Genomic DNA, 55,877 nt, shown 5'->3' on the forward strand with positions numbered 1-55,877 from the left:
CCGGTCCTCGCCCTGCGCAAGGGCTTCACCGACCTCAAGGAGGGCGGGATCGCGGGCTTCGACGCGGTGTTCGCGCGCCCCGACGGGGCGCTCCTGGCCCGGCCGGGCGTGAGCTGGACCCTGTCGCGGATCGACTCCTCCTATCAGTGGTACCGGGCGGACGGGCGCTGGTCGTTCGAGGCGGTCAAGTCCGCCCGGCGCGTCGCCAGCGGCACCGTCGACCTCACGGCCGCCGGCCCGAGCCGGATCGAGGCGCCGGTCGGCCTCGGCCGCTACCGGCTGGAGGTCTCGACCGCGGGCGCCCCGGAGGCGGGTGCGAGCCTCGGCTTCGAGGTGGGCTGGGGCGGCTCCGAGACCGCGGAAGCGCCCGACCTGCTCGACCTGACCCTCGACAAGGCCGCCTACGCGGCCGGCGACACACTGCGGGCCAAGCTCAGCCCGAAGTTCAAGGGTCAGGCCAGCCTGATGGTCGTCAGCGACCGCGTTCACCAGACCCTGGAAGTCAGCGTGCCGGAGGGCGGCACAACAGTCAGCATTCCGGTGAAGGCCGAGTGGGGCGCCGGCGCCTACCTGGTGGCCACCGCCTACCGGCCCCTCGACCAAGCGGCCAAGCGCCTGCCCGGCCGGGCGCTGGGTCTGGCGTGGTTCTCGGTGGACCGGGAGCGGCGCAGCCTCGGGGTCGCCCTGAAGGCGCCGGCGCGGGCGCGCCCGCGCCAGGACCTGACCCTGCCGGTCCAGCTCACGGGACTGAAGGCCGGCGAGCCGGCGCGGATCACCGTGGCGCTGGTCGATGTCGGCATCCTCAACCTGACCCGCTACGCGGCGCCGGACCCGACCCAGTACTTCCTCGGCCAGCGGGCGCTCGGACCGGAGGTCCGCGACCTCTACGGCTACCTGATCGACGGCATGCAGGGCTCTGCCGGGGCGATCCGCTCCGGCGGCGACGCGGGCGGCGGCGAACTGGCCGATTCCCCGCCGACCCAGGCGCCGCTGGCGCTCTATTCCGGCGTGGTGACCGTGGGGTCGGACGGCGCGGCCAGCGTCACCTTCCCGATCCCGGCCTTCAACGGCACCGGCCGCGTCATGGTCACCGCCTGGAGCGGCGACCGGGTCGGGCAGGCCCAGGCCGACGTGATCATCCGCGATCCGGTCGTGCTCAGCGCCACGCTCCCGCGCTTCCTCGACACCGGCGACCGCTCGCGCCTGTTCGTGGCCCTCGACAACGTCGAGGGGCAGGCGGGCGAGTACACGGTCGACCTGAGCCCGACCGGCCCGGTCGTGGTCGGCGCCAGCGCGCTGCGCCAGACGCTGCGGCTGGAGGCCGGCGCGAAGGGCCAGTTCGCGATCCCCCTCACCGCCGCCGGACCCGGCACGGCCCGGCTCGACCTCGCCCTGTCGGGGCCCGGCCTCCCGGCCGCCCTCAATCAGAGCTTCGCCCTCGGGATCTCGCCGGGGACGGGCGCCCTGCTGCGCCGCTCGGTGCGCAGCCTCGCCCCCGGGGCGAACCTGACGCTGACCTCGGACCTCCTCGCCGACCTGCAGCCCGGCACCGGCAGCGTCTCGCTCTCGGCCACGGCCCTCCCCGGGGTCGACGTGGCGGCCCTGCTCCGGGCGCTCGACCGCTACCCCTACGGTTGCTCCGAGCAGGTGGTGAGCCGGGCGATGCCGCTGCTCTACGTCAACAAGCTCGCGGCGCTGGAGAAGCTCGCCCTCGACAACGGCGCCGACGAAAGGGTGCGCGAGTCGATCGAGCGCCTGCTCGCCCGCCAGGATTCGAGCGGCGATTTCGGCCTGTGGTCGGCGCAGGGATCGAGCGACCTCTGGCTCGACGCCTACGTGACCGACTTCCTGACCCGCGCCCGCGAGCGCAACTTCGCGGTGCCGCAGAAGGCCTTCGCCCAGGCCCTCGACTACCTTCGCAACGCGGTGGCCAACGCCACCGAGGTGCGGGGCGGCGGCGCCGACCTCGCCTACGCGGCCTACGTGCTCGCCCGGAACGGGCGGCCGGTGATGGGCGACCTGCGCTACCTCGCCGACACCAAGATCGGCGACTTCTCCTCCGCCCTCGGGCGCGCGCAGCTCGCCGCCGCCCTGGCGCTGCTCGGCGACCGCGGCCGGGCCGCCAAGACCATGGAATCGGCGCTCACGGTCCTGCGCGCCGAGCGCGACAAGGGTGTCTACCGCGCCGATTACGGCTCCCGCCTGCGCGACGGGGCCGGGCTCATCACCCTGGCCGCCGAGAGCGGGCTGGCGCAGGGAGCGCTGGGCCCCGCGGCTTCCGCGCTCGGCGAGGAGCAGCAATCCGAGCGTGCGACGAGCACGCAGGAGAATGCCTGGCTGGTGCTCGCCGCCGAGAGCCTGTCGAACGAGGCGGGCGCCCTCTCGTTCACCCTGGACGGCGCCCCGCAGACCGGGATGCTGGCGCGGGTCTATCGGGAGGCGGCCCTGGCCGACCGGGGCGTTCAGCTCACCAATACCGGCCGCGCGCCTGTGCAGGTGGCCGTGACCGTGAACGGCAGCCCCCTGGTGCCGGAGCCGGCGGCGCAGCAGGGCTACACGATCGAGCGCAGCTTCCGCCGCCTCGACGGCAGCGTCGTCGAGGCGGCGAGCGGCCTGCGCCAGAACGACAGGCTGGTGGTGGTGCTCAAGGTCACCGAGGCCAAGGCGGAGGCGGCGCGGCTCCTCTTGGTCGACCCGCTGCCGGCGGGGCTGGAGATCGACAATCCGAAGCTCCTCGACGCCGACGCGCTCCAGGGGCTCGCCTTCGCCAAGTCCGACGTGCAGCCGGTCCACACCGAGTTCCGGGACGACCGCTTCGTAGCCGCCTACGACCGCGACCCGAGCCAGTCGGCCTTCTTCACCGTGGCCTACACGGTGCGGGCGGTCTCGCCCGGGACCTACGTCCATCCGGGCGCCACCGTGGAAGACATGTACCGGCCGGCGCGGTTCGGCCGGACCGCCTCGGGCAGCGTGACGGTCGGGGCGGCGAAGTAGGGCGGGCGTTCGGACGCTTCGATCGGTGCTCCCGCCCGTCATCGCGAGCGGAGCGAAGCGACCCAGGGTAGCGCGACATCACCGAACGTGATGCTGCCCTGGATTGCTTCGCTCCGCTCGCAAGGACGGGGGTGCCGAGGCCGTCGTCCGGATCCGACTAGGACGTCACGGCGCAACCCGCCGGGCCGGGCTGCTGCGTTGCGGCGGGCACATGGTGCGCTGCGGAACCGCCGCGAGCGCCCACCCATTCCTCCAAGTCCCGTTCGGAACCCGTGGAGCGATGCCCGATGCCGGACCTCGACGCGCTCGCCGGCTCCGCAGCCCGCGCGCTGGCCTACCTGCCGTGGTGGGCCGAGAGCCTGATCCTCATCGTCGCCTGCTGCGCCGTGGTGATGCCCCTGCACGGGGTGGTCTACCGGGCGATGAAGCGGGCGGTCGCGGGCAAGAGCCTGTTCTGGCGCTCGCTGGTCTCGCGTACCCGCGGGCCGAGCCGCCTCGGCCTGATCGTGGTGGCGATCAGCCTCGCCTCGACCACCGTGCACCTGTCCTGGGAGGTGCGGATCGCCCTCAACCAGATCCTGCTGGTGGCCTTCGTGACGCTGACCGGCTGGTGCTGCGCCACGGCGCTGCACATCGCCACGGTGATCTACCTGCGGCGGTTCAAGCTCGACGCCGAGGACAACCTCCTGGCGCGCAAGCACTTCACGCAGATGCGCATCCTGGAGCGGGCCGGCGTGACGCTGGTGGCGCTCGTCACCCTGTCTGTGGCGCTGATGACCTTCGAGCCGGTGCGCCAGTACGGCGTCAGCCTGCTCGCCTCGGCGGGCGCGGCGGGCCTCGTCCTCGGTCTCGCCATGCAGCCGGTCCTGTCGAACCTCGTGGCCGGTATCCAGATCGCCATCACCCAGCCGATCCGGATCGAGGACGCGATCATCGTCGAGAACGAGTGGGGCTGGGTCGAGGAGATCACCGCGACCTACGTGGTGGTCCGCCTCTGGGACTGGCGCCGGCTGGTCCTGCCGCTGACCTACTTCATCCAGAAGCCGTTCCAGAACTGGACCCGCGACGGCGCCTCGCTGATCGGCAGCGTGTTCGTCTACGTCGACCACCGGGCGCCGGTCGCGGCGATGCGCGAGAAGCTCGCCGAGATCGCCGGGGCCACGCCCCTGTGGGACGGCAAGGTGGTCAACCTTCAGGTCTCGGACGCGAAGGAAGCGACGATTGAGATCCGGATGCTGGTCAGCGCCCGCAACGCGCCCCAGGCCTGGGACCTGCGCTGCGTGGTCCGCGAGGCGATGATCACGTGGCTCCAGGCCGAGCACCCCGAGGCCCTGCCGCGGCATCGCACGGAATGGGTCGGGGCCGCGGAGATGCCGCTTCGCCGTGCGGAGGAGCGGCGGTTTGCGGCGTGAGCCACCTCGTCATCGCGAGCGCAGCGAAGCGACCCAGGGCTGCGCGCCATCTGTGCGCGTGGCGCTTCTCTGGATTGCTTCGCTGCGCTCGCAAAGACGGGTGTCAGTCGTCGGCGCCGGCGTAAAAACTCTCCACGCCGATGCCTTCCTCCTGCATCAGCCGGGCGCGAGCGCGCAGCTTCTCGGTCTCGCTCTTGAGCTGTCCGCAGGCCGCCAGGATGTCCCGGCCCCGGGGCGTGCGGACCGGCGAGGCGTAGCCGGCGTTGAACACGATCTCGGAGAAGCGCTCGATCCGGTCCCAGTCCGAGCACTCGTAGCGGCTGCCCGGCCAGGGGTTGAACGGGATCAGGTTGATCTTGGCCGGGATGCCCTTGAGCAGGCGGACCAGCTCCCGCGCGTCCGCGTCCGAATCGTTGACGCCCTTCAGCATCACGTACTCGAAGGTGATCCGGCGGGCGTTGCTCAGGCCCGGATAGGCCCGGCAGGCCGCGAGCAGCTCGGCGATCGGGTATTTCCGGTTGAGCGGCACCAGGTCGTCGCGCAGGTCGTCGCGCACGGCGTGGAGCGAGATCGCCAGCATGGCGTTGGCCTGCTCGCCGAGCCGCGGGATCTGCGGCACGACCCCCGACGTCGAGACCGTGATCCGGCGGCGGGACAGGGCGAGCCCCTCCTGGTCCGACATCACCCCGACAGCGTCGACCACGGCGTCGAGGTTGTAGAGGGGCTCGCCCATGCCCATGAACACGATGTTGGTCACGAGCCGGCCGACCTCGCCGGAGCCGCCGGCGTCGCGGCTCGGCATCTGGCCGGGCCAGTCGCCGAGCTCGTCCCGGGCGGTGACGAGCTGCTGCACGATCTCGGCCGCCGAGAGGTTGCGCACGAGGCGCTGCGTGCCGGTGTGGCAGAACGAGCAGGTCAGCGTGCAGCCGACCTGGGAGGACACGCAAAGCGTGCCGCGGTCGGGCCCCGGAATGTAGACGCACTCGATCTCGGCGCCGCGGTTGTGCTCCTGCCGGTTGGTCGGCGCCATGCGCAGGAGCCACTTGCGGGTGCCGTCGCGCGAGACCTGCCGGCTCGCCACCTCCGGCCGCTCTAGGGTGAAGTGCTCGGCGAGCTGCGCCTTCAGCGCCTTGCCGACGTTGGTCATCTCGGCGAAGTCGGACGCCCCGCGGAAATTGACCCAGTGCCAGACCTGGCCGGCGCGCATCCGGCTCTCGCGCTCGGGCACGCCCATGCCGATGAGCTGTGCCTTGAGGGCGTCGCGGGTCAGGCCGACCAGCGAGGGGCGGCGGCCGGGCAGCGCCTCGGGGAGGAGATCCGGCGCCTTCTCGATCGCGGCATCGGCCGCGCGGGCGCTGTCGAGCGACGGCGTCGCCATGGCGTTCAAACGATCCATACGTTGGAAAGGGTCTGATATAGGCGATCGCGGCGGCGAAGGCGAATGCGTGCCGCCCACAGGGGCCCTGACGGAGAGCCATGGCGACCGACACCCGAGCCGGGCAGGCGATCTACAATCCGCGGACGCTGCAGATCTACGACCTTGTCGTGCTGCGCCTGTCGAACCCGCTGATCTGGCGCTGCCCCACGGCGCGGATCCTCGATCTCTACGACCGGCACGCAGGCCTCGCGCATCTCGACGTCGGGGTCGGGACCGGCTGGTACCTCGACCGATGCCGGTTCCCGGCGCCCGCGCCGCGGGTCGGCCTGATGGACCTCAACGCCGACAGCCTCACCTTCGCGGCCGACCGGATCGCGCGCTACCGGCCCGAGACCTACCGGGTCGACGTGCTCGTCGCCCCGGCCACCGGCATCGCGCCGTTCGACTCGATCGGGATGACCTACCTGCTGCACTGCCTGCCGGGCGACATCGCCGCGAAGGCGAGGGCCTTCGACACGGTGCGACCGTGCCTGGCCGATGACGGCGTGGTGTTCGGCGCCACGATCCTCGCGGCCGGCGTCCCGACCACGGGCGCGGCGCGGGCGCTGATGCGGGTCTACAACCGCAAGGGGGTGTTCTCGAACGCCGCCGACACCCTGCCGGACCTGCGCGCGGCGCTGGACCGGCGCTTCAGGTCGGTCGAGATCACGGTCGTCGGCTGCGTGGCGCTGTTCGTCGCGCGCGAGCCGCGCTGAGTCGGTTGCCGTCTTTGCGAGCGGAGCGAAGCAATCCAGCGGCGCCACGCCCGCCGAGCTCGCGCTGCCCTGGGTTGCTTCGCTGCGCTCGCAAAGACGGGCACGAAAAAGGGCGCCCGCGGGCGCCCTCATCCAATGTGCCGAGTCTCGAAAGAGTCAGGCAGCGGCGGTCTTCACCGGCACGCCCTTCTCGGACAGGAAAGTCTGCAACTCGCCTGACTGGAACATCTCGCGAGTGATGTCGCAGCCGCCGACGAACTCGCCCTTCACGTAGATCTGCGGGATGGTCGGCCAGTTCGAGAAGGCCTTGATGCCCTCCCGGATCTCCTGATCGGCCAGGACATTCACGCCCTTGAACGGCACGCCGAGGTAGTTGAGGATCTGCACCACCTGCCCCGAGAAGCCGCATTGCGGCATCTGCGGCGTGCCCTTCATGAACACCACCACGTCCTGGGAGGCGATCTCGTTCTGGATGGTCGTGTTGACGTCGGTCATCGCTCTGTCCTTGCTTATCGCTTGTATGTGAGGCCTGAATCAGCGGCGCGCAACCGACGCGGCGATCGTACGAAGTGCGCGCTCGATATCGAAAGTCTCGGTCAGCAGATCCTCAGGACGGAACGGGCAGGCCTCCGGCAGCCCCGGGAGCAGCGCGTTCCCATAGGCGCTAAGACCAGCCTCGGCCGCCGTGACGGCCGATTTCCAGATCCTGTTCCAGTTCAGCCTTTGCCGCATCGACGCTTCGTAGGTGTTCCGGGCGGTGATCTGGAAGGTCGCGATCTCCTCCCGCCAGTGCAGGCTGGCCGGTGCGAGCGGGGCGGATGCGCGCTTGAGGAGGTGGGCGAGCGTCTGGATCAGCAGACCTTCGACGGCCCGCAGATGCGAACGCCCAACGCTCTCGATCTCCTCGGCAACGTTCTCCCAATCGACCGCGTTCGACAGCTCAGGTCGTTCGGCCAGCGCGCGCAGGGCCGCCGCCTGCTCCTCGGCCCAGGTCACGATGTCGTCGTCGTAGAGACCCGGTCGATCCATCGGGAGCGCTCCCGCCAGAAGGCTCAATCCTGCGGGACGCCCGTGGTCAGCGCAAGGGCGTGGAGCACGCCGCCCATCCGGCCCTGGAGGGCGCCGTAGACCATCTGGTGCTGCGCGACCCGGGTCTTGCCCTTGAAGGCCGCCGACAGGACGGTGGCGGCGTAGTGGTCGCCGTCGCCCGCGAGGTCGCGGATCTCCACCTGCGCGTCCGGCAGGGCCTCGCGGATCATGCGCTCGATCTCGCCCGCATCCATCGGCATCGGGAAACTCCTCGTCAGAACGGGGCTCAGGCGGCCGGCGCGGCCGGTTGGCTCGCCATGTAGTCGGGCAGCCAGCCCTCGTGCGCCGCATTCAGGTCGGCGAGCGATATGGTCTCGCCGCCCGGCAGGGTCAAACGGTCGGAGCCGGCGACGCCGACCGAGGCCGCGGCCACGCCCTGGGCCGCGGCAGCCGCGAGGAGGTCGGTCGCCGCCTCCGGCCGCACCGCCAGCAGGTAGCGGCCCTGGTCTTCGCCGAACAGGTAGGCGTGGGGCGGCAGGTCCACCGGCACGTCGGAGAGCGCCGCGCCGATCCGGCCCGCCATGGCCATCTCGGCGAGCGCGACGGCGAGGCCGCCATCCGCGAGGTCGTGGACCGTGTCGACGGCGCCGGCTTGGATCAGGCCGCGGACGAAGTCGCCGTTGCGGCGCTCCAGGGCGAGGTCGACGGGCGGCGGCGCCCCCTCCTCGCGACCCTCGATCACCGACAGGTAGGCCGACTGACCGAGCCAGCCCTCGCTCGCACCGATCAGCACCAGCACGTCGCCCGTGCGCTTGAGGGCGATCGTCGCGTGGCGCGCCACGTCGTCGAGCACGCCGACGCCGCCGATGGTCGGGGTCGGCAGGATGCCGACGCCGTTGGTCTCGTTGTAGAGCGAGACGTTGCCCGACACGACCGGGAAGTCGAGCGCCCGGCAGGCCTCGCCGATGCCCTGGAGGCAGCCGACGAGCTGGCCCATCACCTCGGGCTTCTCGGGGTTGCCGAAGTTCAGGTTGTCGGTGATGGCGAGCGGCTTGGCGCCGACCGCCGTGATGTTGCGCCACGCTTCGGCCACGGCCTGCCGGCCGCCCTCGACCGGGTCGGCCTCGCAGTAGCGCGGGGTGACGTCGCAGGTGAGCGCCAGCCCCTTCGGCCCGTCCTCGACCCGCACGATGGCGGCGTCGCCGCCGGGCTTCTGGACGGTGTTGCCGAGGATGAAGTGGTCGTACTGCTCGAACACCCAGCGCTTCGAGGCGAGGTCGGGTGAGCCGACGAGGCGCCTCAGCGCGTCGGTGAGCGAGGCCGGGGCCGCCACATCGGCGGCCGCGATCACCGGCTGGTGCGTGTTGGCGAGGTGCGGCCGGTCGTAGAGCGGGGCCTCGTCGCCGAGCTCCTTGATCGGCAGGTCGGCCACGGTCTCACCGTGCCATTTGATCACGAAGCGCAGCGTGTCGGTGGTCCGGCCGATGACCGCGAAGTCGAGCCCCCACTTCACGAAGATGGCTTCGGCCTCGGCCTCCATGCCGGGCTTGAGCACCATGAGCATGCGCTCCTGGCTCTCCGAGAGCATCATCTCGTAAGGCGTCATGCCCTCCTCGCGGGCCGGCACCTTGTCGATGTCGAGCTCGACGCCGAGGTCGCCCTTGGCGCCCATCTCCACCGCCGAGCAGGTGAGGCCCGCCGCGCCCATGTCCTGGATGGCGATGACCGCGCCGGAGGCCATCAGCTCCAGGCAGGCCTCCAGCAGCAGCTTCTCGGCGAAGGGGTCGCCGACCTGCACGGTCGGGCGCTTCGACTCGGATTCCTCGTCGAACTCGGCGGACGCCATGGTGGCGCCGTGGATGCCGTCGCGGCCGGTCTTGGAGCCGAGATAAACGATCGGGTTCCCGACGCCCGTGGCGGCCGCGTAGAAGATGCCGTCGGTGCGGGCGAGCCCCACCGCCATGGCGTTGACCAGGATGTTGCCGTCGTAGCGCTTGTGGAAGCCGGTCAGGCCGCCGACCGTCGGCACGCCGAAGGAATTGCCGTAGCCGCCGACGCCCGCGACCACGCCGGAGACGAGGCTGCGGGTGCGCGGATGGTCGGGGGAGCCGAACCGCAGGGCGTTGAGCGCCGCGATCGGCCGCGCGCCCATGGTGAAGACGTCGCGCAGGATGCCGCCGACCCCGGTCGCCGCGCCCTGGTAGGGCTCGATGTAGCTCGGGTGGTTGTGGCTCTCCATCTTGAAGACGCAGGCGTGGCCGTCGCCGATGTCGATGACGCCCGCGTTCTCGCCCGGCCCCTGAATCACCCACGGCGCCGAGGTCGGCAGCCCGCGCAGGTGCTTGCGGGAGGACTTGTAGGAACAGTGCTCGTTCCACATCGCCGAGACGATGCCGAGCTCGGTCAGCGTCGGGTCGCGCCCGATCAGGCCGCGGAAGCGCTCGTACTCGTCCGGCGTCAGGCCGTGCTGGGCCACGAGCTCGGGGGTGATCGGAACGTCGTTGCGGAACATGGGCGGTCTCGACGAGGGCGGTCCGGGAGCCCCGGCAGGGCCCTCGACCCGATGCGCGACCCGAACCGGGCCGCGCGCGGCGACGGTGACGGATTAGTGCGTTCCGCCACCGCGTTGCAATACGCCGGCCCTGCTGGCCGTGTATGGGTGCCGGTCACGCGGCCGGCGGATGGGCCAGAAAATCTGCGATCGCCGCCACGAACCTGTCGCCGTAGGCCTCGCGCTTGCGCTCGCCGACCCCGTGGACGGTGCGCAGCGCCCAGAGATCGACGGGCTTCTGGCGGGACATCTCGATGAGGGTCCGGTCCGGGAAGACCATGAAGGCCGCGATGCCCTCGGCCCGGGCGAGCGTGGCGCGCAGGCCGCGCAGGTGCTGGAACAGCGCCTCGTCGGTCTCCGAGAGGGCGATCTCGCCGTCCTCGCGGGCGGCGGCCCGGCGGCGCTCGCGGGATTCGGCCTTCGGCTCCGGATCGGGGCGGAGCTGGACCGGCTCCCGGCCGAACAGGATCGCCTCGCCCTTCTCGGTCATGGACAGGCCGCCGTAGCCGTCGGCGTTCTCGGCGATCGCCCCGGCGGCGAAGAGCTGGCGCAGGATCGCCCGCCACGCCGCCACCGGCTTGTCCGCCCCGACCCCGAAGGTCTTGAGGCTCGCGTGGCCGTTGCGGCGGATCTGGTCGCTCTCCTTCCCGTGGACCACGTCGCAGATATAGGCCGCGCCGAAGCGCTGGCCGGTGCGCACGATCGCCGAGAGGATCTTCTGGGCCGGGACGGTCCCGTCCACGAGGGTGACGCCGCCGCGGCACAGGTCGCAACGGCCGCAAGCGCCGCTCGACTCGCCGAAATAGGCGAGCAGCGACTGGCGGCGGCAGGTGGCGCCCTCGCACAGGGTGATCATCGCCTCGAGCTTGCGCCGCTCGACCCGGCGGCGGTCGTCCGAGATCTCCTTCTCGTCGATCTGGCGGCGACGGAGCGCCATGTCGTCGAGGCCGTAGAGGGTCAGCGTGTCGGCCGGCAGCCCGTCGCGGCCGGCGCGGCCGATCTCCTGATAGTAGCCCTCGACGTTGTTGGGCATGTCGGCGTGGCAGACGAAGCGCACGTCCGGCTTGTTGATGCCCATGCCGAAGGCGACGGTGGCGGTCATCACCACCCCGTCCTCCTGCAGGAACCGGTCCTGGTTCGCCATCCGCGTCGCCTGGTCGAGGCCGGCATGGTAGGGCAGGGCGTCGAACCCGTCCTTCCGGAGGGTCTCGGCCAGCTGCTCGGTGCGCTTGCGCGACGAGCAGTAGATGATCCCGCTCTCCGCGCGCCGGTGCTTCAGGAACCGCTCGATCTGCCGGGCCGGGTTGTCCTTGGGCTGGAAGGTCAGCCGGATGTTCGGCCGGTCGAAGGAGTGGACGAAGATCTTCGGGGGCCGGTCCTGCGGGAACAGGCGCTCGGCGATCTCGGCGCGGGTCGCGGCGTCGGCAGTGGCGGTGAGCGCCAGGGTCTGGACGTTGCCCAGCGCCGTCCGGGCGCGGGCGATCTCACGGTACTCCGGTCGGAAATCGTGGCCCCACTGCGAGACGCAGTGGGCCTCGTCGACGGCGAGCCGCCGGACGCCGGCGCCGCGCAGGGCGTCCATGCAGCCGTCCATCAGCAGGCGCTCGGGGGAGACGAACAGCAGCCGCAGGTCGCCGGAGCGCAGGGCGCGCCACGTCTCGCGGGACTCGGATTCCCCGACCGTCGAGTTCAGGGTCGCGGCGCGGATGCCGACGCTGCGCATCTGCTGGACCTGATCGTGCATCAGCGCGATCAGCGGCGAGACCACCACGGTGAGCCCCGGATCGACCAGCGCCGGGAGCTGGTAGGTCATCGACTTGCCCGAGCCCGTGGGCATCACGGCGAACACGTCGGTCCCGTCGAGCACCGCGCCGATCACCTCGTCCTGGCCGGGGCGGAAATCCTCGTAGCCGAACGTCTTCTTCAGCGCGGCGCGGGCCTCGTCGAGGCGGGTCATCGGGATCCTTGATCGGGTGTCTGCACCGGGCTTGCGGCGCGGATGTGTAGACACTAGCCTCACCTGTCTACACGGAGGCGATCGTGCCGCTCAACATCCGCAGCGAAGTGGTGAATCAGCTGGCCGAGAAGCTGGCATCGCGGGCCGGCGTGAGCAAGACCGAGGCGGTGCGGATCGCGCTTCAGAACGAGTTGGATCGGCGGGAAGAGTCGCTGACCGAATTTCTGGAGAAGATTCGCCCGATACAGGAGGCCCTTGCCGCCTACCCGAAGACCGGCCGCAAGGCCGACAAGACCTTCTACGACAGCCTCTATGAGGACTGATGTTCATCGATGCCTCGGCGCTGGTGGCGATCCTGTGCCAGGAGCAGGGATATGAACGGGTGGCAGATTGTCTCCGCCAAGCTCCGCATCGTCTGACTAGCGCCCTCGCCCAGTTCGAGGCTGTCTTGGCGGTGGCTCGCATTCGGTCGCTGCCGCCTGAGACCGCCGAGAGACTCGTGAACAGCTTCCGCGAGACGGTCGGTATCGGGATGGTCTCCCTCGGCCTTGCCGAAATCCGCATCGCCGTTGCGGCCCACGCCCGCTACGGCAAGGGCCGCCACCCGGCGCGCCTGAACCTGGGCGACTGCTTCGCCTATGCCTGCGCACAGGTGCACGGCGTGCCGCTGCTCTATGTCGGCGACGATTTCCCGCAGACCGACATCCGCTCCGCCCTCGCCTGAGGCTTCAGCTCCCGTGGAACTCGGCCACGTGCTGGGCCACGATCGCGTCGAAGGATTCATCCGCCCGGAAGCCCAGGGCCAGGGCGGCCTCCGGCTCGAACGCCTCCGGCCAGGAGCCGACGATCCGCGCGATGGTGGCGTCGGGTTCGTGCCGGATCAGCGCCACGGCCTTGTCGCCCGCCGCGCGCCGCAGGGCCTCGATCTCCTCCGCCACCGTCGCCGAGACGCCCGGCATGGTCAGGCTGATCCGCGGGCCGATCGCCGCGAGGTCGAGCCCGGCCGCGTGGATCAGGAAGCCCACCGCCGCCGCGGGGCTGGCGAACCAGTGCCGGACCATGTCGGGCACCGGCAGGATCGCCTCCTGGCCGGCGAGCGGCTCGCGGATGATGCCCGAGAAGAAGCCTGAGGCCGCCTTGTTGGGCTTGCCCGGCCGCACGCAGATCGTCGGTAGCCGCAGGCCGATCCCGTCGAGGAAGCCGCGGCGCGCGTAGTCGGCGAGCATCAGCTCGCCCATGGCCTTCTGGACCCCGTAGGAGGAGGCGGGGCGCAGGATGTGGTCGTCCGGGATGACCTTGGGGAAGGGCGGCCCGAACACCGCGAGCGAGGAGGTGAAGACCAGCTTCGGCCGGTAGCCGTCCGCCGCGCTGGCCGCCCGGATCGCGTCGAGGAGCAGGCGGGTGCCGTCGAGGTTGACCCGGTAGCCCAGCTCGAGGTTCGCCTCGGCCTCGCCGGAGACCACGGCGGCGAGGTGGAAGATGACCCCCGGCCGCTCGGCGATGGCGGCCTCGGCGGCGCCGGGCGCCGTGAGGTCGGCGGCCTCGGCCCGCACCGGGCCGGAGAAGCCCTCGGGCGCTGAAGGCGGGACCACGTCGAGGAGGGTGAGGGCGGTGAGCGGCACACCGCCGACCCGGCCGTCCTTCACCAGGGCGTCCACGAGGCGGCGGCCGATCATGCCGGCGGCGCCGAGTATCAGGGCGTGCATGGAAAACCTCCCGTCGGGTTGTGGCGTCAGGCCATCATGTCGAGGGCGCGGCCGAAGAAATCGGCGCCGCCGAAATTGCCGGATTTGAGGGCGAGCAGCATCGGCTCGGGCCGGCCCGCCGTGCGCAGCACCGGCACGCCCGCGGCGATCTCGGGCCCGAGCAGGAAGGCGGTGAGGCCCAGCCGGTCGACCACCGCGCCAGAGGTCTCGCCGCCGGCGACGACGAGCCGGCGCACCCCGCGGGCGACGAGGCCCTCGGCGATCGCTGCCAGCGCCGCCTCGATGGCGTGGCCGGCCGCGTCGACGCCGTGGGCGGCCTGGAGCGCGCGCACCGCCTCGGGCGGGGCCGAGGTGGCGATCAGTACCGGGCCCGAGGCCAAGTGCTTGTCCGCGAAGGCCAGGGCCTCGGCGACCACGTCGTCGCCCGCGAGCAGCCGCGCCGGGTCGAGGCGCAGCACCGGCATGATCGTTTCCGCGGCGGCGACCTGCTGGAGGGTCGCCTGCGAGCAGCTGCCGGCGAGGCAGGCGGAGGCGCCGCCCACCGGCTCGCCCACGGCCGCGCCGGCGGCGTCCTGGGTTCCCCGCCCGTCGGCCGCGAGCGCCCGCGCGAGGCCGAGGCCGAGGCCGGACGCGCCCACCGAGAACTTGCGGCCGACGATCGCCCGGCCGAGCACCTCGAGGTCGCTGTCGAAGATCGCGTCCGCGATGGCGGCGCCCTTGCCCTCCTGCGCGAGGGCGTCGAGGCGGGCGGCCACGGCCTCCGCGCCCTTCGCCACCGTGGCGGTGTCGATCAGGCCGACGGGACTGCCGCTCTGGCGCCCGAGCACGCGCACGAGGTTGGCGTCGCGCATCGGGTTGAGCGGGTGGTCCTTGAGCGGGCTCTCGTTCAGCGGCACCGAACCGACGAACAGGTTGCCCTGGTAGACGCTCCGCCCCGTCTCGGGGAAAGCCGGGGTGACGAGGGCGACGGTCTCTCCGGCCTCGGCCCGCAGGGCGTCCATCACGGGACCGATATTGCCCGCATCGGTGGAGTCGAAGGTCGAGCAGACCTTGAACATCACGTGGGCCGCGCCCCGGGCCCGCAGCCAGGCTTCCGCCTCGCGGGAGCGCGCCACGGCCTGGTCGGCGGGGATCGAGCGGCTCTTGAGGGCCACCACCACCGCGTCGGCCTCCGGCAGCGACCGGCCGTCCTCAGGCACGCCGATGGTCTGGATCGTGCGCAGGCCCGCCTTGGTCAGCGTGTTGGCGAGGTCCGAGGCGCCCGTGTAGTCGTCGGCGACGCATCCCAGCGCGAGGCTCATCGGGCGCTCCCCTTGTAGGCGGCGAGCCAGCCGAGGCCCGCGACGGTGTCGGCGGCCGGAATGTACTCGCAGCCGACGAAGCCGCGGTAGCCGAGCCGGTCCAGCTCGTCGAACAGGAAGAAGTCGGCCATCTCGCCGGTCCCGGGCTCATGCCGCTCGGGCACGCTCGCGGTCTGGACGTGGCCGATGAGCGGCATCAGGGCGCGCAGCCGCACGGTCACGTCGCCGTGCAGGATCTGGCAATGGTAGAGGTCGAACTGGAGCTTCAGGTTCGGCAGGGCGAGCTCGCGGATCAGGTCGGCCGCGCGGCCGAAATCGTTGAGGAAGTAGCCCGGCATGTTGCGGCCGTTGATCGGCTCCAGGACGAGGTCGAGGCCGGCCGGCGCCAGCCGCTCCGCCGTCCAGGTCACGGCCCGGCGGTAGGATTCGACCGCCCTGGGATCGTCCCACGGGGCGAGGCCCGCCATGAGGTGGAGCCGGCCGACGCCGGTCGCCTCGGCGTAGCGGAGCGCCGTGTCGACCCCCGCCTTCAGCTCGTCGAACCGCTCGGGAAAGGCCGCGATCCCGCGCTCGCCCTGGGCGAAGTCGCCCGGCGGCAGGTTGAACAGGGCCTGGGTCAGGCCGTTCGCCCGGAGCCGCGCGCCGATGTCGTCCGGCGCGTGCTCGTAGGGGAACAGGAACTCGACGGCGTCGAACCCGGCCCGGGCCGCGGCCTCAAACCGGTCGAGGAACGGCACCTCGTTGAACATGAGGCTCAGGTTGGCGGCGAAACGCGGCATGGTTCTGTCCCCTCAAGCTTTCTCGGGCAGCTTCGCCCCCGAGACCTGGGCGTAGAGCCGCGCCACCGAGGCGTCGTCGTCCCGGCCCATGCCGGCGCCCGACGCCATCAGGAACATCTGCAGGGCCGCCGCCGCCACCGGCACCGGGTACTTCTCGGCCCGGGCCATGTCCTGCACGATGCCGAGATCCTTGACGAAGATGTCGACCGCGCTCTTCGGGCTGTAGTCGGCGTCGAGGATGTGCGGCACCCGGTTCTCGAACATCCAGGAATTGCCGGCCGACTTGGTGATTACCTCGTAGACGCGCCGGAGGTCGAGCCCCTGCTTGGCCGCGAAGGCCATCGCCTCCGAGGCGGCGGCGATGTGAACGCCCGCGAGCAGCTGGTTGATCATCTTGAAGGCCGCGCCCTGGCCGGCGGCGTCGCCGAGCTCGTAGAGCGTGCCCGCCATGGCATCGAGGGCGGGCCGCGCCTTCGCGAAGGCCGCCGCCGAGCCCGAGGCCAGGAAGGTCAGGCCGCCCTCGGCCGCGCGGGCGGCGCCGCCGCTCATCGGGGCGTCGAGGTAGTGGCGGCCGGTGGCCTCCAACCGCGCCGCCAGCGCCCGGGCGACGGCCGGGTCCATGGTGGCGGAGGAGACGAACACCGCACCCTCCGGCATCGCGGCGGCGGCGCCGTCCTCGCCGAACAGGACCGCCTCGGTCTGGGCGGCGTTGACCACCACGCTCACCACCACGTCGGCGTCCCGCGCCGCCTCGGCGGGGTTCGCGGCGCCCCGGCCGCCGGCGGTCGCGAAGCGCGCCACCGCGTCCGGGTTCACGTCGCAGGCGGAGACGGCGAAGCCCGCGCGCAGGAGCGAGCCGGCCATCCCGGAGCCCATGGAGCCCAGGCCGATTACCGCGGCGCGGGGTGTTGCGTTGGTCATCGGGGACGGCTCCTGAAGCTAGGAAAGGGCGCCTCGGCGTCGCCGCTCGAAGCGCGGGTCCCCTCTCCCGTGCGGGAGAGGGGCCAGGTCGCGCCCGGATCAGAGGTCAGCGGTTGACCATCCGGGCGGGCGTCACGAACACGCAGACCGCGCCGACCACCAGCATGGCGGCGAGCGCGTAGAGGCCCGTGGCGGTGCTGCCGGTGGCATCCCGCAGGGCGCCGATCACGTAGGGGCTGACGAAGCCCGCGAGGTTCCCAACCGAGTTGATCAGCGCGATGCCGGCCGCCGCGCCCGCGCCGCTGAGGAACGCCGTGGGCAGCGACCAGAACAGGGGCGAGCAGGTCAGCACGCCGGCCGCCGCCACCGACAGCGCCGCGATGGCGAGCGTCGTCGAGCCGGCATTGGCCGAGACCACGAAGGCGACCGCGCCGATCAGCGCCGGGATGATCAGGTGCCAGCGGCGCTCGCGCATCCGGTCGGCGGAGCGGCCGAGCAGGATCATCACGATCGCCGCGCAGACGAACGGGATCGCGCTGATCAGGCCGATGTTGAAGTTGCCCTGCACGCCCGACGCCTTGACGATCGTCGGCATCCAGAAGGTCAGCCCGTACTGGCCGGTGACGAAGGCGAAGTAGATCAGGCTCATGAACCACACGCGGCCGTTGCGGAACACGGTGGCGATAGAGTGCGGGCTCGATTCCTTGCCCTGGTTGTCGGCCGCGATGTCGCGCTCGAGGAGCTGCTTCTCGGCGTCGGTCAGCCACTTGGCCTCGGCGGGGCGGTTGTCGAGGTAGAAGAACACCGCGAGGCCGATCAGCACCGCCGGCACTGCCTCGATCAGGAACATCCACTGCCAGCCCGACAGGCCGTGGGCGCCGTTGAACGCGTCCATGATCCAGCCGGAGAGCGGGTTGCCGAAGATGCCGGAGATCGGGATCGCCGCCATGAACACGGCGATCACCCGGGCCCGGCGATGGGCCGGGAACCACGAGGTCGTGTAGAGGATGACGCCCGGGTAGAACCCGGCCTCGGCGAGACCGAGGAGGAAGCGCATCCCGTAGAAGCTCCACTCGGAGTTCACGAACAGGAACGCCCCGGAGATCACCCCCCAGGTGATCATGATCCGGGCGATCCACACCCGGGCGCCGACCCGGTGCAGGATCACGTTCGAGGGCACCTCGAACAGGAAGTAGCCGAGGAAGAAGATGCCGGCGCCGAGGCCGTAGACCGTCTCGGAGAATTTCAGCTCCTGGGACATCTGGAGCTTGGCGAAGCCGACATTCACCCGGTCGAGATACGCCACGACGTAGCAGAGCATCAGGAACGGCACGAGGCGCCAGAACACCTTCGCGTAGGTGCGGTCGGCGAAGGACTTCTCGTCCGCGGGTGCGGTGGCGCCCCCCAGCGGGGCGGCTTGAACCGACATGGCGTACTCCCTGGTCCGGGCCGCACGGCTGCCGGACATTGCTCTTCACCGCTCGTCGGGCGGCGCTGGGGCGGTGCCATATCGCCTTTTGGCAGCGCTGCCAATCCGGTTGTGCGAGATAATGCAGGCCGCTATGTCAGTCGTGGATCGACGCGGACGGTCTTCCCATTCCTGCCTTATGCCGAGGCGCTGCAGCGTGGCGGAGGCCTCCTTCGGGGCCCGCTTCGCGGTCGCCTCAGGATGAGGGAAGGACGCCGGGAGGTTCGACGGGCGTCGTGGAAAAGAAAACCGCGCCGGGAGAGCGGGGCCATGGACGACATCCAGCCGCCGGGGCGGCTCGTCACGCTCACCGACGTCGCCCGCGAGGCCGGGGTCGGCGAGAGCACGGTCTCGCGGGTCCTGCGCAACCACGGCTCCTACTCCAAGCGCGCCGGCGAGCGGGTGGCGGAGGCGGTGGCCCGTCTCGGCTACGTGCCGAATCGCCTTGCCGGCAGCCTCGCCGGCCAGGGGGCGAGCGCGCGGCTCGTGGGGGTCGTCATCCCGTCGCTCGCCAACGTGGTCTTCCCCGACCTGCTGCGCGGCCTCACCGCCGCCCTCGACGCCGACGGCATCCCCTGCGTGATCGGGGTGAGCGACTACGACCCGGACCGGGAGGAGGCGCTGGCCGCCGCGCTCCTGTCCTGGCGGCCGGCGGCGCTTCTGCTCACCGGGCTGGAGCACAATCCCGGGACGGTGGCCCTGGCGAAGGCCGGGGGCGTGCGCGTGGTCGAGATGATCGATACGGACGGGGAGGGGATCGACGCCGTGGTCGGCTTCTCCAACCGGGCCGTGGGGGCGGCGAGCGCGCGCCACCTCGTGGCGCGCGGGTACCGGCGGATCGGCTATCTCGGCCACGACCTCGCGGTCGACCTGCGCGCGGGCAAGCGGCTCGCCGGGTTCGAGGCCGCGCTCGGGCAGGCGGGTTTGGCGCTCCACGGCAAGGAGATCCGGACGGGACCGTCCTCGCCGGCCTCGGGCCGGGCCGGGCTGGAGGCGCTGCTGGCGCGCGTGCCCGATCTCGACGCGGTCTACTTCTCCAACGACGACATGGCGCTCGGCGGCTACTTCGCCTGCCTGTCGACGGGGCTGGCGGTGCCGGGACGGATCGCGCTGTTCGGCTTCAACGGGCTCGACTTCGCGGCGGCGATGCCGCAGCCCCTGTCGACGGTGCGCACGCCGCGCCTGGAGATCGGCCGGCAGGCCGCCGCTTGCCTGACCGGCGCAGGCCCGAGAAGAATCGATCTCGGATTCGAGCTGATCGAGGGAGCGACCGCATGAGCGACGAGAGCCGGCTGCGCGAGGAGATCTGCCGCTACGGCCGCTCGCTGTTCGAGCGCGGCCTGACGCCGGGCTCGTCCGGCAACATCTCGCTGCGCCTGCCCGACGGCGGCTGGCTGGTGACGCCGACCAACGCGTCGCTCGGGTTCCTCGACCCGGCGCGGATCGCGCGGCTGGACGATGCGGGGCGGCTGGTCTCCGGCGACAAGCCCACCAAGGAGATCCCGCTGCACAGCGCACTCTACGAGAGCCGGAACGAGGCGAAGGCCATCGTCCACCTGCACTCGACCCACGCGGTGGCGGTCTCGATGCTGCCGGAGGTCGACCCCAGGCAGGTGCTACCGCCGCTGACGCCCTACTACCTGATGCGGACCGGCGGCACGGCGCTCGTGCCCTACTATCGCCCGGGCGACCCAGCCGTGGCGGACGCGATCCGGGGCTTGGCGGGAAAGTACAGCTCGGTGCTGCTCGCCAATCACGGCCCGGTGGTGGCTGGCGACAGCCTGGAGGGCGCGGTCTTCGCCACCGAGGAGCTGGAGGAGACCGCCAAGCTCTACCTGCTGCTGCGCAACCTCAACCCGCGGCAGCTGAGCCCCGGGCAGGTGGCGGATCTGGTGAGCCATTTCGGCCTGACCCTGCCGGAGCCGGACGACCATGCCGGCCACGATCACGGGTGAGGGTTCTCAGGGGCCGGTGTAAGGCGCAATGCGCGCCCTCTCCCGTGCGGGAGAGGGTAGGGGTGAGGGATCAGGTCCAACCGGAGAGGTCGCACCTCTCACCATGTCCCTCTCCCGCACGGGAGAAGGGACCCGCGCCAGATCCTGCGCTCGGCGCGCCGACGCTCACCCCTCGATCTTCGCGAACTCCGCCACTTCCCGCGTCGCGGCGCGCAGCGCGTTGAGCAGAGCCAAGCGGTTCTCGCGGAGCTTCGGGTCGGGCGCGTTGACGGTCACGTCCTGGAAGAACGCGTCGACCGGCGCGCGCAGCGTCGAGAGCGCCTGCATGGCGCCGGCGAAATCCTCGCGGGCGATGGACGCCGAGGCGGTCTCGCGCGCCTTCGCCAAGGCCTCGGCCAGGGCGCGCTCGGCCGGCTCTCCCGCGGCGGCCAGCGCCGCGTCCGGCGCGGAATCGTAGGCGCGGCCGTCCTTCTTCTCCTCGATCCGCAGGATGTTGGCCGCGCGCTTGTAGCCCGCGAGCAGGTTCTTCCCATCCTCGGTGTCGAGGAACTGGCCGAGTGCCTCGACGCGGCGCACGACCATCAGCAGGTCGTCCTGGCCGGGGAGGGCGAAGACGGCGTCGATCAGGTCGTGGCGGGCGCCCTGGTCGCGGAGATAGACCTTCAGGCGGTCGGCGAGGAAGCCGAGGAGATCCCGCGCGTCGGCACCGGCCCGCCCGGCGAGGCCGCGATCCGCAGCGCCGACCTGCTCCAGCAGCCGCAGGCGCAGGCCGCGGTCGAGGATCAGTCGGATCACGCCCAGCGCCGCTCGGCGCAGTGCGAACGGGTCCTTGCTGCCCGTGGGCTTCTCGTCGATCGCCCAGAAGCCCGCGAGCGTGTCGAGCTTGTCGGCGAGCGCCACCGCGATCGAGACCGGATCGGTCGGCACCCGGTCGGAGGGGCCGAGCGGCTTGTAGTGCTCCTCGATGGCCGCGCAGACGCTGTCGTGCTCGCCCTGGAGCGCCGCGTATTTGCGGCCCATCAACCCCTGAAGCTCGGGGAACTCGCCGACCATCTCTGTGACGAGGTCAGCCTTGGCGAGGCGCGCGGCGCGCTCGGCGAGCGCCGGGTCGGCCCCCACCAGCGGCGCGAGGTCCTTCGCCAAGGCGGCGATGCGGGCGATCCGCTCGCCCTGCGTCCCGAGCTTCTCGTGGAAGACGATGGCGTCGAGCTTGGGCAGCCGGTCCTCCAGGCGGGTCGCCTTGTCGGTCTCCCAGAAGAACTTCGCGTCCGAGAGGCGCGCCCGGACCACCCGCTCGTTGCCGGCGGTGATCGCCTGGCCACCGTCGGTGGCGACGAGGTTCGAGACCAGGATGAAGGCCGGCGCCAGGTCCTCCGAGCCGCCCTTGCGCAGAACGAAGCACTTCTGGTTCGCCCGGATGGTCGCGCGGATCGCCTCGGCGGGGATGTCGAGGAACGACGCGTCGAACGAGCCCATCAGCACCACCGGCCATTCCACGAGGCCCGACACCTCCTCCAGCAGGCCCTCGTCCTCCACGAGGTCGAGGCCGCGGGCGAACGCGAGGTCGCGGGCGTCGTGCAGGATCACGTCCTTGCGCCGGTCGGCGTCGAGGATGACCTTCGCGCGCTCCAGCGCCTGGATGTAGTCGTCGAACCGGCGCACCTCGATCGCCTCGGGGGCGAGGAAGCGGTGGCCGTAGGTCACGGTGCCGGCCGCGATCCCGGCGACCGAGACGGGGACCACCTCCGGCGTCTCCGTCTCGGGCCCGAAGGTCGCGACGATCGACTGCAGGGGGCGCACCCAGCGCAGCGAGCCCGGCTCGGCCGAGGCCGCGCCCCAGCGCATGGATTTCGGCCAGGGGAAGCTCTTGACGATCTCGGGCAGGAGCTCGGCTAGGACGTCCAGTGTCTCGCGGCCGGGCCGCTCGATCACCGCGAGGTAGAACTCGCCCTTCTTCGGGTCGGTGACGGTCGTGGCCTGATCGAGGCTCGTCAGACCCGCGCCCTTCAGGAAGCCCTGGACGGCCGCCTCGGGCGCGCCGACCCGCGGGCCGCGGCGCTCCTCGCGCACGGCCTCGCCCCGGGCGGGTAGGCCGGCGATGTGGAGCGCCAAGCGGCGCGGCGTCGAGAACGCCCGGGCGCCCTCGTACAGGAAGCCGCGCGCCACGAGGGCGTCGGTGACGAGCTTCTTCAGATCCTCCGCCGCGCGCCGCTGCATGCGGGCGGGGATCTCTTCCGAGCGGAGTTCGAGCAGGAGGTCGGGCATGGGGCGGCCATATCGCCGCGCCGCACCCCTGTCGAGGGTCGGCGCGCGGGGCTCAGCGCGACTCGCCCTTGAGGATGGTCGAGAGCTGCCACTTCCGGTCGCCGATCGCGTGGGCGTCGGAGACCTTCCAGCCGCCGTCCTCGCGCACGAGGTCGTACACGATGACGTTGGCGCCGTTGCCGCCCTTGCGCTCGACCGTGACCTTCGCCTGGTCCTTGCCCTCGGTGGCCTCCTTGAAGGTCAGGTTCTTCACCGTGTCGGGCTTCAGGGGCTCGCCGTTCAGGCGGTAGTCGAAATCGAGGTTACCGGTGGCGCCGTTGGCCTGCTTCGCGTCGGCGTCGAACAGGCCCTGCAGGCGCTTCGAGTACACGGAGGAGTGATTCGGGTGGGGCTCGGCGTAGAGCTTCTTGACCGTGGCCTCAGGCCCGGGATCGGCCGCCAGCGCGGGGGCGAGGCCGAATCCGAGGAGGCTGAGGGCGAGGATCGTCTTCTTCATTGGGCATGTCCCGCGTCTGCGGACGCGCCGAGGCGCGCCGGTTGGCGGGGGTTGCAACGCGCGAGGGCTCAAGGGGCTCCGCGATAGGGCTCCCCTCCGTCATCGCGAGCGCAGCGAAGCGACCCAGGGCAGTGGAACGTCCCTACGCGTGGCGCTGCTGGATTGCTTCGCTCCGCTCGCAAAGACGGGGCATGCGAAGTCTGCGACGCGCGCCGGTTTCGTCGGAATGACTCACGCCCCGCCGGCGGCGGTCCTCAACCACGCCGCGCCGCAGGCCTTGGCCAGTTCGCGCACGCGGAGGATGTAGCTCTGGCGCTCCGTCACCGAGATCACGCCGCGCGCGTCGAGCAGATTGAACACGTGGCTCGCCTTGATGCACTGGTCGTAGGCCGGCTGCGCCATGCGGTGGCGTTCACCCTCCGCGTCCGGCGCGCCGGCCGCGAGGTAGGATCGGCAGGCGGCCTCCGCGTCGGTGAACTGGCGGAACAGCATCGCGGTGTCAGCCGCCTCGAAGTTGTGGCGGGAGTACTCCTGCTCGGCCTGCAGGAACACGTCCCCGTAGGTGATCCGGTCGGCGCCCTCGGCGCCGTTGAAGTCCAGGTCGTAGACGTTCTCGACGCCCTGGACGTACATGGCGAGCCGCTCCAGCCCGTAGGTCAGCTCGCCCGCCACCGGCGCGCACTCGAAGCCCGCCACCTGCTGGAAATAGGTGAACTGGCTGACCTCCATCCCGTCGCACCAGCACTCCCAGCCGAGGCCCCAGGCGCCCAGGGTCGGGCTCTCCCAATCGTCCTCGACGAAGCGGATGTCGTGAAGCTTCAGGTCGACGCCGATGGCGGCGAGCGAGGCGAGGTAGAGCTCCTGCAGGTTCGGCGGGTTCGGCTTCAGGATCACTTGGAATTGGTAATAGTGCTGGAGCCGGTTGGGGTTCTCGCCGTAGCGGCCGTCCTTGGGCCGGCGCGACGGCTGAACGTAGGCCGCCTTCCAGGGCTTCGGGCCGAGCGCCCGCAGGGTCGTGGCCGGATGGAACGTACCGGCACCGACCTCCATGTCGTAGGGCTGGAGGATCACGCAGCCCTGCGCCGCCCAGAATTCCTGAAGCGTCAGGATCAGACCCTGGAAGGATTTTTTCTCGGACATCGGTCTCGGCGGCTCGGGATCGCGCGGCCGCTGGGGCCGCCGGCGGGCCGGTTTAGGTGCGGGCGGCCGGGGGTGCAAGGCGAAGGGTGTCGACCGAGGGGGCGCGGCGCCGGCAGCCCGGGTTGCCTCTGCGGTCCCGATGATGGTCCGCTGGCTGCGCACCCACGGAGCGAATCATGGATCCTGACCTCGCGATCCGCCCGATCGGCCCCGGCGACCGGGACGCCTGGCTGCCGCTCTGGCGGGGCTACCAGTCCTTCTACAAGGTCGACCTGTCGGACGCCGTCACCGACACGACCTGGCAGCGCCTCAACGATCCGGCCGAGTCGGTGGACGGTGCCCTGGCGTGGCGCGGCGCCGAGGCGGTCGGCCTCGTCCACCACATCCGCCACCGCTCGACCTGGACGATCGGCGACTACTGCTACCTCCAGGACTTGTTCGTGGCGGACGGCACGCGCGGGCTCGGGATCGGCCGTCGGCTGATCGAGCACGTCTACGCGGCCGCACAGGCCGCCGGCTGCTCGCGCGTCCACTGGCTGACGCACGAGACCAACGCGGACGCGATGCAGCTCTACGACCGGATCGCCGAGAAGTCGGGCTTCGTGCAGTACCGCAGGATCTTCTGAGCGCCGGCGCCCGACGTGCGCCGGGACACCCAAGCGTGGCGGTTTTTGGGCAACAAACCGGAACCGCCGAGCTGACGGCCAAGTTATCAGCGCAACAGGGGATCTCGGCACCTCAGCGCTGCCGAATACAGAACGTCGGACGACCCGTCATGTACAATGCTCGCATCCGCACCAGCTTCGGCCGCAAGAACATCGCCGTCTTCGCCGCGCTCGCCATCTCGTCGCTGGCCGCCACGCCCTTCGTGATGAGCGCCAGCCGTGCGCTCGCCACTTCCGAAGACCAGCCGGTGGCCGCCACCCTGCGGGTCGAGCCGGTAGAGGTCGCCCCCGTGGCGGCCGCGCCGAAGGCTGAGGGAAGCTGCCTGCGCAAGGTCCGGGTGGTCTACAGCGGCTACGGCCAGTCGGCGGACGGGTGCGCGGCCCACTGACGCCAGCGCCCCGACTCAGCCGTGGGCCGGCGCGGTCCCGGCCAGACGCTTGAGATGGAGCTCCTCCAGGTCGATCTCCGTCTCCAGCTGCCGCAGCACCGAGCTGTGGATCCGGTTCTGCCGGTGCAGGTCGATCAGGGCCGACCGGCCTGAGCGCACGGCGAGCAGCGCGGCGGCGAAGTGCTCGGTCTTCTCGGCCTCCAGCGCCGCCCGCTCGTCGCGGTCCCGCGAGGCCGCCCGCACCCGGCGGCGGTACTCCTCCACGAGGCGCGGGTGCTTCAGCGCCCCGGTCTCGGCGAACACCAAGCCCTGTAGGGCGGCGAGCCCGGCCTCGTTCACGACGACGCGGGCCATGGGCGCGTCGAGGTGGCCCTCGGGGAGGTGCGCCGCGGGGTCGAGGCGGAGGCTGCGGATCAGCGGCCCCAGGGTCGTGCCCTGCACGAGCACGGTGAACAGGATCACCGCGAAGGCCGCGACCAGGATCGCGTCGCGGCCGGGGAAATCCACCGGTAGCGCCAGGGCGGCCGCCAGTGTGACGACCCCGCGCATGCCGGCCCACCCGACGATCAGCGGAACGGCCGGATTCGGGGCGGGCTCCTGCGCGCGGACCCGCGGCGACAGGAGCCGCCGCAGGTAGACGGCCGGGAACACCCAGAGCAGACGGGCGACGACGCAGGTCGCCGTGACGGCGAGCGCCAGCGGCAACTCCGCCGCGAGCGCGCCCATCTGGCCGCCGGTCCGGGCGAGCACGCCGCGGAGCGCCAAGCCGATCAGCACGAAGACCAGAGCCTCCAGCACGAAGACCACGAACTCCCACACCGCCACGGAATGGCGGCGGGCATGCGCGTCGAAGGTCTCGTGCTCCCGGCCGCCCATCATCAGGCCGCAGGCGACCACGGCCAGGACACCGGAGGCGTGGATCTCCTCGGCCGCGAGGTAGGCGACGTAGGCGGCGAGGAAGCTCAGCACCGTGATGGCGTTGGCGTCGTGCATCCGGCGTATCACCAGGGTCACCGCCACCCCGCACGCGATCCCGACCGCGACACCCGCCACCGCGAGCCACGCGAAGCTGCCGGCCGCCGCCCAGGCGCTGAAGGTGCCGGTGAGCGCCGCCGCCACCGCGAAGCGGTAGAGCACGAGGCCCGAGGCGTCGTTCACGAGGCTCTCGCCCTCCAGGACCGTGATCATCCGGCGGGGCAGGGCGACGCGGGCCAGCACCGCCTTGGCGGCCACCGCGTCCGGCGGCGAGACGATGGCGCCGAGGGCGAAGCAGGCGGCCCAGGGCAGGGACGGCACCACCGCGTGGGCGACGAGCCCGACCACGAGGGTCGTGAACAGGACCGCGCCGAGGGACAGGGACAGGATCGGGCCGAGGCTCGCCCGGAAGTCGCGCCAGACGGTGAAGTATGCGGATTCGAGCAGGAGCGGCGGTAGGAACAGGACCATGATCAGGTCCGGGTCGAGATCGAAGGCCGGCAGGCCCGGCACCACCGCCAGCGCCATGCCGCCGACGACGAGGGCGGCGGCCGGCGGGAAACCGAGGCGCCCGGCCGCCAGCGACAGCAGCAGGGCCGCGCCGAGGAGACCGAGGATCAGCTCGAACAGGGCGACGGATGTCATCGGTGGATCGGGCCCGGCGCCGGAGGCCCGGCAAGCGCGGCCGTTCTAGGACGTTTCCTTGTCGGATGAATACCGCGTCGGCCGAAGGTTCGCCGAGGGTCGCGGTGCGGGCCGCGCCCTAGAGAGCCCCTTCCCGCACGGCACCCGGGTCGGCCAGCGCGTGCAGGATGCGCGCGGCGCTGTGGGCGAAGCGCAGCGTCACGGCCTTGCGGCGGGCGCCGCTCAGCGGGTGCTCGGGCGGCTCGCGCAGGATCCCGGCCCCGTAGGCGTCGGCGACGATCAGGCCGCACTCTTCCGGGATCAGCGACTCGGGCACGTCCTCGGGGATGGCGAAGAAGAACCGGTCGCAGAAGTCGCGGTAATCCGGCCATTTCCGGTCGGCGCGGAAATCGGCCACGCTCGACTTGATCTCCACGATGGTGAGCTTGCCGGCGCCGCAGAGCGCGATCACGTCGGCGCGGCGGCCGTTGACGAGGGAGAATTCCGGCAGGGTGACGCAGCCCATCTCGGAGAACAGCCGGCGCACGCCGCGCTGGATGCGCAGGGCCGTGGGCGATTGCCGCCGGTCGGGCGGCAGCAGCGCCTCGACGGCCGGGGGCGCGGAATCGGGAAGGCCGAGGGAAGCGGACATCGAGCTCGGGGGATGCGTCTGCGGGTGCGTCTGTACCGAATCGGGACATCCTGCCAAGTCGCGCCCGGTCCGTCACCTGCGGCGCGGCATCGCCCCACGCATCACCCCGGGGCGATCACCCGAGGCAGGCCCGGATCGCGTCGAACCCGTCGGTGAGGGCGGCCGGGCCGGGCTGCAGGATCAGCGGCGACTTGATCTCGTGGATGCGCCCGTCGCGCACCGCCGGGATCGCCGCCCAGCCGGGCCGGCACCGGATCCGCTCGACATTGACCCGCTTGCCGCACCACGAGGCGAGGATCACGTCGGGCGCGGCCGCGATCACCTGCTCGGCGGTGACGATCCGGTCCTTCGCGGCCGGCTGGCGGCTCAGCTCCGGGAAGACGTCCCGCCCGCCCGCGAGGCCGATCAGGTCCGAGACCCAGCCGATGCCGGAGATCATCGGCGCGTCCCACTCCTCGAAGTAGACGCGCGGGGGCGGCCGCTCCCGGACCGAGGCGGCGGCCGCGGCCAGCCGCGCCTCGATGCCCGCCGCCAGGGTCTCGGCCCGCTCCGGCCGGCCCACGAGGGCACCGAGCGTGCGCACCATCGCGAGGCAGCCCGCCACGTCGCGCTGGTTGAACAGGTGGACCGCCACGCCCGCGCGGGCGAGGTCGGCGACGATGCCGGCTTGGAGGTCCGAGAAGGCCAGGACGAGGTCCGGCGCGAGCGCCAGGATCTTCGGGATGTCCGCACTGGTGAAGGCCGAGACGCGCGGCTTCTCCCGGCGGACCCGGAGCGGGCGCACCGCGTAGCCCGAGACGCCGACGATCCTGTCCTCCGCGCCCAGGAGGTACAGGGTCTCGACCGTCTCCTCGGTGAGACAGACGATCCGCTCGGGCGGGAAGCGGCGCATCAGCGGTCGGGCCGCATCACCGGTCGAGCCACGTGAGCAGCCCGGCCCCGGGGGCCAGAAGGACGAAGGCCCAGATCAGAGCGGAGGCCACGTTGGCCAGCTGGAACGGCAGCCGTGCTAGGCCGAGGATCCCGGCGAAGAGTGGGACCAAAGCGCGGGCCGGCCCGAAGAAGCGCCCCAGGGCCACCGCGGCGATGCCCCACCGGCCGATGAAGGCCTCGGCCTTGGCCATGAGCTCGGGATAGCGCCGCAGCGGCCACTTGGTCTTCGCCCCCGGCCCGAGCCAGCGCCCGGCCTCGTACGAGATCCAGTCGCCGAGGGCGGCCCCGAGCGCCGCGGCGATCACCACCGGCCAGAACGGGATGTCGGCGCCGCCGACGAGGGCCCCGATGCCGACCAGGATCACGGTCGCCGGGACGAACAGCGACAGGATCGCGATCGATTCGCAGAAGGCGAGGCCACCCGCGATGACCGGCGTCCAGGCCTTGTGCGCCTCCACGAAGGCGAGGGTCGAGGTGCGCAGGGCTTCGATGTCCATGGGGCTCCGAACGGGGCTGTAGGGATAGGGGGCGGGTCGGTCCCATCTGAGGCGCGCGGGGGAGGGCGGCAAGGGACAGGGGTGCGGCCGGCGCGGGAACCGGCTAACCGTAGCGGGACAACGAGCGAGTCCCGCGTTGAACGTCCTGTCGATCCAGTCCCACGTCGCCTACGGCCATGTCGGCAACGCCTCCGCGGTGTTCCCGATGCAGCGGCTCGGGGTCGAGGTCTGGCCGGTCCACACGGTGCAGTTCTCCAACCACACCGGCTACGGGGCGTGGCGCGGCCCCGTCTTCGACGCGGCGATGATCCGCGACGTGGTGCGCGGCATCGGCGAGCGCGGGGTCCTGGGCCGCTGCGACGCGGTCCTGTCGGGCTACATGGGCTCGGCCGAGATCGGCGCCGCGATCCTGGAGGCGGTGGACGCCGTGCGCGCGGCGAACCCGCGGGCGCTCTACTGCTGCGACCCGGTGATCGGCGACGTCGAGGAGGGCGTCTACGTTCGGCCCGGCATCGAGGCGTTCCTGCGCGAGCGCGCGGTCCCGGCCGCCGACATCCTCACCCCCAACCAGTTCGAGCTCGGCCTGCTCACCGGCCTGCCGAGCGGCACCCTGGCGGAGGCCGGGGCCGCGATCGCGGCGCTCCGGGCGCGCGGGCCGCGGGTGGTCCTGGTCACCTCGGCGCTCTGCGCCGACACCCCCGCCGACAGCATCGACCTGCTCGCGGGCGCCGAGGGGCGGGTGTTCCGGGTCCGGACGCCGCGGCTCGCCATCGCGGTGAACGGGGCCGGCGACTGCATCGCGGCGCTGTTCTTGGTGCACTACGCCCGGACCGGCTCGGCCGAGGCGGCGCTCGGCGCGGCGGCGGCCTCGATCTACGGGCTGCTCAAGCGCACCGCCGAGGCGGGGTCGCGGGAGATCCTGACGGTGGCCGCGCAGGAGGAGTACGTGAACCCGAGCGCGCGGTTTCCGGTCGAGGCGGTCTGACGCGCCCCCGGCAAACCGCTCCGCTCACGTCCGCAGAGAGCAGCAAGGATCGACACGATGGCGCGCCGCTTCGTCACCCTCGACGTGTTCACCGAGCAGAGGCTCGCCGGCAATCCCCTCGCCGTGGTGCTCGACGCGGAGGGGCTCGACACCGCCGCCATGCAGGCCATCGCGCGGGAGTTCAACCTGTCGGAGACGGTCTTCGTCCTCCCGCCCCGGGAGGCCCGGCACCGGGCGTCGCTGCGCATCTTCACACCCGCCCGGGAGCTGCCCTTCGCCGGGCACCCGACGGTCGGCACCGCCGTGCTGCTGGCGCTGCAGGACCCGACCCGGGGCGATGCCCGGGCCTTCGGCCTGGAGGAGGGGATCGGCATCGTCCCCTGCGTGGTCGAGACCCTGGCGGACGGGACCGGCGGACGGGCCCGGTTCCGCCTCCCGGTCCTGCCGGACTACCTCGGTCCCGGCCCCGATCCCGCCGTGCTGGCGCGGCTCCTGGGCCTCGAGCCCGGCGACATCGGCACCGGCCGGCACGCGCCGAGCCGCCACGGCGTGGGGCCGACCTTCACCTGCGTGCCGGTGGCGTCGGTCGCCGCCCTCGACGCCGCCCGGACGGCCCAGGCGCCCGATCCGGCCGACGGGCTCTACCTCTACGCCCCGGATCCCGAGGGCACCGGTCAGCGCTGGCGCGTCCGCATGTTCGCGCCGAATGTCGGCGTGCCGGAGGATCCCGCCACCGGCTCGGCGGCCTCCGCCTTCGCGGGGGTGCTGATGCAGTTCGAGGCGCTGGGCGACGGCACCCACGACGTGGCGATCCGCCAGGGCGAGGCGATGGGGCGGCCGAGCGACATCGCGCTCCAGCTCACGATCGCGGCCGGCGCCCTGCAGGGCGTCGAGATCGGCGGCGCCGCCGTGATCCTGTCGGACGGCAGCCTGCATGTCTGAAGGCTCCTCCGACGGCGTCTCCGACGGTTTCCGGATCACCCGCGTCGCGGGGGTGGCGGCGCGGTTCGTGGATCACGACTGGGCCTTCCCCCGCGTGCACGCGGCCGCCATCGCGGCCCACTGGCAGGCCCGGCTGCGCCGCAGCCCCGGCATGTTCGACGGGACCGTCCTGCTGTGCTGCGACCACGCGGTCGCCGACGGGGTCGCCCGGCTCGACCTGTTCGCGACGCGCTACGCGACCTTCACCTACTACCGGGACAGGCCCCACCCCGAGGCGCGCATCGCCAACGCCTTCGCGGCGATCGTGCCCTGGACGGCGGACGGCGCCGTCCTGCTCGGCGAGATGGGCGCCCACACGGCCAATGCCGGCCAGCTCTACTTCCCCTGCGGCACCCCGGATCCGGACGACGTGCGCGGCGCGCGGGTCGATCTCACCGGCAGCGCCGCCCGGGAACTCGCCGAGGAGACCGGCCTCGCGCTGCCGGCCGGGGCTGAGACGGACTGGGTGCTTCTTGAGGGGGAGGGCCAGCTCGCCTTCCTGCGGCCGGTGCGCTTCCCCGAGCCGGCCGCGAGGATCGTGGCGCGGATCGCCGACCATCTCGGCGCCGAGGCCGAGCCGGAGCTCGCCGGGATGCAAGTGGTACGGGGCCGCGACGACATCGATCCCGCGCGGATGCCGGGCTTCGTGCGGGCCTACCTGGCGGACGCGTTCCCGCCAGCCCGCTGACCGGCACGGCGCGCGGGGAAAGACATTCGTCTCCCCGCGGGGGTTGACCGGATGTCATCTCGCGCATCGACCGCGGATAATACAGATTTTCGTTTCATTGACCGCCCTCGCGGCAAGCATAAACTTGGCCTTCCACAGAACAGCCCCGCACAGCGCGGGAAGCGGATCGCGGCAGGCCTCATGCTCATCGGATCTCACGCGCGTCCCGGCAGCCGCCGGCTCGCCGGGGCGCTGCTCGCCGCCGCACTGACGCTGGCCACGACGATGCTGGCCGCGGTGACCGCCCGCGCGGAGGAGGTCGTCCTGCGGGTCGGCGACCAGAAGGGCGGGAACCGGTCGCTCCTCGAGATCGCCGGCGACGCGAAGGATCTGCCCTACCGGATCGAGTGGTCGGAATTCCCCGCCGCCGCGCCGATCCTAGAAGCGCTCAACGCCGGCGCCCTCGATGTCGGCTACACCGGCGACCTCTCCTTCCTCACCGCCGTCGCGGCCGGGGCGCCGATCAAGGCGATCGGCGGCACCAAGTCGGATCCGCGGACGCAGGCGATCCTGGTCCGCGCGGATTCGCCGATCCGCTCGGCCGCCGACCTGAAGGGGAAGCGGCTCGCCGGCACCCGCGGCGGCTGGGGCCAGTTCCTGATCAGCGCGACGCTGGAGAAGGCCGGGATCACGCCGTCCGAGGCCACGTTCGCGCCACTCAACCCCGTCGACGCCAAGGTCGCGCTGATGGCCGGCTCGGTGGATGCCTGGGCGGTCTGGGAGCCCTACGTCGCGTTCGCGACGCTCAAGGACGAGGCCCGGCCGATCGCGGACGGCGCCGGCCTCACGCCGACCATCACCTTCGTCGTCGCCTCGGACAGCGCCATCGCCACCAAGCGGGCGGCGCTGCAGGACTTCCTGAGCCGCCTGAACCGGGCGCGGCTCTGGTCGCTGGACCATCTGGACGCCTACGCCCGGAACACGGCCGCGCTGACCAAGATGCCGGAGGACGTCATGCGCGCGGCCTACACGGCGCAGCGGACGCGCCCGATCGCGCTCGACGAGGGCGTCGTGAAGGAGATCCAGGACGCCTCGGACCGGGCGACGCGGTACGGCATCCTGTCGAAGACGCTCGACGTCGGCCGGGCCGTGGACCGGAGCTTCGCGGCCGCGGCCTCGAACTGAGCGGGACACGGTCGTCACGCCCCGCGATTTTTGCGGCACTGCGGGAGCTTCGCTGTTTCCGGCACGTTCACCAGGGGCTCCCCGCAGCGGCACGTGGCCGGGCGGGTCGCGTTCCGGAGTGTCCATGTCCGATTCCCGTCGTCCCGCATCGCAGGCCCGCGCGACCCGCTCGCGCATCCAGGAAGGCCAACCCTATCCCCTCGGCGCCACCTGGGACGGGCTCGGGGTCAATTTCGCGCTGTTCTCGGCCCACGCCACCAAGGTCGAGCTCTGCCTGTTCGACGACCAGGGCGAGCAGGAGATCGAGCGCATCGAGTTGCCCGAGTACACGGACGAGATCTGGCACGGCTACCTGCCCGACGCGCGCCCTGGCACGATCTACGGCTACCGGGTCCACGGCCCCTACGAGCCGAAGGCCGGACACCGGTTCAATCCCAACAAGCTGCTGATCGACCCCTACGCCAAGGGGCTCGTCGGCTCGATCACCTGGAACCCGGCCCTGTTCGGCTACCAGATGGAGACCGGCGACGACCTGACCTTCGACGAGCGCGACAGCGCCCCCTACACGCGCCGCTCCCGCGTCATCGACCCGGCCTTCACCTGGGGACGGCACCGCAAGCCGCTGATCCCCTGGGAGAAGACCATCGTGTACGAGGCCCACGTCAAGGGCATGACCAAGCTCGACCCGCGGGTGCCGGAGAAGCTGCGCGGCACCTATGCCGGTCTCGGCACCCGGGACGTGCTCGACTACATCAAGAGCCTCGGCGTCACCTCGGTGGAGCTGCTGCCGGTCCACGCCTTCGTGCAGGACGACTACCTGCAGCAGAAGGACCTGGTGAATTACTGGGGCTACAACACGATCTCGTTCTTCACCCCCGCGCGCCGCTACGCGGCGGTGCCGGACTTCGCCTTCTCCGAGTTCAAGGAGATGGTCTCGCGCTTCCACGGCGCCGGCCTCGAGGTGATCCTCGACGTGGTCTACAACCACACCGCCGAGGGCAACGAGAAGGGTCCGACCCTCTCGTTCAAGGGCGTCGACAACGCCTCCTACTACCGGCTGCTGCCGGACGAGCCGCGCTACTACATCAACGACACCGGCACCGGGAACACCTTCAACCTATCGCATCCGCGGGTGCTGCAGCTCGTCACGGACTCCCTGCGCTACTGGGCGCAGGAGATGCAGGTCGACGGGTTCCGCTTCGATCTCGCTACGATCCTGGGCCGCGAGCCCTACGGCTTCGACGAGGGCGGCGGCTTCCTCGACACCTGCCGGCAGGACCCGGTGCTCAACAACGTCAAGCTGATCGCCGAGCCGTGGGATTGCGGCCCGGGCGGCTACCAGGTCGGCGGCTTCCCGCCCGGCTGGGCCGAGTGGAACGACCGGTTCCGCGACGACGTCCGCGCCTACTGGAAGGGCGACGGCGGCCTGCTGCCGGACCTGGCGGCGCGCGTCTCGGGCTCGGCCGACAAGTTCAACAAGCGCGGGCGCAAGCCCTGGGCCTCGGTGAACTTCCTCACCGCCCACGACGGCTTCACCCTGCACGACACGGTCTCGTACAACGACAAGCACAACGAGGCGAACGGCGAGGGCAACCGCGACGGCCACTCGCACAACCTCTCGTACAATTACGGGGTAGAGGGCCCGACGGACGATCCCGAGATCCGGGCGGTGCGCCTGCGCCAGATGCGCAACATGCTGGCGACCCTGTTCCTGTCCCGCGGCACGCCGATGCTGCTCGCCGGCGACGAGTTCGCTCGGACCCAGAAGGGCAACAACAACGCCTACTGCCAGGACAACGAGGTCTCGTGGCTCGACTGGGGGGCGATCGGCGACGAGGAGCGGGATCTCGCCGAGTTCACCCAGCGCCTGATCATCCTGCGCAACGCCCTGCCGATCCTGAGCCGCGGGCGGTTCCTCACCGGCCAGTACGACGAGGAGTTCGGCGTCAAGGATGTGACGTGGCTGCGGCCGGACGGCAGCGAGATGGCCGGCGAGAACTGGTCGGACGGCGAGGCCCGGGCCTTCGCGGTCCAGCTCGACGGGCGCGCCCAGGCTACCGGCCTGCACCGCCGCGGCGGCGACGCGACCCTGCTGATCATGTTCAACGCCTACCACGACCTCGTAACGTTCACGCTGCCGGAATCGGTCGGCGGCGTGGCCTGGACGCGGCTCCTCGACACCAACCTGCCCGACAGCCAGGACGTGGAGAGCTTCAAGTTCGGCTCCGGCTACGACGTGACCGGGCGCTCGCTCCTGATGTTCGTCCTGAAGCCCGAGGACAGCCCCGGGACGGAGGACAACGCCATGGAGCGCTCCTACCAGCACGTGATGCAGGCCTTCGAGCGGGCGAACGTTGAGCATGTCCGCTTCCACCTCGACGATGCCGAAGGGTGAGGGACGCGGCCGGGCGGTTTTCGCACCGCCCGGCCGACTGCGCCTTGCGCCGGGCGGCGCACCCGGCTAACAGCACGGCACCGCGCGGCCCTGGCCGCGCCCGGCGCGCCGCGTGCGCGCCCGGGTGCCCGGTTCGCGGACGGAGGGGTGGCCGAGTGGTTGAAGGCGCACGCCTGGAAAGTGTGTATACCGGAAACGGTATCGCGGGTTCGAATCCCGCTCCCTCCGCCAACCTCCTATAAATCACTGTCAGTAAACGATTTTTAGCTCTCACTCCGAACCCGCGTGGTGACACAGTGTCACCATGGCTGATTATGAGCGAGGCCAACGGTGCGCCGGGCGGAGTACCTAAAATGTCGCCGCGGGCGCTGGTACGTGCGGCTTAGGGTTCAGCCTGACCTGACCGGTATTTTGGACCGGGCCGAGTGGGAGGCTACTGCATGGTGGCGGCCACGAGGAGCCGGAAGGCCAGATCTGGGAAGCTGACAGGCGCAGATGGCCGATAGCCAATCGACGAATGCGGTCGGACGCGGTTGTAGGTAGATTGCCATCGACCAATCACGATCTGCGCCTCCTTCAGCGAGCAGAAGATCTCTTGGCGTAGGCACTCGTCGCGCAGCCTGCCGTTGAAGCTCTCACAGTACACGTTCTCCCACGGCGAGCCGGGTGCGATGTACTGAATCTGTGGCCCCGTCCTGGCGACCCACTGGCGCAGCGCCTTCGAGATCAGCTCGGGGCCGTTATCGCAGCGGATGTGCTCCGGGATGCCGTGCAGGCACATCGCATCGGCCAGCGTCTCGATCACACCTACGCTGTTGATGCGTCGGGCCACCTTCAGCGCCAGGCATGTCCGACTGTGCTCGTCGATCAGCGTCAGGACGCGCAAGCTGCGCCCGTCATGTGTCTGCGCCTGCACGAAGTCGAAGCTCCACACATGGTTGCGGCGGAGCGGCCGCAGTCGCACGCATGAGCCGTCGGTCAGCCAGAGACGGCTGCGCGACCGGTGCTCCTGGAGGACCTTCAGCCCCTCGCGAGGCCAGATGCCCTCGTCCTGAGGTTCTCGAAGGATGAACCCGATCGTTGCCCACCGGCCAGCCGTCTGCCTGCAGCAGCGCGGTGACACGGCGGTATCTGTCGCGCCCGTACTCGGACGCCAGGGCCATGATGGCGCGGGTCAGCGCATCCGCGTCGGCCGGCAGTGTGGGCACGTAGTGTGGGCACGTAGCGCTGCGTGCCCCGGTGCTGGCCGACGATCCGGCAGGCGTGACGTTCGGAAGAGGCCGTACTTCTCCCGGATGCCATCGACCGCCTGCCGGCGTCGCTCGGGGGCTACAAGTTTCCCGAGGCGACGTCCGCCAGTACCTGCTTTTCCAAAGACAGGTCCGCCACGAGCCGCCGTAACCGAGCGTTCTCGCGCTCCAACTGCTTCATTTTCCTGGCCTGGTCGACTTGGAGGCCGCCGTACTCCTTGCGCCAGCGTGAGTCGCTCTGCTCAGAGATCTCCGCCTCCTCGCACGCCAGCGCCAAGCTTTTGCCTTGTGCCGTCTGCACCTCGATCTGGCGCAGCTTCAGCACGACCTGCTCCCCGCTCGTCTTCTGACCTCGCCGCATGTCCGACGCCTTCGGTCCTGGCTGATCCTCTCAATCAGCCCGGTCCAAAGCCAGCCGGTCAGGTCACTGCGCGGGCCGTCGTGCATCTGGTCAGCGCGAAACCTCCCAGCAGGCGGATGAGGCCTACATCGAGACATGCGCCCTCCCAGACGCTCGCCGGCGCGCCGGCATCACAACCGCGCGCGCCGTCCTGGCGGAGACACGGCGGTAACCATTCGGGCGCATGGCCCTCGCAGGAAGCCGCGGAGCCGTCATGACCAGCCACCGACCAACGATGCCCCGCCCGCCGACAGCGTCGCCCCGCATCCTGGAGACGACGATCCTCGCCGCGCGGATCGCCGCACTCGTGGCCTGGGATGCCGGCGCGGCGATGACCCGGGCCGCCGCGGCGCCTGAGTCCCATCCGCCGGTGATCCGGATGCCGCTCGCCGCCTAGAACCGAGCGCGCCCATCGTCCTCCTTGCAGGGCTCGCCGCGGCGGGCCCTTTCTCGTGCGCCCTCGGCTTCGACAGCGCGACAGATTTTCCGACGCGGGATGGATTATCGCGCCTCGGCGCACGTCAACATCCTGACATGCCAAACTTGGAAGCATTCTCAGGTTCGCCGGCTCCGACAACTCTGTGCCCCATCGCGGGCGTGACGAGCCGTGCACGGGCCTCGACTCGCCACCGGACGGCGACCGCCCGCCGAAGATCTGCCATCGCGGCCGGCACGGGCTCCGAGATGATGTGAGGCAGCGCACAATATAATCTGCACTCAGGCTCAGATTTTTTCGCTTGCATCGCGCGTTTTTTCTGCCAGAAACGCGAAGCTTATCTTCTGGATTGGGGTTAATACATGCGTATGCTCGCAATCGGCGCAGTTCTCGCCGTTGTCATGCCTCTCGCCGCGCAGGCCCAGGACGCCGGGGACGCCGCGGCCGGCGAGAAGGCGTTCGCCCCCTGCAAGGCGTGCCACAACTTCCAGAAGAACGGCGTGGGTCCTGATCTGAAGGGCGTCGTCGGCCGCAAGGCGGGCACCTACGAGGGCTACAACTACTCCGCCGCCCTGAAGAACTCCGGCATCACCTGGGATGAGGCCAACCTGCACGAGTGGCTGAAGAACCCGAAGACGAAGGTGCCCGGCAACAAGATGATCTTCCAGGGCATCGCGGACGACAAGAAGATCAACGATCTCATCGCCTATCTGAAGACCCAGTCCTAAGTCGGACAGGTCCCGGACCAAGGATCCGCGCGGTCTCTCGCCGCGCATCCGCTGCGATCGACCCCGCCCGGCCCGGCCGAGCGGGTATTTTCTCGTTGCTTCAGGAGCAGTCTCCAAAAATAGTCTTGGTTTCCCTTCGCGAGAGCTTCCCATCGCGCAGGATGATGTTACTCTAGGCGCAGTCGCTCGGCGTAACGCACCGGGCGTCCTCAACCTTCAGCCCCGCCGGCACCCGCCGCGCGGGGCTCTTTCGTGGCTCAGCGGCCGCTGCCTGAGGACAAGCTCGACCCGACGCTGCCGGAGAGCTGGCTCGGGGTGCCGAGCACGGTGCCGTTCGGATTGGTGTCCAGGTTGGGATCCTGCGTCGCGAGGCCACCGGGCGAGGGGTTCGTCGACTGGGCCGGCTCGAAGGCCTGACGGCCGCCGGCCAGCGGAACGATCACCCGCTCCGGCCGGATGGTGGTCTCGCAGATCCCCTGGCAGATCGGGACCGTAAGGTCGGTCTCCTGGCAGATCGCCCTCATCTCGCCCCGGACGCACGTGCAGCGGCACAGCGCCGAGGCGGGAGCGGGCAGCGCCAGCAGGGCGGCGGCGAGCATGAACAGGCGCATGATGATCGACCTCATTGCCCGCGACTGGGCGATCGGGGCTCGGCGGACCTCATAGCACGACGCGCCCCGGAGCCCGAACGCGCCGGCGCTCCGGGAGGCCAACCCGCGGGCCGGAAAGGCCCGTCGCTCAGCCGGCCGTGACGCGGCGGTAGCTCGCCGCGAAGGCCTCGGCGGCCTCGCGCGTCAGATCGGTCACCACCAGTCCTGCGGTGTAGACGGTCCACCGCCCGTTCTGGTCTTCCGTGATGCAGATTTCGGCCATCGGGCGCCTCCACTCCACGCCACAACAAAGCCGAGCGAACCTGACGAGTTCCTGAACCGCGCCGGACGATCAGGCCTCCGGCGCGCCGTCCTCCCGGAGGATGCGGACGGGCCGGAAGGCGCGCGCCGACACCGCGGCCTCGACCCAGGCGCGGGCCGCCGCGGCCGCGGGGTGATCGGCGAAGGCGGCCGGGCGCGGCGGCCATTCCGACCCGGACTGGACGACGTAGCCGCGCGTGCCCGCGGCGCAGGGGCCGACGTAGCCGAAGACCTTGCCGGTCCCGTCGACGAGGTCGGTGCAGTGGACCGGCCCCTCGGTCCAGCGGAGATCGGGCATCCTCACCCCCATGGTCTCGCCCCGTAAGCGGTCCCGGACCGCGCACCGCGCGGGCCGGGGCGAGTCGACGCCGGCGCGGACCGCCCCTATACGCGCCCGGCGGCCGGATCGTCATCGGCGCCCTCCGAGCCCGCAGAGGGATCCGGCGTGGCTGACGGGGCGGCAGACGGCTCAGGGGAAGACCCGGCAGACCGCTCGGCGGTGAGCGTGGCGATCGTCGGCCTGGGCTATGTCGGGCTCCCGCTCGCCCTGGCGTTCGGCCGGGGACGGGTCACGATCGGCTACGAGCGCGCCGCCGACAAGGTGGCGGCCTACCGAGCCGGGCACGACCCGGCCGGGGAGATCGACGCGGAGGCGTTCCGGGCCGCCGCGCACCTCGCAATCACCGACGACCCGACCGCGCTGGGCGCGGCGGACGTGATCGTCGTCACGGTCCCGACCCCGGTGGACGCGGCCCAGTGCCCCGATTTCGACCTGCTGATCCGGGCCTCAGACCTCGTCGGCCGGCACATGCGGCCGGGCGCGACCGTGGTGTTCGAGTCCACCGTCTATCCGGGGGCCACCGAAGAGGTCTGCATCCCGGTCCTGGAGCGGGCCTCGGGCCTGCGCTGGAAGACGGATTTCTTCGTCGGCTACTCGCCCGAGCGGATCAACCCGGGCGACCGGGAGCACAGCCTCGCCCGGGTGGTGAAGATCGTCGCCGGCGACACGCCCGAGACCCTGGAGCGGCTCAAGGCCCTCTACGGGTCGATCATTGAGGCGGGGCTCCACGCCGCCTCGTCCATCCGGGTGGCCGAGGCCGCCAAGGTCATCGAGAACACCCAGCGCGACCTGAACATCGCGCTCATGAACGAGCTGTCGCTGATCTTCGACAAGCTCGACCTCGATACGCAGGAGGTCCTCGCGGCGGCGGGGACCAAGTGGAACTTCCTGCCGTTCCGCCCCGGGCTGGTCGGCGGCCACTGCATCGGCGTCGACCCCTATTACCTGACCCACAAGGCCGCGATGATCGGCTACCACCCGCAAGTGATCCTGGCCGGGCGGCGGATCAACGACAGCATGGCGGCCCATGTCGCCCGCAGCACGGTGAAGCGGATCGTCCGGCGCGGCGGGACCGGGCGGCCGCGGGTGATCGTCCTCGGCCTGACCTTCAAGGAAAACTGCGCGGACCTGCGCAACTCGAAGGTCGCCGACCTCGTGCGGGAACTCGAGGAATTCGGCTGCGCCGTGTCGGTCCACGATCCCCGCGCCGGCGCGGCGGAGGCCCGGGCCGAGTACGGCATCGACCTCGTCGACTGGGCCGACCTGCCCGACGCCGCGGACGCCGCGGTGATCGCGGTCCCGCACCGCGACTACGCCCGGCTCGGTCCGGAGGCGATCGCCGCCCGGGTGAAGCCCGGCGGCCTGATCGTGGACGTGAAGGCGCTCTTCGAGAAGGCGCCGTTCGCGCGGCTGGGCTACGAGGTCTGGCGGCTGTGACGGCGGCCGCGCCGACGCCGGGACAGCGGCGAGACGCCGGGCCATAAAGCGGCAGGAGACGCGGCGAGAGGCGCGGCGAGAAACGCCACACGACCCGCGATCATCGGGACGACGAGGGAACACGCCATGGACGAGAAGGGGGCCGAGACGGGCCACGAGAACCGGCCACCCGCGACCAGCGACGCGGCAGCGCTCGCGGAGCGGCACGCCCGCTACCCCGACGCGCAGATCCGCACGATCCTGAACGGCACGCGCACGATCGCGCTGGTGGGCGCCTCGGCGAACCCGGCGCGCCCGAGCTGGATCGTCCTGAAATACCTGCTCGACCGGGGCTACGCGGTGACGCCGGTCAATCCCGGCCTCGCCGGCCAGGATCTGCTCGGGCGCCGGGTGGCCGCCTCCCTCGCCGAGGTCCAGGCCGGGCTGGGCGACCAGCCGATCGACATGGTCGAGATCTTCCGCAACTCCGCCGCCGCCGGGCCGCTGGTCGACGAGGCGCTGGCGCTGACGCCGCCGCCGAAGACGATCTGGATGCAGCTCGGCGTGCGCGACGACGCGGCCGCCGCCCGGGCCGAGGCGCGCGGACTGACGGTGATCATGAACCGCTGCCCCAAGATCGAGTACGGCCGGCTCTCCGGCGAGATCGGCTGGACCGGCGTGAACTCCCGGATCCTCAGCGCCCGGAAACCGGTGCTGGCGGCCAAGGGCGTCCAGAAGCTGACCATCGCGGAGCGTGGCCGGCGCTCCGACGGCTAGCGGTATTCTGATACCTCAACCATCAAACCACTGATCGGAATAGACTTTTCGGGATCGCGCACTTCTCTATTGACCCGGCATCCGGGGCGGTCTATGCACCCGGCACCGCCGCCGCGTGTGCTCCACGCGGCGGCTCGTTTTTCGGCACCCCGATGTCCGCGGATCCCGACGCGTCGGGGTCCGGTCCGTCGGAACCCCTGGGATTTGGCTATGAAGACCACCTCGCTGAAGCCCGCCGAGGTCGACAAGAAGTGGATCGTGATCGACGCGGAGGGCCTCGTCGTCGGCCGCCTCGCGTCGATCGTGGCGATGCGCCTGCGCGGCAAGCACAAGGCCGCCTACACGCCCCACGTCGATTGCGGCGACAACGTCATCGTCATCAACGCCGAGAAGGTGAAGTTCACCGGGCGTAAGTACAATCAGAAGAGCTATTTCTACCACACCGGCTATCCGGGCGGCATCAAGGAGCGGACTGCCAAGTTCATCCTCGAGGGCCGGTTCCCCGAGCGCGTGGTGGAGAAGGCCGTGGAGCGCATGCTGCCGCGCGGCCCGCTCTTTCGCCAGATCCTCGGCAATCTCCGCGTCTACAAGGGCACCGAGCACCCGCATGAGGCCCAGCAGCCGCAGGCGCTCGACGTCGGCGCCCTCAACCGCAAGAACGTGAGCGCTTGATCATGGCGACCCTGCAGTCCCTCGCCGACCTCAACCGGTCGAACACCGGCGCGGTCGACCCCGCCAACGAGGCCCCCGTCCACGTCCAGAAGCTGGACGCGCAGGGCCGCGCCTACGCCACCGGCAAGCGCAAGGACGCGGTCGCCCGCGTCTGGATCAAGCCCGGCAGCGGCACGGTGACGATCAACAAGCGCCCGGTGGAGATCTACTTCGCCCGCCCGGTGCTGCGCATGATCCTGCGCCAGCCGCTGGAGATCGCCGGCCGCGTCGACCAGTACGACATCACCGTCACGGTGGCGGGCGGCGGCCTCTCCGGCCAGGCCGGCGCGGTGCGCCACGGCCTGTCGAAGGCCCTGACCTACTACGAGCCGGAGCTGCGCGCCCCGCTGAAGCGTGAGGGCTTCCTCACCCGCGACGCTCGCGTGGTCGAGCGCAAGAAGTACGGCCGCAAGAAGGCCCGCCGCAGCTTCCAGTTCTCGAAGCGCTGATACCCGGTCACACCGGTGTCACGGAGAGGGCGGTTCCTGCGGGAGCCGCCCTTTCGCGTTTTCAGGCCGCTGCACGGTCGTTGACAGCCTGTCGCACCGCGCGCACCTGATTCCCGGCCGCGGTGCCCGACTCGGGCGGCGAGGCATTTTTCTAGAGAGCGAGACGAGCGATGTCTGGCGCAGGCGCGACGAAGCCCACCGTGTTCATCGACGGAGAGGCCGGCACCACCGGTCTCGGCATCCGCGAGCGCCTGGAGCGCGACGGGCGGGTCGCCCTGCGCAGCATCGCCCCGGAGCACCGCAAGGATCCGGAGGCCAAGCGCGCGCTCCTCGCCGAGGTCGACCTCGTCGTGCTCTGCCTGCCGGACGAGGCCGCCAGGGAGACCGTGGCTCTGGCCGACAGCCTGCCCGGCGGCGGCCCGCGCGTCCTCGATGCCAGCACCGCCCACCGGGTGGCGGAGGGCTGGACCTACGGCTTCCCGGAGCTGACCCGGGAGCAGGGCGCGGCGGTGGCCCGCGCCCGGCGGGTCGCCAATCCGGGCTGCTACCCGACCGGCGGCGTCGCGCTCCTGCGCCCGCTGGTGGAGGGCGGCCTGATCCCGGCCGACCACCCGATCAGCGTCAACGCGGTCAGCGGCTACAGCGGCGGCGGCAAGAGCATGATCGAGGCCTACGAGCAGGGCACGGCGCCGCCGTTCCAGCTCTACGGCCTCGGCTTCGCCCACAAGCACCTGCCGGAATTGCAGCGCTACAGCGGGCTCACCCGGCGGCCGATCTTCGTGCCGTCGGTGGGCAACTTCCGGCAGGGCATGCTGGTGAGCGTGCCGCTCCACCTCGAGACGCTGCCGGGCCGGCCCACGGCCTCCGACCTCGAGGCGGCCCTGCGCGACTGGTACGCCGGTCAGAGGCTGGTGGAAGTGGTGCCGGGCGCCGGAACCGGCGCGCACCGCGAGAAGATCGAGCCGGAGGATCTCAACGACACCGACCGGCTGGAGCTGCGCGTGTTCGGCTCGGCCGAGCACGGGCAGGCGGTGCTGGTGGCGCGCCTCGACAATCTCGGCAAGGGCGCCTCCGGGGCGGCCGTGCAGAATCTCGGGCTGATGCTCGGACTCGACGGCTAGCCGACGGGCACGCCCCGTCGCCCTGCGACGGGGTCACGGGACACGCGCCCGCCTCGACAGAGCGGGCTCGCCCGGCAAAGAGGGGGCTCGGGGCGCGGGCCCCGGACCGCTCCCTGCGCAGCGCGAGACGCGATGAACGGCGACCTGATCGATGCGGCGTTCGGCCGGCCCTGGCTCGGCGCGGCACCCGCGGCCGGCGAGACCGACCGCCCGGCGGGCCCCCCGAGCTTCCAGGTCGATCTCGGCTTCCGCTGCCCGGTCCGCCGCGTCGAGGTCGCGGCCGCCAGCGCGGCACCGCCGCGCCTCGCCGTCTCCGACGACGGGCAGGTCTGGCGCGAGCCCGATCTCGACGCGGCCCGGAGCGGGCCCGCGACCCTGGTGCTCGCCGCCGGGGAGGGCGCCTGGGCGCGCCATATCCGCGTCGCTCCGGACGGCGTCACCGCAGGCGAGCCGCCGGCGGTGCAGGTGCTGTGCGACCGGGCGGATTTCGACCTCATCGCCCTGCGGCGCGTGCTGGACGTGCCCTTCGACATGGCCGACGAGCAGCCCGGCGCGAACGTTTACGTCTCCTACCGCCTCGTCAGCGCCGAGCGGCCGCGGTCCCGCGCCCTGGTCGGCCTCGCGCTCTACGAGTGCGGCGCCTTCGGCAACTGCCTGATCCAGTTGCTGCTCGCCATCGGCATCGCCCGCAACCTGAACCTGAAATATATCAAGCTCCCGGCCGCCGACCGGAGCGAGGTGATCGGCCTGACCGGCCCCCTGACCTGCGGCGGCCTCACCTTCATCCCCGGCTCGGAGCCGCTGCCGCCGGACGGCGCCTTCCTGTCGGGAATGTACTTCGACCTCGGGATCCAGCAGCTCGCCGGCACCCTCGGCCCCGACGAGACCCGGGACATCGTGCGGACCTGCATCCGACCGCTGTTCAACCGGCTGCCGGCGGAGATCCCCGCCAAGCCCGACGACGAGCTGCTGATCCACATCCGCTCGGGGGACATCTTCAGCACCTGGGTGGCGCCGACCTACCCGCAGCCGCCGCTCGCCTTCTACCAGATGGTGATCCGGCGGCTCCTGGCAGAGGGCCGCATCGCCCGGATCAAGATGGTGTTCGAGAACCGGCTCAACCCGGTGATCCCGGTGCTGGAAGCGTGGATCGCCGAGATCGGCGTGCCGCTGACGACCCAGAGCGGCTCCCTGATCGACGACGTCGCGGCGCTGATGAACGGGCGCTACCTCGTCTTCGGGCTCGGCACCTTCGGGCCGGGGGTCTGCCAGCTCTCCGAGCACGTCGAGCAGGTCTTCTACTTCGCCTCCGGCTGGCCGCAGCATTTCAAGAGCATCCCGACCATCGGGCGGGTCGTCGAGGTGCTGGACCTCGCCGGCGACTACACGAAGGTCGGCGAGTGGGACAACTCGCCCGAGCGCCGCGCTCTGATGCTCGCGTATCCGGCCGAGAAGCTCGCGTTCGACGACGCCTGAGCCCGGCCCCGCCGCGGCCGCCTTGCCGAAGCCGGCAAAACCGGTGACAAGCCCTCGAGCCACCGCCGGAGGACAGACTTGGCCAGCGCTGACCCATCCCCGGAGGCCCTGCGCGTCAACGCCTTCGACATGCACCGGGCCGAGGTGCTGATGCGGCTGCGGCGCCGGCTCCGGCCGCGCCACACCACCCTGGTCAGCTTCGCCGCCAAGTACCACTACGTCGAGAGCCAGCGCCGGCTGGTGGCCTCGGCCGCCGCCACGGGCGATTTCGACACGATCGAGAGCTGGTCCCCCGACCGGCTGCGCGAGACGCCGTTCTACCGCGCGCACCGGGAGATCCTCGACCGGTCCCGGGGCGCCGGCAACTGGGCCTGGAAGCCCTACATCATCGCCGAGGCGCTGGAGAAGCGCCGCGACGGCGACTTCGTCGTCTTCAGCGACACCGGCATGCAGGCGGTCGGCGACGACCCGCTGCCGCCGGTGGCGCCGCTGCTCACCTGGCTCGACGGCTCGGAGCGCCGGGTCGCGGTGGGCGTGCTGCACGGCAAGCCGCAGCGGGCCTGGACCAAGCGCGACTGCTTCGTGCTGATGGAGTGCGACGCGGCGCGCTACTGGGACGCCGACCAGATCCAGGCCTCCTGGATCGCCTTCATGGTCAGCCCCGCCACCCGCCGGCTCGTGGCCGAGTGGCTGCGCTACGCCGGCGACCCGCGGGTCGTCACCGACATCCCGAACCAGATGGGCCTGCCGGATCTCGAGGGCTTCATCGACCACCGCTTCGACCAGAGCATCCTGTCGAACCTGATCTACAAGCTCGAGCTGGAGATCCCGCCCCTGCGGCAGCCGTCCAAGCAGATCCGGACGCTGATCGACGAGCTGGAGATGGACACGCTGGTGGCGATGCGCCCCTCCGAGAACATCGCGCTGGGCAAGACCTGGACGGCGAGCTCCGCCTCGCCCTGGTCGGGCACGACCGGCACCTACGGCGCGCGCACCACCGGCGACCCGTCCTTCTTCTTCCACACCGGGCTCGACCGGAACCCCTGGTTCGTCCTCGATCTCGGCGCGGTCGAGCGGGTCTCGGAGATCCGGATCTACAATCGCTGGGGGCAGCTCAGCGAGCGGGCGCAGCTGATGCGGGTCTGGCTGGGCGAGACTGACAACGACTACAGCCTCGTCTTCGACGCCGTGGACGCCCACTGCCATCCCGGCCTGCCCCTCCACCTGCGGTTCGACAACGCGCGGTTCCGCTACCTCAAGATCGATCTCGACGAGGAGCAGCACCTGCATCTCGACGGGATCGAGATCTTCGCGGCGCGCTGACGCCGCCCCGGATCGCGACGGCATGAGCACGCCGATGCAGGACAAGCCGCTGTTCCCGTTCGGGCCGATCCTGTTCTTCGGCGATTCGGTCACGGCGGAGCTGGTGGCCGAGACACCGCCGCTCTTCTCCGGACCCCAGACGGTCGCGCGCGGAATTGCCGGGCAGTCCACCCGGGACATGGGACGGCGGCTGTGCTCCGACATCGCCCTCTACGGAGCCCGCGGCCTGCACCTCATCGGCGGCCGCGACGACATCCTCAGCGGCAAGGCCGCGCCGTCGCTGGACAGCATCGTAGCCGACTTCACCGCGATGCTGCGGGACGCGCGCGACCTCTACGTGCGGACCTGGGTCGGCTCGATCCCGCCGGTGGATCCGGCCGCGCCAGCCGCAGCCGGCCTGCCCATCCCGCTCATCGGGCAGGTCAACGCGTGGCTGCGCGACCACGTGCAGGCGTACGGCGCGCAGTTCATCGATTACGACGCCGTCCTGGCCACCGGGACGGGCGCGCTCAGGCCCGCTCTCAGCGACGACGGCGTCCGGCTCAACGCCGCCGGCTACGCGGCGCTCAGGGACGCGATGATGGCGGCTCTGACCGCCCCGGGCGTCGAGCAGATCTGGGCCCCGCCGGAGAGTGAGGATGCGGCGCGGCGGCGCAAGTTCCTGCACCATTTCGGCTATCTCGACTCGAACACCCGCTATCCGAGCCCGTTCATCCAGTTCGCCGGCAAGCCGGGGGCGAGCCATTACGGCGTCCCGTTCGACGCGGACGGCTTCCTGAACGCCGTCCCGATCGGCGCGCGCAAGCCGGAGGGCGAGACCCGGATCCTGGTCGTCGGCGACTCGACCACGATCGACGGCGGCGACATCGCCAACACCCTGCCGGGCCGCATCGAGCGGATTCTGCGGGCCGACGGCTTGGAGAGCGCGAAGGTCTACAATTTCGGAGTGATGTCGAGCTGCCTCACGCAGATGACGCACCTGATCTGGTCGCGCCTGGTGACATACAGCCCCGACGCGATCCTCGTGCTGAGCGGCAGCACCGACCTGTTCCAGCCCTGGACCTACGATCCCCGGCCGGGCCACCCCTACAACGCCTTCATCGCCCAGCGGCTCTACGACCACTTCTTCGACACGCACGATCCCCGCGCCCGCGAGGACGGCCTATCCTACGAGGCACTGATCACGCTGATCTACGAGGAGCTGAAGCGGCTACGGTTCGAGGTGGGCTGGCAGAGCCCCGGCTGGGAGGACGCGATCGTCTACCATTACGAACTGGCGGCGCACCGACTGACCAAGCTGTCGCACGACCACGGGGTGCCGATCGTCAGCGTCCTGCAGCCGACGATCCTGCGCAAGCGCCACCTCACCGAGGTGGAAAGCGGCGTCGCCTCGGGGGCGTTCCTGGCCTATCTCGACCGGCAATACGCCAAGCTGGAGGCGTTCACCGCGCAGCTCGCGGCGCGGCGCCCGTACCGGCGCACCTTCACGGCCCTCGACCTCAGCGGGATCTTCCGCGACCGGGAGGAGGGGACCTTCTACGACATCGTCCACTACGACGATCCCGCCCGCGAGATCGTCGCGACGCGGCTCGCCGCCGAGATCCGCGGGGCCCTGGACCGGGCCCGCGCCCGCACGCCGCTGGCCCGGGTGCGGCAGCTCCTCGGCGGTCGGCGGCGATAGGGCCGGCCCGAAGGGCGCGGCCCCGCGTGTCGCGACGCCCCACCCGCGATCAGCTCTGCTCGACCGCCCGCTTGACCCGGTGGGTGAAGATCACCGAGAGCCAGGGCACGACCTCGTGCTCGACCTCGATGGAGAGCAGCACCTCGAGGTGGAGCGCGTAAGGCAGGGTGAAGCGGAAGCCGCAGCGGGCCTCCTCCATCGTGGTCGGCATGTCGCCGAGCACCGCCGCGATCACGTCCGGCCGGTGGACGTCCACGGGGATGCGCTGGACCTCGCCGTCGGCCTCGACGATCAGCGTCGCCTTTGCGCGACTCGCCGAGACGACCCAGCCGGCCAGAACCACCTGCCCGTCCCGGATCTCGGCCCAGACCCGGTCCTGGGGGGACTCCAGGTTCGCACGGGCGAAGGAATCCGGCAGCTCGCCGTCGAGCTCGGCCACCGTGCAGCCGACCTCGTACTTCTCGAAGCCGCGCCCCTCGCCGAAGATGCCGGCGAACTCCTTCTGGTACTGGGCGATCCGGGCGTTCTTGATGTCCTCCGGCAGGCCCGACCACTGGCCCTTCTCCTGGACCGTGTAGACCGAGAGCAGTTCCCGCAGGAACGCGATCCGGCCCTTGTCGGCGACGTAGAGGTTCATCAGCCAGTCGGCCGCCGAGGCGTTCGCGTAGTAGGCCTCCGGAACCCGCCGCAGAGCCTCGGCGCGGTAGAAACAGCAGGAGAAGTTGGCGGTGAGCGGCGAGTTGGCCAGGACCGGGAAGCTGATCGGGCCGGTGGGATAGCGGCCCTGCTCGTCGTGCGGGACGTAGGAGCCGGTCGCCGGGTAGTGGAGCAGCACCCAGTTGAAGCACATGTCCAGCTTGCGGTCGTTGCGCAGCATCCGCATCTGCATGGTGACCTTGCGGTCCGACAGCCAGTAATCGTCCGCCTCGCAGAAGGCGACGTACCGGCCCGTGCAGGCGGCGAGGCAGTCCTGCATGTTGCGCAGCATGCCGAGATTGTGCGGCCGGGGCCGCACCGCGATCCGCTCCGGGTCGCGCGCCCGGTATCGCTCGACGATCTCCGCGGTGCCGTCGGTAGACTTGTCGTCGCCGATCACGACCTGCAGCCGGAACAGGCCGCGCTGGCCCAGCACCGCGTCGAGGCAGCGGCCGATATCGGCGGCGTGGTTGTAGGCCGTGACGATGACGCTGACGGTCAGCTGCTTCAGCAGCCACGCGCGCAGGGCCTCCGGCTCTCCTGAAAGGTCATCCGGCGCGTCGAGGCCCATGTCGCTCAAGGCATCCCGGGCGATGTCGGGATTGGCCTCGATCAGGCGCCCGAGGCTCGGCACGTCCTCCTCGTCGAGGTAGGCCTCGGCCAGCCGCCGGAAGATCGACTTCTGCGCGCCCTCGTAGCCCGCCGCGTAGCGGCCGCCGAAATGGCCGCGCAGCTTGCGGAAGAACGCGATCTCGGAGTTGCCGAGCTTCTTGTGGCGGGCGAGTTCGGTGGCGTAGGTCGCCCACATCCCGGCGGCGTGCTTGCGGTAGACCGCCATCACCTCCGGCAGGAAGCCGACGCGCCCGACCTCGGCATGCATCAGATGGACGTACCAGTCGCCGGGGGCGATGCCCTCGTCGAACACGAACGCCTCCTCGCCGTGGTAGCGCCAGCGGTAGAGCACGCTGTTGGTCTGGACGAAGTTGTGCGCCACGAGGTCCGACAGCGACGGCTGCGGGCTGCACTGCTTCGGGTACAGCTCGTCGACCCCCGGCATGTCCTCGTAGACGACGCGCACCCGGTGGAAGCAGAGGGTGAATTCCGGGCGCGCCCGCAGGAAATCGACCTGCCGCTGGAGCTTGCGCGGGTCGGTCCAGTAATCGTCGCCCTCGCAGATCGCCACGAACTCGCCGCGGGCACGGGCCGTGAGGTCGGCGAAGTTCCTGTTGGGCCCGAGATTCTCACTGCGCAGGACCGCCACGAGGTTGGGGTGGCGCGCGGCGTACTCGGCGATGATCTCGGCGGTCCCGTCCGTGGAGCGGTCGTCGCCGACCAGCAGCTCGAAGGGGAAATCCGTGGCTTGCCCGAGGATGCTCTCCAGCGTCTGCCGGATGAAGGCCGCTTGGTTGTAGCTGATGCACACGACCGAGACGACCGGCCGGTTCCAGGCCGGCGCAGGCTGGGTCTCGGCGCGCCCCCGGATCCAGGCCGCGAAGGGATTGACGAAGCTGCCGTCGAAGGTCTCGTCCGGCGGCGCGGTGAAGTCGGCCCGGGGCCGGCGCCCGAGCCGGGCGCCGTACTTCACGTAGTGCTCGAGGGGCGACAGGTCGGTCAGGCCGACATCGGGATAGCGCGTCGCGTAGCCGATATGGTCGAACAGGCCGCTGGCGTAGATCGTGGCGAAGTCGTCCTGCCACGGCTCGAGCGCGGGCGGAGCCGCGGTCGAGCCCGGCGCGCTCGCGCCTGCACCGTCCTGCATCGGTCTGATCCCTCGCACGCGCCCCGTCCGGCCGCTCCCTAGATCACGGGACGGGGAGGGTCAACGCGGCCGATAGAGACGATCACGAAGTCTATCGGACCCTCTTCTGATTTTATACTTGCCGCGATCGATCACGGAGCGGACAAAGACTTTCGAGACCCATCATCCCGCAATGCGCCCGCGCCGTCGACCGGCCCTCACAGCGTCGAGGGCAGGCGCGCCTCCTCCGATCCGTGATTGTAGTAGTGCATCATCGGATCGGCCCCCGCACTGGCGACGTCGTCGTTGCAAGCAAGGTAGAACTGGCGGTCGAACAGGCCGGATGTCTCCAGCCACGCGAGCATCGTCTGCTCGGGCACGACCGGGGCGCGGTCCGGGGAGGCCTCGGCGGCTTCCCGGTAGAGGTGAGCGAACCGGGCGATCCGGGCCGCGACCTCCTTGGCGGCGGGGCGGCGCACCGACGAGGCGACGACGCTCGACTGCTCGCCGGGACGCCGGCGCTGGAGATCCGCCTCGGCGAGACGCACCAGCCGGGCCAGCTCGCCCTGCGCTTCCTTGAGCCGCGCCTGGGTCTCGGCGAGTTCCGCCCGCAGCGCCTCTACGTCCTCGGCCAAGGTCGGCTCCGTCTCAGTCGCGGGGCCCGACGGGTCTCGGGCACGCGGCCGCCGGCGGGAGGCCGGCGCGACTGGGCGCCCCTGTCGGGTCGAGGCCGGCTGTACGATCGGCCCCCGGACCGGTCAACCCTGCAGCCCGAGCGCGAGGGCCGTCCGGCGCGGCGGTCACGCCGCCAGCCCGACGGCCTCCTCGGACTCCGCGTCGGCCTCGTCCTCAAGACGCGGGAGCCGCCGGCCGACCACCAGCAGGAGGAGGGCGGGGACGGCGACGATCAGGGCGATGCCGAGGATCCCAACATGCCCGATGAGCCGTCCGTAGAAGCCGCCGGTGACGCCGTCGTGCCAGGAGATCACCGCCATGCCGGCGCCGGCGGCGACGAGCAGCACGGGGATCTTGAACCACAGGGGCCAGGGCGCGCGCCGGGTCTGGGCGGCCGCGCGCGCGGTGGGCTGCGGTGCCGCGCGCTCCCGCTCCGCCAGGAGCGCCGCGATCTGATTCTGGAACTCCGCCTGGACCCGGCTATCCGGGTCCACGCCGCCGTGCGCCGGGACAGGCCCCGGGACAGGCTCGGCCCGCGCCTCGCCGAGCCCCCCGCCGAGCGGCCCCGGGATCTCGGCCTCGGCGGCGACCATCAGGCGCGCCTCGTGCCGGCGCATGAACAGCCACAGGGCGACGGCGCCCAGCAGGACGAAGGCCAGCAGCCCGAGGCCGACGGGACCCATCACGTTCTCGATCGAGCGGCCGCACAGGTAGGCGCCGAACCCCATGATCGAGGCCCAGGCCACGCCGCCGAGGGCGTTGAAGGCCATGAAGCGGCGGGCGTCGAGCTTGTTCACGCCGGCCAGGACCGCCGCGTAGGCCCGGAGCATCGCGGTGAAGCGGCCGAAGAACACGATCTTCCCGCCATGCCGGCGGAACAGGTACTGGCCGAGCTTGAGCCGGCCGTGGTCGAGCCCGATCAGGTGGCCCTTGCGCAGGAGCAGGGGCAGGCCCCAGCGGCGGCCGACCCAGTAGCCGGCATTGTCGCCCAGGATGGCGGCGGTCGCGGCGATCGCCACGACGACGGCGATGTTGATGTTGCCGGTGCTGCCCGCGTAGGCCGCCGAGGTCAGCAGCACCGTCTCGCCGGGCAGGGGCAGTCCGGCGCTCTCGAGGGTGATGATCACGAAGATCGCCAGGTAGCCGTAATGCGCGATCAGGTCGGCGATCGGCAGATCGTGCAGGAAGGACATGGGGTCTCCTCGCGGATCGATGCCGCGCGCTGTCGCCGACAAACGTGGCCGCTCCGGGGCGGCGTGATCATCCGGCCGGTCAGCCGGCGCCGGAGGGCACGTCAGCCGCCCGCGACCGGGCCAGGTGGGCGCGCATCCAAGTGATGGTCCCGGTGAGACCCGCCTGCAGGGGGACGCGGGGCTGCCAGCCGAGTTCCGACCGGATCAGCGCGGTGTCGAGCACGTTGGCCGGCACGTCGGCGGCGCGGCTCGGCCGGTGCACGCAGGGGAGGTGGTCCCGCCCGAAGGCCACCTTCAGCTCGGCGATGACCTCGTTGACGCTCAGGCCCCGGCCGCTGCCGACGTTCAGCACCTTGTGCGGCCCCCGATAGGCGACGGCCCCCAGGAAGGCGTCGCTCACGTCGTCGATGTGGAGGAAGTCGCGCACCACCGCGCCGGTCCCCCAGACCTCCAGCGGCTGGTCGGTGAGGACGCGGTGAATGTAGCTGCCGATCAGGCCCTGGTGCTTGGTGCCGAGCTGGAAGCGTCCGTACGGGTTGGCGATCCGCAGGATCTGGTAGTCGATCCCGTGCAGGTGCCGGTAGAGGTACAGCGACTTCTCGATCATCAGCTTGCTGATGCCGTAGGCCGAGATCGGGTCGGTCGGCGCCCGCTCGGGGATCGGGATGGCGCCCGGGATCCCGTAGATCGCGCCGCCGGAGGACGCGAACACGAGCTTGCCGATCCGCGCCGAGCGGCAGATCTCCAGGAGATGCAAAGTGGCGATCGGCGCGGCCGAGAGTTCCGCCGACGGGTCGCGGTTGGAGCTCTCGGGAATCGAGCCGGCGATCAGGTGGAAGACGACGTCCTGGCGCTCCACCGCGTTGGCGAGGGCGAGGCGGTCGGAGAACTGGCCAGACACCCGGGCAACGCGCCGGTCCAGGACCTCGGCCTGCGGGTGGCTGCGGCTGAAGCACGTGACCTCGGCCCCCGCCGCCGCGAGGCGGTTGCACAGGTTCAGCCCGAGGAACCCGCCGCCGCCCAGCACGAGGCATCGGGCGCCCGCGAGCCCCGGCCCGGGCAGCTCGCCGGCGGCGCCGCTCATGGCCGCGGATCGGCGGTGAGGGCGCCGTCGGACCCGGCCTCGCCCGCCGCGATCAGGCGCTCGAGCAGCGTCTGGGCGGTGTCCTCCAGCGCGCGCCGGGTCGGCTCCAGGGGCGCCTTGCCGGAGGCGCGGGCCGCCGCGTAGGCCGCCGCGTAGGCGGTGTCCCAGGCGGCGGCGAGGATCGGGCCGCCGGCCGCTTCCAGGTCGTCGCGGATCGCCGTCCAGGCCGCCCGCTGTGCGACGTCCCAGGCCGCCGCCCGCACGTAGGGGCCGGTCTGGCGCAGGGTGAGATTGGCGATCGCCGCCCGCTTGCGGGCGCGTCGGAGGTCGTCGCACAGCCCGGCGAGATCCCCCAGATCGCGGATCTCGGGCAAGCCGGCCAGCACGTCGGCCTCGACGTTCAGCTTGGCGAGGTGGAACCATGCCGGCAGGTGAACGCGGACGAGCCAGTCGGCCACCATCCCGGCCCGGCGTCGCTCGACGGGTTCCGAACCGCGCGTCCCGACGAGGCGGGGAAGCAGGGGGAGGATGCGGCCGTCGCGCGCCGCCTGCGGCAGGCCGTCGCTCCACGTGCGGACGAAGGCGGCAATCACGGGCGACGCGCAGGCCGGCCGGTCCGAGAGCGGCTCCCCGGCGAGATGGGCGACCGCTTCCATGGCGCACAGCGCCCCGTCGCGCCCGGCCTGCCGGCCGGCCGCCAGCGTCCGGACCGACGCGATCCGGTCACCGCCGATCTCAAGGCTCCCCGATTCCGGCATCCGAAGGCTTTCCTCATCTCCCGCCCGTGCGCCGGCCCAACGCCGCGGGCGGCGGCCGGCGCGCGAAGCCACGGCCGACCCGTTCGGAACGGGGATTTACCAGTTCCGCGGCGGGACGCTAAGGGTGGGCTCCTGCCACGGCGCCCGATGCGCGGCCCCGCTCCTGCCGGCGGCCGTCCGAGGTTGGCACCACGTCGAGGCCGGGAACGGGCCGGTCGAGCACGCGGAACATGTCACACTTCCTGGACCTGATCAGAGATCATCGCGGCGGCCAGGCCGACCTGATCGCGCGGCTCGGCGCGCTCGCGGCCGACCCGGCGGCGGCGGGGACCAGCCCCGGCACGATGATCCGCCATCTCGACGCCCTGGCGTTCCGGCTGGACGGGGGCGGCGCGCCCGATCTCGCGGCCCAGGCCTACGACCTCGCGGCCATCCTGGCGGGCCGCGATGGCGGCCGCTGGACCCTGGCCGCCGCGGAGGCGCGCCTGCGCGACCTCTGCGCCCGCGGACGCTTCGCCGAGGCGGATCCGGTCGTCGCGCGCCTGCGCGCCGCGGACGCGAACCGGCTGCGCCCGCGGATCATGGAGGAGCTGATCGACAGGGCGTGGCTGCTGGAGCTGCGCGGCGAGGCCGAGGCGAGCGTCCAGTGCTACCGCCTCGCCCTGGATCTCAACGGCGGCGCGCCCGGCCTCGTCTCGCGGGACGGGGATCCGCTCGCCAAGAAGATCAAGAATCTGCGCCGGCTCCAGCTCGACGCGCTGATCGAGGCCGGGGACTTCGACGCGGCCGTCGCCCTGCACGAGACGACCCGCCGGCTGATCGGCGCCGGCCCCCTGGCCGGCTACGACATGGTCGCCGCCGCGTCCCTGGCCGGCCGGCCGGGCATCGACTACGCCGAGCTCCGGCCGCCCCGGCCGATCCAGGCACCGGAGCTCAAGTTCACCGAGCCGCCGCCGCCCCTCACCTCTGAGCCGGGGGATCTGGAGGCGCCGAGCCAGTACCTCGCGTTCGTCGACGGCTGCCACGCCTTCCCGCGCAGCAACCTCGTCGTGAAGGACGGCCACCTGATCTATGACCTCGCCGCCCATCCCCGCCGGCGGGACGTGCTGCTCCAGGACGGGGTCAACCCGGACCAGATCGTGATGGCGGCCTTCGGGGAGAGGCGGGCCCTCGTCGAGGTTCCGGAGGACAGCCTGTCGATCGAGGCCGGCCTGTCGATGTTCGGGCTCCAGAGCCGGAATTACGGCCACTGGTTCTGCGAGTTCGTGCCGCGCATGCTCGCCTACAACGACCCGTGCTGCCCGGACGGCATCCCGCTCTGCATCGACGACCACATGCCGGCGACCCACGAGGAGGTGGTCCGGCTCCTCGACACGCGCGACCGCCCGATCATCAAGCTGCCGAGCCGGCCGGTGGCGTTCGGCCGGCTCGGCCTCGCGCCGGTGCCCGCCTTCTTCCCGTTCGAGATGCGGCCGGGGCAGCCGGTCTACGACACGATCTGGCCCGCCGACATCCTGGTCGATCTGCGCGCCCGCATCCTCCACAGCGCGCGCGCGCGCGGGGCCCTGAGCGACCGCACCGGCCGCCGGCTGTTCATCTCGCGCAAGGCCTTCGCGCAGCGCCAGCTCGTCAACGAGGTCGAGATCGCCGAGGCGCTCC

General features: G+C 71.4%; 50 protein-coding genes, 1 tRNA gene and 2 pseudogenes (2 of these 53 only partly in view). 26 read left to right on the forward strand and 27 right to left on the reverse strand.

Annotated elements, in window-relative coordinates:
* Positions 1–2,994, forward strand: partial view of an alpha-2-macroglobulin family protein gene (locus tag ACQKQD_RS10195; RefSeq protein ID WP_427508250.1) — the 3' portion only. Its footprint begins 2,313 nt before the window's first position; only the last 2,994 of its 5,307 coding nucleotides appear in the window; the start codon falls outside the window, past its left edge; its stop codon occupies positions 2,992–2,994.
* Positions 2,995–3,281: 287 nt separating this feature from the next.
* Complete coding sequence (locus ACQKQD_RS10200) at positions 3,282–4,406, forward strand: mechanosensitive ion channel family protein (protein ID WP_042674797.1); 1,125 nt, start codon at positions 3,282–3,284, stop codon at positions 4,404–4,406.
* A gap of 103 nt (positions 4,407–4,509) precedes the next feature.
* Here the strand turns inward: ACQKQD_RS10200 and rlmN are convergent, their stop codons facing one another.
* A complete protein-coding gene (gene rlmN, locus ACQKQD_RS10205) occupies positions 4,510–5,784 on the reverse strand; it encodes a 23S rRNA (adenine(2503)-C(2))-methyltransferase RlmN (RefSeq protein WP_234080978.1) in 1,275 nt (424 codons plus the stop codon).
* A gap of 98 nt (positions 5,785–5,882) precedes the next feature.
* Between rlmN and ACQKQD_RS10210 the strand changes: the two genes are divergently transcribed.
* Positions 5,883–6,539, forward strand: coding sequence for a class I SAM-dependent methyltransferase (locus ACQKQD_RS10210; RefSeq protein ID WP_427508251.1), 657 nt, complete (start codon positions 5,883–5,885; stop codon positions 6,537–6,539).
* A gap of 156 nt (positions 6,540–6,695) precedes the next feature.
* On the opposite strand, the gene grxD is transcribed toward ACQKQD_RS10210, so the two are convergent.
* The 5 genes from grxD to recQ form a co-directional block, all read right to left on the reverse strand.
* Positions 6,696–7,034: a Grx4 family monothiol glutaredoxin gene (gene grxD / locus ACQKQD_RS10215; RefSeq protein WP_012318124.1), complete on the reverse strand. Its 339-nt coding sequence runs from the start codon at positions 7,032–7,034 to the stop codon at positions 6,696–6,698.
* A 39-nt stretch (positions 7,035–7,073) separates the two neighbouring features.
* Positions 7,074–7,568 carry a DUF29 domain-containing protein gene (locus ACQKQD_RS10220; RefSeq protein ID WP_091979805.1) on the reverse strand — a complete coding sequence of 165 codons (495 nt, stop codon included), beginning with the start codon at positions 7,566–7,568 and terminating at the stop codon, positions 7,074–7,076.
* A 23-nt stretch (positions 7,569–7,591) separates the two neighbouring features.
* Positions 7,592–7,828, reverse strand: coding sequence for a BolA family protein (locus ACQKQD_RS10225; protein WP_007568343.1), 237 nt, complete (start codon positions 7,826–7,828; stop codon positions 7,592–7,594).
* Between the two features lie 26 nt (positions 7,829–7,854).
* Complete coding sequence (gene purL / locus ACQKQD_RS10230) at positions 7,855–10,080, reverse strand: phosphoribosylformylglycinamidine synthase subunit PurL (protein ID WP_427508252.1); 2,226 nt, start codon at positions 10,078–10,080, stop codon at positions 7,855–7,857.
* A gap of 154 nt (positions 10,081–10,234) precedes the next feature.
* Positions 10,235–12,076, reverse strand: a complete 1,842-nt coding sequence (gene recQ, locus ACQKQD_RS10235; protein ID WP_427508253.1) for a DNA helicase RecQ — start codon at positions 12,074–12,076, stop codon at positions 10,235–10,237.
* An 83-nt stretch (positions 12,077–12,159) separates the two neighbouring features.
* Between recQ and ACQKQD_RS10240 the strand changes: the two genes are divergently transcribed.
* A complete protein-coding gene (locus ACQKQD_RS10240; protein ID WP_427508254.1) occupies positions 12,160–12,399 on the forward strand; it encodes a type II toxin-antitoxin system VapB family antitoxin in 240 nt (79 codons plus the stop codon).
* The gene (locus ACQKQD_RS10245; RefSeq protein ID WP_091682304.1) at positions 12,399–12,800 is read left to right on the forward strand and encodes a type II toxin-antitoxin system VapC family toxin; all 402 of its coding nucleotides are present in this window, start codon (positions 12,399–12,401) and stop codon (positions 12,798–12,800) included. The genes ACQKQD_RS10240 and ACQKQD_RS10245 overlap by 1 nt, the downstream gene beginning before the upstream one ends.
* Before the next feature lie 4 nt (positions 12,801–12,804).
* On the opposite strand, the gene denD is transcribed toward ACQKQD_RS10245, so the two are convergent.
* The 5 genes from denD to ACQKQD_RS10270 form a co-directional block, all read right to left on the reverse strand.
* Positions 12,805–13,782: a D-erythronate dehydrogenase gene (gene denD, locus ACQKQD_RS10250; RefSeq protein WP_427508255.1), complete on the reverse strand. Its 978-nt coding sequence runs from the start codon at positions 13,780–13,782 to the stop codon at positions 12,805–12,807.
* 26 nt (positions 13,783–13,808) lie between these two features.
* Positions 13,809–15,083 carry a 3-oxo-tetronate kinase gene (gene otnK / locus ACQKQD_RS10255; RefSeq protein WP_020092461.1) on the reverse strand — a complete coding sequence of 425 codons (1,275 nt, stop codon included), beginning with the start codon at positions 15,081–15,083 and terminating at the stop codon, positions 13,809–13,811.
* Positions 15,080–15,862 (reverse strand): 2-oxo-tetronate isomerase, encoded by a 783-nt coding sequence (gene otnI, locus ACQKQD_RS10260; RefSeq protein ID WP_427508256.1) that lies wholly within the window; start codon positions 15,860–15,862, stop codon positions 15,080–15,082. The genes otnK and otnI overlap by 4 nt, the downstream gene beginning before the upstream one ends.
* A 12-nt stretch (positions 15,863–15,874) precedes the next feature.
* Positions 15,875–16,783, reverse strand: coding sequence for an L-threonate dehydrogenase (gene ltnD, locus ACQKQD_RS10265; RefSeq protein WP_427508257.1), 909 nt, complete (start codon positions 16,781–16,783; stop codon positions 15,875–15,877).
* 106 nt (positions 16,784–16,889) lie between these two features.
* The gene (locus ACQKQD_RS10270; protein WP_091682313.1) at positions 16,890–18,212 is read right to left on the reverse strand and encodes an MFS transporter; all 1,323 of its coding nucleotides are present in this window, start codon (positions 18,210–18,212) and stop codon (positions 16,890–16,892) included.
* Between the two features lie 309 nt (positions 18,213–18,521).
* Between ACQKQD_RS10270 and ACQKQD_RS10275 the strand changes: the two genes are divergently transcribed.
* Positions 18,522–19,529, forward strand: coding sequence for a LacI family DNA-binding transcriptional regulator (locus ACQKQD_RS10275; RefSeq protein WP_091979792.1), 1,008 nt, complete (start codon positions 18,522–18,524; stop codon positions 19,527–19,529).
* Positions 19,526–20,206, forward strand: coding sequence for an aldolase (locus ACQKQD_RS10280; RefSeq protein WP_091682316.1), 681 nt, complete (start codon positions 19,526–19,528; stop codon positions 20,204–20,206). The genes ACQKQD_RS10275 and ACQKQD_RS10280 overlap by 4 nt, the downstream gene beginning before the upstream one ends.
* A gap of 165 nt (positions 20,207–20,371) precedes the next feature.
* Here ACQKQD_RS10280 and glyS read toward each other — a convergent pair whose 3' ends face one another.
* The 3 genes from glyS to ACQKQD_RS10295 all read right to left on the reverse strand — a co-directional run bounded on the left by glyS (position 20,372) and on the right by ACQKQD_RS10295 (position 24,107).
* Complete coding sequence (gene glyS / locus ACQKQD_RS10285; protein WP_427508258.1) at positions 20,372–22,471, reverse strand: glycine--tRNA ligase subunit beta; 2,100 nt, start codon at positions 22,469–22,471, stop codon at positions 20,372–20,374.
* Positions 22,472–22,523: 52 nt separating this feature from the next.
* Entirely contained in the window at positions 22,524–22,967 is a 444-nt protein-coding gene (locus tag ACQKQD_RS10290) for a DUF3828 domain-containing protein (protein WP_042671538.1), read from the reverse strand.
* A 231-nt stretch (positions 22,968–23,198) separates the two neighbouring features.
* The gene (locus ACQKQD_RS10295; RefSeq protein ID WP_042671539.1) at positions 23,199–24,107 is read right to left on the reverse strand and encodes a glycine--tRNA ligase subunit alpha; all 909 of its coding nucleotides are present in this window, start codon (positions 24,105–24,107) and stop codon (positions 23,199–23,201) included.
* 176 nt (positions 24,108–24,283) lie between these two features.
* Between ACQKQD_RS10295 and ACQKQD_RS10300 the strand changes: the two genes are divergently transcribed.
* Together ACQKQD_RS10300 and ACQKQD_RS10305 are read left to right on the forward strand one after the other, a co-directional pair.
* Positions 24,284–24,733: a GNAT family N-acetyltransferase gene (locus ACQKQD_RS10300; protein WP_427508259.1), complete on the forward strand. Its 450-nt coding sequence runs from the start codon at positions 24,284–24,286 to the stop codon at positions 24,731–24,733.
* Between the two features lie 149 nt (positions 24,734–24,882).
* Positions 24,883–25,161, forward strand: a complete 279-nt coding sequence (locus ACQKQD_RS10305) for a hypothetical protein (protein ID WP_020092471.1) — start codon at positions 24,883–24,885, stop codon at positions 25,159–25,161.
* Between the two features lie 15 nt (positions 25,162–25,176).
* Here ACQKQD_RS10305 and ACQKQD_RS10310 read toward each other — a convergent pair whose 3' ends face one another.
* The 4 genes from ACQKQD_RS10310 to ACQKQD_RS10325 all read right to left on the reverse strand — a co-directional run bounded on the left by ACQKQD_RS10310 (position 25,177) and on the right by ACQKQD_RS10325 (position 28,842).
* A complete protein-coding gene (locus tag ACQKQD_RS10310) occupies positions 25,177–26,781 on the reverse strand; it encodes a Na+/H+ antiporter (protein WP_427508260.1) in 1,605 nt (534 codons plus the stop codon).
* 118 nt (positions 26,782–26,899) lie between these two features.
* A complete protein-coding gene (locus ACQKQD_RS10315) occupies positions 26,900–27,412 on the reverse strand; it encodes an MmcB family DNA repair protein (protein WP_056523543.1) in 513 nt (170 codons plus the stop codon).
* Between the two features lie 115 nt (positions 27,413–27,527).
* A complete protein-coding gene (locus ACQKQD_RS10320) occupies positions 27,528–28,304 on the reverse strand; it encodes a cobalamin-binding protein (protein ID WP_427508261.1) in 777 nt (258 codons plus the stop codon).
* A gap of 16 nt (positions 28,305–28,320) precedes the next feature.
* A complete protein-coding gene (locus ACQKQD_RS10325) occupies positions 28,321–28,842 on the reverse strand; it encodes a DedA family protein (protein ID WP_020092475.1) in 522 nt (173 codons plus the stop codon).
* Positions 28,843–28,978: 136 nt separating this feature from the next.
* Between ACQKQD_RS10325 and pdxY the strand changes: the two genes are divergently transcribed.
* From pdxY to ACQKQD_RS10355, 6 genes are all read left to right on the forward strand, one after another.
* The gene (pdxY, locus tag ACQKQD_RS10330) at positions 28,979–29,827 is read left to right on the forward strand and encodes a pyridoxal kinase PdxY (RefSeq protein WP_427508262.1); all 849 of its coding nucleotides are present in this window, start codon (positions 28,979–28,981) and stop codon (positions 29,825–29,827) included.
* Between the two features lie 57 nt (positions 29,828–29,884).
* The gene (locus ACQKQD_RS10335) at positions 29,885–30,769 is read left to right on the forward strand and encodes a PhzF family phenazine biosynthesis protein (RefSeq protein ID WP_427508263.1); all 885 of its coding nucleotides are present in this window, start codon (positions 29,885–29,887) and stop codon (positions 30,767–30,769) included.
* Positions 30,762–31,496: an NUDIX hydrolase gene (locus tag ACQKQD_RS10340; RefSeq protein ID WP_427508264.1), complete on the forward strand. Its 735-nt coding sequence runs from the start codon at positions 30,762–30,764 to the stop codon at positions 31,494–31,496. Before ACQKQD_RS10335 ends, ACQKQD_RS10340 begins: the two co-directional genes overlap by 8 nt.
* Positions 31,497–31,676: 180 nt before the next feature.
* Entirely contained in the window at positions 31,677–32,660 is a 984-nt protein-coding gene (locus ACQKQD_RS10345; protein ID WP_427508265.1) for an ABC transporter substrate-binding protein, read from the forward strand.
* A 124-nt stretch (positions 32,661–32,784) separates the two neighbouring features.
* Positions 32,785–35,055: a glycogen debranching protein GlgX gene (gene glgX, locus ACQKQD_RS10350; RefSeq protein ID WP_273562929.1), complete on the forward strand. Its 2,271-nt coding sequence runs from the start codon at positions 32,785–32,787 to the stop codon at positions 35,053–35,055.
* A 141-nt stretch (positions 35,056–35,196) separates the two neighbouring features.
* Positions 35,197–35,286, forward strand: a tRNA-Ser gene (locus ACQKQD_RS10355).
* A gap of 202 nt (positions 35,287–35,488) precedes the next feature.
* Here the strand turns inward: ACQKQD_RS10355 and ACQKQD_RS10360 are convergent.
* Positions 35,489–36,666 (reverse strand): annotated as a pseudogene (locus ACQKQD_RS10360) (IS3 family transposase).
* A 274-nt stretch (positions 36,667–36,940) separates the two neighbouring features.
* Between ACQKQD_RS10360 and ACQKQD_RS10365 the strand changes: the two are divergent.
* Together ACQKQD_RS10365 and ACQKQD_RS10370 are read left to right on the forward strand one after the other, a co-directional pair.
* Entirely contained in the window at positions 36,941–37,102 is a 162-nt protein-coding gene (locus ACQKQD_RS10365) for a hypothetical protein (protein ID WP_427508266.1), read from the forward strand.
* A 401-nt stretch (positions 37,103–37,503) separates the two neighbouring features.
* A complete protein-coding gene (locus tag ACQKQD_RS10370) occupies positions 37,504–37,869 on the forward strand; it encodes a c-type cytochrome (RefSeq protein WP_029360307.1) in 366 nt (121 codons plus the stop codon).
* Between the two features lie 257 nt (positions 37,870–38,126).
* On the opposite strand, the gene ACQKQD_RS10375 is transcribed toward ACQKQD_RS10370, so the two are convergent.
* The 3 genes from ACQKQD_RS10375 to ACQKQD_RS10385 form a co-directional block, all read right to left on the reverse strand.
* The gene (locus tag ACQKQD_RS10375; protein ID WP_244492064.1) at positions 38,127–38,480 is read right to left on the reverse strand and encodes a hypothetical protein; all 354 of its coding nucleotides are present in this window, start codon (positions 38,478–38,480) and stop codon (positions 38,127–38,129) included.
* A gap of 127 nt (positions 38,481–38,607) precedes the next feature.
* Positions 38,608–38,742 carry a hypothetical protein gene (locus ACQKQD_RS10380; protein ID WP_020096204.1) on the reverse strand — a complete coding sequence of 45 codons (135 nt, stop codon included), beginning with the start codon at positions 38,740–38,742 and terminating at the stop codon, positions 38,608–38,610.
* Positions 38,743–38,811: 69 nt separating this feature from the next.
* The gene (locus tag ACQKQD_RS10385; protein ID WP_091981712.1) at positions 38,812–39,078 is read right to left on the reverse strand and encodes a hypothetical protein; all 267 of its coding nucleotides are present in this window, start codon (positions 39,076–39,078) and stop codon (positions 38,812–38,814) included.
* Positions 39,079–39,285: 207 nt separating this feature from the next.
* Between ACQKQD_RS10385 and ACQKQD_RS10390 the strand changes: the two genes are divergently transcribed.
* The 8 genes from ACQKQD_RS10390 (at position 39,286) to ACQKQD_RS10425 (ending at position 48,074) form a co-directional block, all read left to right on the forward strand.
* Positions 39,286–40,557 (forward strand): nucleotide sugar dehydrogenase, encoded by a 1,272-nt coding sequence (locus ACQKQD_RS10390; protein ID WP_244540067.1) that lies wholly within the window; start codon positions 39,286–39,288, stop codon positions 40,555–40,557.
* A gap of 126 nt (positions 40,558–40,683) precedes the next feature.
* Complete coding sequence (locus ACQKQD_RS10395) at positions 40,684–41,313, forward strand: CoA-binding protein (RefSeq protein ID WP_427508267.1); 630 nt, start codon at positions 40,684–40,686, stop codon at positions 41,311–41,313.
* 210 nt (positions 41,314–41,523) lie between these two features.
* Positions 41,524–41,985 (forward strand): 50S ribosomal protein L13, encoded by a 462-nt coding sequence (gene rplM / locus ACQKQD_RS10400; protein ID WP_012318175.1) that lies wholly within the window; start codon positions 41,524–41,526, stop codon positions 41,983–41,985.
* Between the two features lie 2 nt (positions 41,986–41,987).
* Positions 41,988–42,473 (forward strand): 30S ribosomal protein S9, encoded by a 486-nt coding sequence (gene rpsI / locus ACQKQD_RS10405; protein ID WP_427508268.1) that lies wholly within the window; start codon positions 41,988–41,990, stop codon positions 42,471–42,473.
* Positions 42,474–42,643: 170 nt separating this feature from the next.
* Positions 42,644–43,594, forward strand: coding sequence for an N-acetyl-gamma-glutamyl-phosphate reductase (gene argC, locus ACQKQD_RS10410; RefSeq protein ID WP_427508269.1), 951 nt, complete (start codon positions 42,644–42,646; stop codon positions 43,592–43,594).
* A 132-nt stretch (positions 43,595–43,726) separates the two neighbouring features.
* Positions 43,727–45,070 carry a coagulation factor 5 8 type domain-containing protein gene (locus tag ACQKQD_RS10415; protein WP_427508270.1) on the forward strand — a complete coding sequence of 448 codons (1,344 nt, stop codon included), beginning with the start codon at positions 43,727–43,729 and terminating at the stop codon, positions 45,068–45,070.
* A 78-nt stretch (positions 45,071–45,148) separates the two neighbouring features.
* Positions 45,149–46,393 (forward strand): discoidin domain-containing protein, encoded by a 1,245-nt coding sequence (locus ACQKQD_RS10420; RefSeq protein WP_427508271.1) that lies wholly within the window; start codon positions 45,149–45,151, stop codon positions 46,391–46,393.
* Positions 46,394–46,415: 22 nt separating this feature from the next.
* The gene (locus tag ACQKQD_RS10425) at positions 46,416–48,074 is read left to right on the forward strand and encodes a GDSL-type esterase/lipase family protein (protein ID WP_427508272.1); all 1,659 of its coding nucleotides are present in this window, start codon (positions 46,416–46,418) and stop codon (positions 48,072–48,074) included.
* Positions 48,075–48,123: 49 nt separating this feature from the next.
* Here ACQKQD_RS10425 and ACQKQD_RS10430 read toward each other — a convergent pair whose 3' ends face one another.
* The 5 genes and pseudogenes from ACQKQD_RS10430 to ACQKQD_RS10450 form a co-directional block, all read right to left on the reverse strand.
* The gene (locus tag ACQKQD_RS10430; RefSeq protein WP_427508273.1) at positions 48,124–50,529 is read right to left on the reverse strand and encodes a glycosyltransferase family 2 protein; all 2,406 of its coding nucleotides are present in this window, start codon (positions 50,527–50,529) and stop codon (positions 48,124–48,126) included.
* A gap of 197 nt (positions 50,530–50,726) precedes the next feature.
* Complete coding sequence (locus tag ACQKQD_RS10435) at positions 50,727–51,143, reverse strand: hypothetical protein (RefSeq protein WP_354455109.1); 417 nt, start codon at positions 51,141–51,143, stop codon at positions 50,727–50,729.
* Positions 51,144–51,740: 597 nt separating this feature from the next.
* Positions 51,741–52,376 (reverse strand): annotated as a pseudogene (locus ACQKQD_RS10440) (DedA family protein); the annotation flags it as partial.
* 79 nt (positions 52,377–52,455) lie between these two features.
* On the reverse strand, positions 52,456–53,460 hold the full coding sequence (locus tag ACQKQD_RS10445) for an NAD-dependent epimerase/dehydratase family protein (RefSeq protein ID WP_427508274.1): 1,005 nt from the start codon (positions 53,458–53,460) through the stop codon (positions 52,456–52,458).
* Positions 53,457–54,218, reverse strand: a complete 762-nt coding sequence (locus tag ACQKQD_RS10450; protein ID WP_427508275.1) for a hypothetical protein — start codon at positions 54,216–54,218, stop codon at positions 53,457–53,459. The genes ACQKQD_RS10445 and ACQKQD_RS10450 overlap by 4 nt, the downstream gene beginning before the upstream one ends.
* A 230-nt stretch (positions 54,219–54,448) precedes the next feature.
* Between ACQKQD_RS10450 and ACQKQD_RS10455 the strand changes: the two genes are divergently transcribed.
* Positions 54,449–55,877 carry the 5' portion of a glycosyltransferase family 61 protein gene (locus tag ACQKQD_RS10455; RefSeq protein WP_427508276.1) on the forward strand. It continues 443 nt past the right edge of the window, so 1,429 of the gene's 1,872 nt are visible here — the first part of the coding sequence; it begins with the start codon at positions 54,449–54,451; its stop codon lies off the right edge, out of view.

The organism is Methylobacterium sp. NPDC080182, assembly GCF_050281105.1.
In the GTDB taxonomy this organism is placed as follows: Bacteria; Pseudomonadota; Alphaproteobacteria; order Rhizobiales; family Beijerinckiaceae; genus Methylobacterium.

Excerpts from the sequence above, each read along its gene's own strand:
- ACQKQD_RS10335 (WP_427508263.1), top strand. The coding sequence starts at position 29,885 with ATGGCGCGCCGCTTCGTCACCCTCGACGTGTTCACCGAGCAGAGGCTC.
- recQ (WP_427508253.1), bottom strand. The coding sequence starts at position 12,076 with ATGACCCGCCTCGACGAGGCCCGCGCCGCGCTGAAGAAGACGTTCGGC.
- ACQKQD_RS10305 (WP_020092471.1), top strand. The coding sequence starts at position 24,883 with ATGTACAATGCTCGCATCCGCACCAGCTTCGGCCGCAAGAACATCGCC.
- ACQKQD_RS10365 (WP_427508266.1), top strand. The coding sequence starts at position 36,941 with ATGCCCCGCCCGCCGACAGCGTCGCCCCGCATCCTGGAGACGACGATC.
- ACQKQD_RS10315 (WP_056523543.1), bottom strand. The coding sequence starts at position 27,412 with ATGTCCGCTTCCCTCGGCCTTCCCGATTCCGCGCCCCCGGCCGTCGAG.
- ACQKQD_RS10245 (WP_091682304.1), top strand. The coding sequence starts at position 12,399 with ATGTTCATCGATGCCTCGGCGCTGGTGGCGATCCTGTGCCAGGAGCAG.
- ACQKQD_RS10300 (WP_427508259.1), top strand. The coding sequence starts at position 24,284 with ATGGATCCTGACCTCGCGATCCGCCCGATCGGCCCCGGCGACCGGGAC.
- ACQKQD_RS10445 (WP_427508274.1), bottom strand. The coding sequence starts at position 53,460 with ATGAGCGGCGCCGCCGGCGAGCTGCCCGGGCCGGGGCTCGCGGGCGCC.
- rplM (WP_012318175.1), top strand. The coding sequence starts at position 41,524 with ATGAAGACCACCTCGCTGAAGCCCGCCGAGGTCGACAAGAAGTGGATC.
- rpsI (WP_427508268.1), top strand. The coding sequence starts at position 41,988 with ATGGCGACCCTGCAGTCCCTCGCCGACCTCAACCGGTCGAACACCGGC.
- rlmN (WP_234080978.1), bottom strand. The coding sequence starts at position 5,784 with ATGGCGACGCCGTCGCTCGACAGCGCCCGCGCGGCCGATGCCGCGATC.
- ACQKQD_RS10210 (WP_427508251.1), top strand. The coding sequence starts at position 5,883 with ATGGCGACCGACACCCGAGCCGGGCAGGCGATCTACAATCCGCGGACG.
- ACQKQD_RS10325 (WP_020092475.1), bottom strand. The coding sequence starts at position 28,842 with ATGGACATCGAAGCCCTGCGCACCTCGACCCTCGCCTTCGTGGAGGCG.
- denD (WP_427508255.1), bottom strand. The coding sequence starts at position 13,782 with ATGCACGCCCTGATACTCGGCGCCGCCGGCATGATCGGCCGCCGCCTC.
- argC (WP_427508269.1), top strand. The coding sequence starts at position 42,644 with ATGTCTGGCGCAGGCGCGACGAAGCCCACCGTGTTCATCGACGGAGAG.
- grxD (WP_012318124.1), bottom strand. The coding sequence starts at position 7,034 with ATGACCGACGTCAACACGACCATCCAGAACGAGATCGCCTCCCAGGAC.
- ACQKQD_RS10310 (WP_427508260.1), bottom strand. The coding sequence starts at position 26,781 with ATGACATCCGTCGCCCTGTTCGAGCTGATCCTCGGTCTCCTCGGCGCG.
- ACQKQD_RS10295 (WP_042671539.1), bottom strand. The coding sequence starts at position 24,107 with ATGTCCGAGAAAAAATCCTTCCAGGGTCTGATCCTGACGCTTCAGGAA.
- ltnD (WP_427508257.1), bottom strand. The coding sequence starts at position 16,783 with ATGACCAACGCAACACCCCGCGCCGCGGTAATCGGCCTGGGCTCCATG.
- ACQKQD_RS10220 (WP_091979805.1), bottom strand. The coding sequence starts at position 7,568 with ATGGATCGACCGGGTCTCTACGACGACGACATCGTGACCTGGGCCGAG.
- purL (WP_427508252.1), bottom strand. The coding sequence starts at position 10,080 with ATGTTCCGCAACGACGTTCCGATCACCCCCGAGCTCGTGGCCCAGCAC.
- ACQKQD_RS10345 (WP_427508265.1), top strand. The coding sequence starts at position 31,677 with ATGCTCATCGGATCTCACGCGCGTCCCGGCAGCCGCCGGCTCGCCGGG.
- ACQKQD_RS10200 (WP_042674797.1), top strand. The coding sequence starts at position 3,282 with ATGCCGGACCTCGACGCGCTCGCCGGCTCCGCAGCCCGCGCGCTGGCC.
- ACQKQD_RS10225 (WP_007568343.1), bottom strand. The coding sequence starts at position 7,828 with ATGCCGATGGATGCGGGCGAGATCGAGCGCATGATCCGCGAGGCCCTG.
- ACQKQD_RS10290 (WP_042671538.1), bottom strand. The coding sequence starts at position 22,967 with ATGAAGAAGACGATCCTCGCCCTCAGCCTCCTCGGATTCGGCCTCGCC.
- ACQKQD_RS10275 (WP_091979792.1), top strand. The coding sequence starts at position 18,522 with ATGGACGACATCCAGCCGCCGGGGCGGCTCGTCACGCTCACCGACGTC.
- glgX (WP_273562929.1), top strand. The coding sequence starts at position 32,785 with ATGTCCGATTCCCGTCGTCCCGCATCGCAGGCCCGCGCGACCCGCTCG.
- ACQKQD_RS10415 (WP_427508270.1), top strand. The coding sequence starts at position 43,727 with ATGAACGGCGACCTGATCGATGCGGCGTTCGGCCGGCCCTGGCTCGGC.
- ACQKQD_RS10340 (WP_427508264.1), top strand. The coding sequence starts at position 30,762 with ATGTCTGAAGGCTCCTCCGACGGCGTCTCCGACGGTTTCCGGATCACC.
- glyS (WP_427508258.1), bottom strand. The coding sequence starts at position 22,471 with ATGCCCGACCTCCTGCTCGAACTCCGCTCGGAAGAGATCCCCGCCCGC.
- ACQKQD_RS10450 (WP_427508275.1), bottom strand. The coding sequence starts at position 54,218 with ATGCCGGAATCGGGGAGCCTTGAGATCGGCGGTGACCGGATCGCGTCG.
- otnI (WP_427508256.1), bottom strand. The coding sequence starts at position 15,862 with ATGCCGCGTTTCGCCGCCAACCTGAGCCTCATGTTCAACGAGGTGCCG.
- ACQKQD_RS10380 (WP_020096204.1), bottom strand. The coding sequence starts at position 38,742 with ATGGCCGAAATCTGCATCACGGAAGACCAGAACGGGCGGTGGACCGTC.
- ACQKQD_RS10270 (WP_091682313.1), bottom strand. The coding sequence starts at position 18,212 with ATGTCGGTTCAAGCCGCCCCGCTGGGGGGCGCCACCGCACCCGCGGAC.
- ACQKQD_RS10280 (WP_091682316.1), top strand. The coding sequence starts at position 19,526 with ATGAGCGACGAGAGCCGGCTGCGCGAGGAGATCTGCCGCTACGGCCGC.
- ACQKQD_RS10385 (WP_091981712.1), bottom strand. The coding sequence starts at position 39,078 with ATGCCCGATCTCCGCTGGACCGAGGGGCCGGTCCACTGCACCGACCTC.
- otnK (WP_020092461.1), bottom strand. The coding sequence starts at position 15,083 with ATGAGCCTCGCGCTGGGATGCGTCGCCGACGACTACACGGGCGCCTCG.
- ACQKQD_RS10395 (WP_427508267.1), top strand. The coding sequence starts at position 40,684 with ATGGACGAGAAGGGGGCCGAGACGGGCCACGAGAACCGGCCACCCGCG.
- ACQKQD_RS10430 (WP_427508273.1), bottom strand. The coding sequence starts at position 50,529 with ATGCAGGACGGTGCAGGCGCGAGCGCGCCGGGCTCGACCGCGGCTCCG.
- ACQKQD_RS10320 (WP_427508261.1), bottom strand. The coding sequence starts at position 28,304 with ATGCGCCGCTTCCCGCCCGAGCGGATCGTCTGTCTCACCGAGGAGACG.
- ACQKQD_RS10370 (WP_029360307.1), top strand. The coding sequence starts at position 37,504 with ATGCGTATGCTCGCAATCGGCGCAGTTCTCGCCGTTGTCATGCCTCTC.
- ACQKQD_RS10425 (WP_427508272.1), top strand. The coding sequence starts at position 46,416 with ATGAGCACGCCGATGCAGGACAAGCCGCTGTTCCCGTTCGGGCCGATC.
- ACQKQD_RS10375 (WP_244492064.1), bottom strand. The coding sequence starts at position 38,480 with ATGCGCCTGTTCATGCTCGCCGCCGCCCTGCTGGCGCTGCCCGCTCCC.